At 64.8% G+C, this 57,523-nt stretch carries 50 protein-coding genes, 1 tRNA gene, 2 pseudogenes and 1 riboswitch (1 of these 54 cut by a window edge); of the genes and pseudogenes, 26 read left to right on the top strand and 27 right to left on the bottom strand.

Annotated elements, in window-relative coordinates:
* The 11 genes from F7R02_RS09735 to murJ form a co-directional block, all read right to left on the bottom strand.
* Window positions 1–1,456 carry the 5' portion of a M61 family metallopeptidase gene (locus F7R02_RS09735; RefSeq protein WP_167521004.1) on the bottom strand. The gene continues 425 nt to the left of window position 1, outside the view, so the window shows 1,456 of its 1,881 coding nt (coding positions 1–1,456); it begins with the start codon at window positions 1,454–1,456; its stop codon lies beyond the left edge, outside the window.
* 158 nt (window positions 1,457–1,614) lie between these two features.
* Window positions 1,615–1,950 carry a cytochrome o ubiquinol oxidase subunit IV gene (gene cyoD / locus F7R02_RS09730; protein ID WP_003484294.1) on the bottom strand — a complete coding sequence of 112 codons (336 nt, stop codon included), beginning with the start codon at window positions 1,948–1,950 and terminating at the stop codon, window positions 1,615–1,617.
* Window positions 1,950–2,582, bottom strand: coding sequence for a cytochrome o ubiquinol oxidase subunit III (gene cyoC / locus F7R02_RS09725; RefSeq protein WP_172397268.1), 633 nt, complete (start codon window positions 2,580–2,582; stop codon window positions 1,950–1,952). The genes cyoD and cyoC overlap by 1 nt, the downstream gene beginning before the upstream one ends.
* Window positions 2,579–4,579, bottom strand: coding sequence for a cytochrome o ubiquinol oxidase subunit I (gene cyoB / locus F7R02_RS09720; RefSeq protein WP_078590507.1), 2,001 nt, complete (start codon window positions 4,577–4,579; stop codon window positions 2,579–2,581). The genes cyoC and cyoB overlap by 4 nt, the downstream gene beginning before the upstream one ends.
* Window positions 4,579–5,514: a ubiquinol oxidase subunit II gene (gene cyoA, locus F7R02_RS09715; RefSeq protein WP_003484300.1), complete on the bottom strand. Its 936-nt coding sequence runs from the start codon at window positions 5,512–5,514 to the stop codon at window positions 4,579–4,581. Before cyoA ends, cyoB begins: the two co-directional genes overlap by 1 nt.
* Window positions 5,515–5,875: 361 nt before the next feature.
* Window positions 5,876–5,951: transfer RNA gene (locus F7R02_RS09710), tRNA-Thr, on the bottom strand.
* 76 nt (window positions 5,952–6,027) lie between these two features.
* Complete coding sequence (gene ispH / locus F7R02_RS09705) at window positions 6,028–6,978, bottom strand: 4-hydroxy-3-methylbut-2-enyl diphosphate reductase (RefSeq protein WP_003484303.1); 951 nt, start codon at window positions 6,976–6,978, stop codon at window positions 6,028–6,030.
* Window positions 6,979–7,044: 66 nt separating this feature from the next.
* On the bottom strand, window positions 7,045–7,563 hold the full coding sequence (gene lspA / locus F7R02_RS09700) for a signal peptidase II (protein ID WP_005928801.1): 519 nt from the start codon (window positions 7,561–7,563) through the stop codon (window positions 7,045–7,047).
* A 314-nt stretch (window positions 7,564–7,877) separates the two neighbouring features.
* Window positions 7,878–10,709, bottom strand: coding sequence for an isoleucine--tRNA ligase (gene ileS / locus F7R02_RS09695; protein ID WP_078590505.1), 2,832 nt, complete (start codon window positions 10,707–10,709; stop codon window positions 7,878–7,880).
* 6 nt (window positions 10,710–10,715) lie between these two features.
* Complete coding sequence (locus tag F7R02_RS09690) at window positions 10,716–11,738, bottom strand: bifunctional riboflavin kinase/FAD synthetase (RefSeq protein ID WP_078590503.1); 1,023 nt, start codon at window positions 11,736–11,738, stop codon at window positions 10,716–10,718.
* Between the two features lie 186 nt (window positions 11,739–11,924).
* The gene (murJ, locus tag F7R02_RS09685; RefSeq protein ID WP_078590501.1) at window positions 11,925–13,517 is read right to left on the bottom strand and encodes a murein biosynthesis integral membrane protein MurJ; all 1,593 of its coding nucleotides are present in this window, start codon (window positions 13,515–13,517) and stop codon (window positions 11,925–11,927) included.
* 116 nt (window positions 13,518–13,633) lie between these two features.
* Between murJ and rpsT the strand changes: the two genes are divergently transcribed.
* On the top strand, window positions 13,634–13,903 hold the full coding sequence (gene rpsT, locus F7R02_RS09680) for a 30S ribosomal protein S20 (RefSeq protein ID WP_003484323.1): 270 nt from the start codon (window positions 13,634–13,636) through the stop codon (window positions 13,901–13,903).
* Between the two features lie 91 nt (window positions 13,904–13,994).
* Here rpsT and obgE read toward each other — a convergent pair whose 3' ends face one another.
* From obgE to rplU, 3 genes are all read right to left on the bottom strand, one after another.
* Window positions 13,995–15,062: a GTPase ObgE gene (gene obgE, locus F7R02_RS09675; RefSeq protein ID WP_059028527.1), complete on the bottom strand. Its 1,068-nt coding sequence runs from the start codon at window positions 15,060–15,062 to the stop codon at window positions 13,995–13,997.
* 246 nt (window positions 15,063–15,308) lie between these two features.
* Window positions 15,309–15,569, bottom strand: coding sequence for a 50S ribosomal protein L27 (gene rpmA, locus F7R02_RS09670; RefSeq protein ID WP_003484326.1), 261 nt, complete (start codon window positions 15,567–15,569; stop codon window positions 15,309–15,311).
* Between the two features lie 12 nt (window positions 15,570–15,581).
* A complete protein-coding gene (gene rplU, locus F7R02_RS09665) occupies window positions 15,582–15,902 on the bottom strand; it encodes a 50S ribosomal protein L21 (protein WP_003484328.1) in 321 nt (106 codons plus the stop codon).
* A gap of 292 nt (window positions 15,903–16,194) precedes the next feature.
* On the opposite strand from rplU, the gene uvrA reads away from it, so the two are divergent.
* The gene (gene uvrA / locus F7R02_RS09660; protein ID WP_016849413.1) at window positions 16,195–19,161 is read left to right on the top strand and encodes an excinuclease ABC subunit UvrA; all 2,967 of its coding nucleotides are present in this window, start codon (window positions 16,195–16,197) and stop codon (window positions 19,159–19,161) included.
* Window positions 19,161–19,565 (top strand): acyl-CoA thioesterase, encoded by a 405-nt coding sequence (locus F7R02_RS09655; protein ID WP_003484331.1) that lies wholly within the window; start codon window positions 19,161–19,163, stop codon window positions 19,563–19,565. Before uvrA ends, F7R02_RS09655 begins: the two co-directional genes overlap by 1 nt.
* A 116-nt stretch (window positions 19,566–19,681) precedes the next feature.
* On the opposite strand, the gene F7R02_RS09650 is transcribed toward F7R02_RS09655, so the two are convergent.
* Complete coding sequence (locus F7R02_RS09650) at window positions 19,682–20,110, bottom strand: copper chaperone PCu(A)C (protein WP_078564216.1); 429 nt, start codon at window positions 20,108–20,110, stop codon at window positions 19,682–19,684.
* A gap of 65 nt (window positions 20,111–20,175) precedes the next feature.
* Between F7R02_RS09650 and F7R02_RS09645 the strand changes: the two genes are divergently transcribed.
* The 4 genes from F7R02_RS09645 to F7R02_RS09630 all read left to right on the top strand — a co-directional run bounded on the left by F7R02_RS09645 (window position 20,176) and on the right by F7R02_RS09630 (window position 23,341).
* The gene (locus F7R02_RS09645) at window positions 20,176–20,946 is read left to right on the top strand and encodes an enoyl-CoA hydratase/isomerase family protein (RefSeq protein WP_011050798.1); all 771 of its coding nucleotides are present in this window, start codon (window positions 20,176–20,178) and stop codon (window positions 20,944–20,946) included.
* Between the two features lie 70 nt (window positions 20,947–21,016).
* Window positions 21,017–21,922 carry an acyl-CoA thioesterase II gene (tesB, locus tag F7R02_RS09640; protein ID WP_078590500.1) on the top strand — a complete coding sequence of 302 codons (906 nt, stop codon included), beginning with the start codon at window positions 21,017–21,019 and terminating at the stop codon, window positions 21,920–21,922.
* 199 nt (window positions 21,923–22,121) lie between these two features.
* Window positions 22,122–22,634 carry a putative signal transducing protein gene (locus F7R02_RS09635; RefSeq protein ID WP_003484340.1) on the top strand — a complete coding sequence of 171 codons (513 nt, stop codon included), beginning with the start codon at window positions 22,122–22,124 and terminating at the stop codon, window positions 22,632–22,634.
* 221 nt (window positions 22,635–22,855) lie between these two features.
* Window positions 22,856–23,341: a hypothetical protein gene (locus F7R02_RS09630; protein WP_005930326.1), complete on the top strand. Its 486-nt coding sequence runs from the start codon at window positions 22,856–22,858 to the stop codon at window positions 23,339–23,341.
* Window positions 23,342–23,508: 167 nt separating this feature from the next.
* On the opposite strand, the gene F7R02_RS09625 is transcribed toward F7R02_RS09630, so the two are convergent.
* On the bottom strand, window positions 23,509–24,108 hold the full coding sequence (locus tag F7R02_RS09625) for an EF-hand domain-containing protein (RefSeq protein WP_078590498.1): 600 nt from the start codon (window positions 24,106–24,108) through the stop codon (window positions 23,509–23,511).
* Between the two features lie 39 nt (window positions 24,109–24,147).
* Here F7R02_RS09625 and F7R02_RS09620 point away from each other — a divergent pair, with 39 nt between their 5' ends.
* Window positions 24,148–25,062 (top strand): arginyltransferase, encoded by a 915-nt coding sequence (locus tag F7R02_RS09620; protein ID WP_033482387.1) that lies wholly within the window; start codon window positions 24,148–24,150, stop codon window positions 25,060–25,062.
* Window positions 25,016–26,344, top strand: a complete 1,329-nt coding sequence (locus F7R02_RS09615) for an endonuclease/exonuclease/phosphatase family protein (RefSeq protein WP_078590496.1) — start codon at window positions 25,016–25,018, stop codon at window positions 26,342–26,344. The genes F7R02_RS09620 and F7R02_RS09615 overlap by 47 nt, the downstream gene beginning before the upstream one ends.
* 265 nt (window positions 26,345–26,609) lie before the next feature.
* On the opposite strand, the gene purT is transcribed toward F7R02_RS09615, so the two are convergent.
* Window positions 26,610–27,812 (bottom strand): formate-dependent phosphoribosylglycinamide formyltransferase, encoded by a 1,203-nt coding sequence (purT, locus tag F7R02_RS09610; protein ID WP_039580399.1) that lies wholly within the window; start codon window positions 27,810–27,812, stop codon window positions 26,610–26,612.
* A gap of 124 nt (window positions 27,813–27,936) precedes the next feature.
* Here purT and F7R02_RS09605 point away from each other — a divergent pair, with 124 nt between their 5' ends.
* From F7R02_RS09605 to F7R02_RS09585, 4 genes are all read left to right on the top strand, one after another.
* Entirely contained in the window at window positions 27,937–28,806 is an 870-nt protein-coding gene (locus F7R02_RS09605; RefSeq protein ID WP_078590494.1) for an SPFH domain-containing protein, read from the top strand.
* A gap of 157 nt (window positions 28,807–28,963) precedes the next feature.
* Window positions 28,964–29,248, top strand: coding sequence for a hypothetical protein (locus tag F7R02_RS09595; protein ID WP_005920636.1), 285 nt, complete (start codon window positions 28,964–28,966; stop codon window positions 29,246–29,248).
* Window positions 29,245–29,427 carry a type II toxin-antitoxin system antitoxin gene (locus F7R02_RS09590; protein WP_003484354.1) on the top strand — a complete coding sequence of 61 codons (183 nt, stop codon included), beginning with the start codon at window positions 29,245–29,247 and terminating at the stop codon, window positions 29,425–29,427. Before F7R02_RS09595 ends, F7R02_RS09590 begins: the two co-directional genes overlap by 4 nt.
* A 127-nt stretch (window positions 29,428–29,554) precedes the next feature.
* Window positions 29,555–30,352, top strand: a complete 798-nt coding sequence (locus tag F7R02_RS09585) for a M15 family metallopeptidase (RefSeq protein ID WP_015472404.1) — start codon at window positions 29,555–29,557, stop codon at window positions 30,350–30,352.
* Between the two features lie 74 nt (window positions 30,353–30,426).
* Here the strand turns inward: F7R02_RS09585 and F7R02_RS09580 are convergent, their stop codons facing one another.
* The 5 genes from F7R02_RS09580 to F7R02_RS09560 all read right to left on the bottom strand — a co-directional run bounded on the left by F7R02_RS09580 (window position 30,427) and on the right by F7R02_RS09560 (window position 34,906).
* Window positions 30,427–31,101, bottom strand: a complete 675-nt coding sequence (locus F7R02_RS09580) for a DNA-3-methyladenine glycosylase family protein (RefSeq protein WP_078590492.1) — start codon at window positions 31,099–31,101, stop codon at window positions 30,427–30,429.
* Window positions 31,102–31,103: 2 nt separating this feature from the next.
* Window positions 31,104–31,475, bottom strand: coding sequence for a DUF423 domain-containing protein (locus F7R02_RS09575; protein WP_078590491.1), 372 nt, complete (start codon window positions 31,473–31,475; stop codon window positions 31,104–31,106).
* 95 nt (window positions 31,476–31,570) lie between these two features.
* Window positions 31,571–32,737: a polyketide cyclase gene (locus F7R02_RS09570; RefSeq protein ID WP_078590490.1), complete on the bottom strand. Its 1,167-nt coding sequence runs from the start codon at window positions 32,735–32,737 to the stop codon at window positions 31,571–31,573.
* Between the two features lie 331 nt (window positions 32,738–33,068).
* Window positions 33,069–33,710 (bottom strand): response regulator, encoded by a 642-nt coding sequence (locus F7R02_RS09565; protein ID WP_078590489.1) that lies wholly within the window; start codon window positions 33,708–33,710, stop codon window positions 33,069–33,071.
* Entirely contained in the window at window positions 33,710–34,906 is a 1,197-nt protein-coding gene (locus F7R02_RS09560) for a sensor histidine kinase (protein ID WP_005915636.1), read from the bottom strand. Before F7R02_RS09560 ends, F7R02_RS09565 begins: the two co-directional genes overlap by 1 nt.
* Window positions 34,907–35,144: 238 nt before the next feature.
* Here F7R02_RS09560 and F7R02_RS09550 point away from each other — a divergent pair, with 238 nt between their 5' ends.
* The 5 genes from F7R02_RS09550 (at window position 35,145) to F7R02_RS09530 (ending at window position 38,155) form a co-directional block, all read left to right on the top strand.
* Complete coding sequence (locus F7R02_RS09550) at window positions 35,145–35,744, top strand: GNAT family N-acetyltransferase (protein ID WP_005915634.1); 600 nt, start codon at window positions 35,145–35,147, stop codon at window positions 35,742–35,744.
* Window positions 35,745–35,747: 3 nt separating this feature from the next.
* On the top strand, window positions 35,748–36,491 hold the full coding sequence (minC, locus tag F7R02_RS09545; RefSeq protein ID WP_015472406.1) for a septum site-determining protein MinC: 744 nt from the start codon (window positions 35,748–35,750) through the stop codon (window positions 36,489–36,491).
* A gap of 35 nt (window positions 36,492–36,526) precedes the next feature.
* Window positions 36,527–37,336, top strand: a complete 810-nt coding sequence (gene minD, locus F7R02_RS09540; RefSeq protein ID WP_005930297.1) for a septum site-determining protein MinD — start codon at window positions 36,527–36,529, stop codon at window positions 37,334–37,336.
* Window positions 37,337–37,338: 2 nt separating this feature from the next.
* On the top strand, window positions 37,339–37,596 hold the full coding sequence (minE, locus tag F7R02_RS09535) for a cell division topological specificity factor MinE (protein ID WP_003484370.1): 258 nt from the start codon (window positions 37,339–37,341) through the stop codon (window positions 37,594–37,596).
* A gap of 67 nt (window positions 37,597–37,663) precedes the next feature.
* The gene (locus tag F7R02_RS09530) at window positions 37,664–38,155 is read left to right on the top strand and encodes a hypothetical protein (protein WP_059030964.1); all 492 of its coding nucleotides are present in this window, start codon (window positions 37,664–37,666) and stop codon (window positions 38,153–38,155) included.
* 171 nt (window positions 38,156–38,326) lie between these two features.
* Here the strand turns inward: F7R02_RS09530 and F7R02_RS09525 are convergent, their stop codons facing one another.
* Both F7R02_RS09525 and F7R02_RS09520 read right to left on the bottom strand, forming a co-directional pair.
* Window positions 38,327–39,643 (bottom strand): sensor histidine kinase, encoded by a 1,317-nt coding sequence (locus tag F7R02_RS09525; RefSeq protein WP_015472407.1) that lies wholly within the window; start codon window positions 39,641–39,643, stop codon window positions 38,327–38,329.
* Window positions 39,609–40,325, bottom strand: coding sequence for a response regulator transcription factor (locus F7R02_RS09520; RefSeq protein ID WP_003484375.1), 717 nt, complete (start codon window positions 40,323–40,325; stop codon window positions 39,609–39,611). The genes F7R02_RS09525 and F7R02_RS09520 overlap by 35 nt, the downstream gene beginning before the upstream one ends.
* A 221-nt stretch (window positions 40,326–40,546) precedes the next feature.
* Here F7R02_RS09520 and F7R02_RS09515 point away from each other — a divergent pair, with 221 nt between their 5' ends.
* The 4 genes and pseudogenes from F7R02_RS09515 to F7R02_RS09500 all read left to right on the top strand — a co-directional run bounded on the left by F7R02_RS09515 (window position 40,547) and on the right by F7R02_RS09500 (window position 46,936).
* Window positions 40,547–42,280, top strand: coding sequence for an ArnT family glycosyltransferase (locus F7R02_RS09515; RefSeq protein WP_078590487.1), 1,734 nt, complete (start codon window positions 40,547–40,549; stop codon window positions 42,278–42,280).
* 99 nt (window positions 42,281–42,379) lie between these two features.
* Window positions 42,380–43,144 (top strand): phosphatase PAP2 family protein, encoded by a 765-nt coding sequence (locus F7R02_RS09510; RefSeq protein WP_078587139.1) that lies wholly within the window; start codon window positions 42,380–42,382, stop codon window positions 43,142–43,144.
* A pseudogene (locus F7R02_RS09505) lies at window positions 43,141–44,807 on the top strand (phosphoethanolamine transferase). Before F7R02_RS09510 ends, F7R02_RS09505 begins: the two are co-directional and overlap by 4 nt.
* Before the next feature lie 110 nt (window positions 44,808–44,917).
* On the top strand, window positions 44,918–46,936 hold the full coding sequence (locus tag F7R02_RS09500; RefSeq protein ID WP_078590486.1) for a M2 family metallopeptidase: 2,019 nt from the start codon (window positions 44,918–44,920) through the stop codon (window positions 46,934–46,936).
* A 76-nt stretch (window positions 46,937–47,012) separates the two neighbouring features.
* On the opposite strand, the gene F7R02_RS09495 is transcribed toward F7R02_RS09500, so the two are convergent.
* Together F7R02_RS09495 and F7R02_RS09490 are read right to left on the bottom strand one after the other, a co-directional pair.
* Entirely contained in the window at window positions 47,013–47,417 is a 405-nt protein-coding gene (locus F7R02_RS09495) for a hypothetical protein (protein ID WP_003484384.1), read from the bottom strand.
* 16 nt (window positions 47,418–47,433) lie between these two features.
* Complete coding sequence (locus tag F7R02_RS09490; protein ID WP_078590485.1) at window positions 47,434–48,687, bottom strand: multidrug effflux MFS transporter; 1,254 nt, start codon at window positions 48,685–48,687, stop codon at window positions 47,434–47,436.
* Window positions 48,688–48,952: 265 nt separating this feature from the next.
* Window positions 48,953–49,067, top strand: a riboswitch (glycine riboswitch).
* Between the two features lie 90 nt (window positions 49,068–49,157).
* Between F7R02_RS09490 and gcvP the strand changes: the two genes are divergently transcribed.
* The 4 genes from gcvP to F7R02_RS09470 all read left to right on the top strand — a co-directional run bounded on the left by gcvP (window position 49,158) and on the right by F7R02_RS09470 (window position 57,138).
* Window positions 49,158–52,100: an aminomethyl-transferring glycine dehydrogenase gene (gene gcvP, locus F7R02_RS09485; RefSeq protein ID WP_172397267.1), complete on the top strand. Its 2,943-nt coding sequence runs from the start codon at window positions 49,158–49,160 to the stop codon at window positions 52,098–52,100.
* A gap of 179 nt (window positions 52,101–52,279) precedes the next feature.
* Window positions 52,280–53,914 carry a carboxylesterase/lipase family protein gene (locus F7R02_RS09480; RefSeq protein WP_078590483.1) on the top strand — a complete coding sequence of 545 codons (1,635 nt, stop codon included), beginning with the start codon at window positions 52,280–52,282 and terminating at the stop codon, window positions 53,912–53,914.
* 55 nt (window positions 53,915–53,969) lie between these two features.
* Entirely contained in the window at window positions 53,970–54,824 is an 855-nt protein-coding gene (locus F7R02_RS09475; RefSeq protein WP_078590482.1) for an aldo/keto reductase, read from the top strand.
* 202 nt (window positions 54,825–55,026) lie between these two features.
* On the top strand, window positions 55,027–57,138 hold the full coding sequence (locus tag F7R02_RS09470) for a catalase (protein WP_078590481.1): 2,112 nt from the start codon (window positions 55,027–55,029) through the stop codon (window positions 57,136–57,138).
* A 279-nt stretch (window positions 57,139–57,417) separates the two neighbouring features.
* Here the strand turns inward: F7R02_RS09470 and F7R02_RS09460 are convergent.
* A pseudogene (locus F7R02_RS09460) lies at window positions 57,418–57,523 on the bottom strand (IS5/IS1182 family transposase); the annotation flags it as partial.

Raw genomic sequence — 57,523 nt, 5'->3', positions numbered from 1 at the left:
GCCCGTCCATGCGCTCGCGCAACAGGCTGGCCCAATCGTATGCGGCCACGCCGTTGAGCGTGCTCACGATGTCGTCGAAGGTGTACGGATTGACGTCCCAATCGCCGTTCTTCATGCCGAAGAACGCCTTGGCGAAATCGTCGATGGAGCGCTTGTTGTTGGTGAGCGCGCGCAGCTTGCTATCCACTTCCAGCCACATCATCTGGCCGCCGGAGTAATAGTCCTCGCTCATCTGATAGCTGCGGTACGCCTTCGGACGCCGCATCGACATGGTTGGGTCGTTGGTGGTGTCCTGCACCGTGCGCCAGGCCATGCCGGGGCGGCCGCGCTCGTAGGTTGCCGCGACGCCGGCCAGCATGTCGCGCGCCTGGTCCTGCGTCCACAGGCCCGAACGGGCCGCCACCACTTCGCCCCAGAACTGGGTCTGACCTTCGTACAGCCACAACAGGCTGTCGCCCATCGGCACGTTGAAGTTCGGCGTTGCCAGGTCGGCGCCACGGCGGTACTTGCCGTTCCAGGAGTGGTTGAACTCGTGCGCCAGCAGGTCGCGCATGGTCCAGCTCTTGTCCCACTCGGTGAAGTAATTCGGCGGGCCGCTGTTTTCGCTGGAACGGTGATGCTCCAGGCCGATGCCGCCCAGCTTCTTGGTCAGCGCCAGCAGGAATTCGTAATGGTCGAAATGACGCGCGCCGTACAGCTTGTCCATCTGCTGCACCAACGCAGCATGCGCCTTGATCTGCTCGGGCTTGGCCTCCAACGATTTGGCTTCATCGGCGAACACGTTGAGATAGACCGGCTGCTTGCCGGTGCTCAGTTCCACGCGCTTGTAGTACTTGCCGGCGAACATCGGCGAATCGACCAGGTCGTCGAAATCGATCGGCTTGAAGCTCACCGTGTCGCCGACGCGGCGATCGGTTTCCAGTGCCGTGGCATAGCTCCAGCCGGCCGGCAGCGTGACGCTGGCCTGCGCCTTGATGTTGCGCGCGAAATAACCGGCCGGGTACAGCGCCGTGGTGTTCCACTGCAGGTTGAGCATTTCCGGGGTCATCATCACCCGGCCCTGGTTGCCGGCCTGCGGCGAGAGGAACTTGAACTCGGCCGTCAGCTCGGTGGCGCCTTGTGGCACATCCACCTTGAACGCATAGACGTCGAACTGGTCGCGCTTCCATGGCACCACCTTGCCATCGACCTTGATCACCAGACCGGCAAGCTTATCGATCGGTCCGGTCGGCGAATGATTGCCGGGAATCCACTGCGGGTATAGCAGCGTCATCGGGCCCGGCTTGGCCGGCATGGTGGTCTTGACCTTGAAGATGCGGTGCGCCAGATCGGTGGCATCCACGTCGATCTTCAAGGTGCCGTCGAACGGCACGTCCTGCGGCGGTGCGGTTTGCGCAGCCGCGGGCAGCGACAACGCCGCCAGCAACGACACGGACAACAGGGCGGGCATTTTCATCGCAACTCCGCAGGTGACCTGAAACAGGCAAGTCCACGATGCTAAGCGCCTGCCTGTGCTTCCCCGTATGCCATTGGTCATGCTGCGGGCGAAAAAAAAGCCGCCAATTGCTTGGCGGCTTCTTCTTCAACGGGACATCGACCCGGCTAGCGGCCGTCTCAATGCATCATGTTGACGTTCATGTTGTGCAGCACCCACAGCGAACCCACGATCACGATGCCGATGATCAGCAGCGAGAACAGGCCCACCTGCACGTTGGAGCGCTGCTCGGGCGTGCGGTCCATATGCAGGAAGTACACCATGTGCACCAGCATCTGCACCGCGGCCATGACCGAGATCACCACGATGGTGACGCCTTTGGAGAATGCGCCGCTCATCACCATCGCAAACGGGATGACGGTGAGGATCACGGCCATCACAAAGCCGATCAGGTAGGACTTCAGGCCGCCGGCATGCGCGTCGGCAGCGGTATCGGTGTGGTGGTGATTGGCCATTACAGCGCTCCCAGCAGATAGACGACGGTGAACACACCGATCCAGATGATGTCCAGGAAGTGCCAGAACAGGCTCAGACAGGCCAGACGCGTGCTGTTGCGCGCTGTCAGGCCGTTCTTGGAAATCTGGATCACCAGCACGGCCATCCACAGCAGGCCGGAGGCCACGTGCAGGCCGTGCGTGCCCACCAGGGTGAAGAACGCCGACAGGAACGCGCTGCGCCCCGGGCCGGCACCTTCATGAATCAGATGGTTGAACTCCCACACTTCCATGCACAGGAAGCCGATACCCAGCAGCGCGGTCACCGCCAGCCAGCCGTACAGGCCACCCATTTTGCGCTTGTGCGCGGCAATCATCGCAAAGCCGAAGCTCAGGCTGCTGAACAACAGCAGGAAGGTTTCCACCAGCAAGAACTTCAGATCGAACAGCTCCTTGGCAGTCGGCCCGTCCACCGTGGCGCCGGAGAGCACCGCATAGGTGGCGAACAGACCGGCAAACAGCAGGCAGTCGCTCATCAGGTAGACCCAGAACCCGAAGACGGTGTTGCCACCGCCGTCGTGATGCTCGTGGTCGTGATCGTGGCCGCCCGCGTGGGCGGCGTGGTCAAGCGTGGTCGAGGAAGCCATGGTCATACCACCTTCGCGGCCTGCGCCGCTTGTTGCTGTTCGAGCAGGGCGAAACGTGCGTTTTCGATGCGCTCCACTTCGTCGGCCGGCACCCAGTAATCGATGTCGTCATCGAAGGTGCGTGCGATGAAGCTGCCGATCATGCCCACCAGGCCAATGATGGCCAGCCACCAGATGTGCCAGATCAGACCGAAGCCCAGCAGCACGCTGAAGGCACCGATGTAGACGCCGGCGCCGGTGTTACGCGGCATGTGGATCGCTTCGTACTTGGACGGACGCACCCAGCCCTTGCCGTTCTGCTTGTCGGCCCAGAACTGATCGCGGTCGTCGATGTGCGGCAGCACGGCGAAGTTGTAGAACGGCGGCGGCGAGGAAGTTGCCCATTCCAGCGTACGGCCATCCCACGGGTCGCCCGTGTAGTCCATGTGCTCCTTGCGCTTCCACACGCTGTAACCGATCTGCACCAGGTTCAAGAAGATGCCCATGCCGATGATCGCAGCACCCACGGCGGCAACGTACAGCCACGGCGCCCATTCGGGGTGGTTGTAGGTGTTCATGCGACGGGTCATGCCCATGAAGCCGAGCACGTACAGCGGCATGAAGGCTACGAAGAAGCCGATGATCCAGCACCAGAACGAGGCCTTGCCGATCTTTTCGTTGAGCTTGAAGCCGAACGCCTTCGGGAACCAGTAGGTCAGGCCCGCCAGGTAACCGAACACCACGCCGCCGATGATCACGTTATGGAAGTGCGCGATCAGAAACAGGCTGTTGTGCAGCACGAAGTCCACCGCCGGAATCGCCAGCATCACGCCGGTCATGCCGCCGATGGTGAAGGTGATGATGAAGCCGATCGTCCACAGCACCGGCGAGGTCATGTGCACGCGACCGCGGAACATGGTGAATAGCCAGTTGAAGATCTTCACGCCAGTCGGGATCGAGATGATCATCGTCGTGATGCCGAAGAAGGCATTGACGTTGGCGCCCGAGCCCATGGTGAAGAAGTGGTGCAACCACACCACGAACGACAGCACGCCGATGCAGGAGGTGGCGTACACCATCGAGGTGTAGCCGAACAGGCGCTTGCGGCTGTAGGTCGCGATCAACTCGGAGAAGATGCCGAATGCCGGCAGGATCAGGATGTAGACCTCTGGGTGACCCCAGATCCAGATCAGGTTGACGTACATCATGGCGTTGCCGCCACCGTCATTGGTGAAGAAGTGCGTGCCCAGGTAACGGTCGGCACCGAGCAGCGCCAACGCCACGGTCAGGATCGGGAACGCGGCGATGATCAGGATGTTGGTGATCAGCGCAGTCCAGGTGAAGATCGGCATGCGCATCAGGGTCATGCCCGGCGCGCGCATGCGCATGATCGTCACGAAGAAGTTGATGCCGGTCAGCAATGTGCCTAAGCCGGACACCTGCAATGCCCAGATGTAGTAATCGACACCGACCCCCGGACTGTATTCCAGCCCCGACAACGGCGGATACGCCAGCCAACCGGTCTGCGCGAATTCACCCACGCCCAGCGAGATGTTGATCAGCGCCGCACCGGCCACGAACAGCCAGAAGCTCAGCGAGTTCAGGAACGGGAACGCCACGTCGCGCGCACCGATCTGCAGCGGCACGATCAGGTTCAACAGGCCGGTCATGAACGGCATGGCCATGAAGAAGATCATGATCACGCCGTGCGCGGTAAAGATCTGGTCGTAGTGATGCGGGGGCAGCACGCCCTCGCCACCGCCGCCGGCCAGCGCCTGCTGGGTGCGCATCATCGCCGCGTCGGCAAAGCCGCGCAGCAGCATGACCAGCGCCACGATGATGTACATCACGCCGATGCGCTTGTGATCCACCGAGGCGAACCACTCTTTCCAGAGATAGCCCCACAGCTTGTACTTGGTGATGGCGCCCGCGATGAGCAGGCCGAGCAGGCCGGCACCACCAAGCGCGACCATGATGATCGGCTCGTGGTACGGAACTGCCTCGATGGTGAGTTTGCCTAGCATCACTTGTCTCCAGAAGTGCACATGGCGACCGGCTCCGTAGCCGATGCCTGATGGTCGCCGTGGCCTTTACTGTGGCCCGGACCATTCATGTATTTGTCGACCAGCGAGCGGAACATGCCGTCCTGCACCGACGAGTAGTAGGTGACCGGATACTGTTCCTTGTCGTTGCGATTGGCTGCCAGCACCTGGTACTCGGCAGCGTTCAACGCGGTCGGCGATGCCTTGACCTTGGCCACCCAGGCCTCGAAGCCGGCCTGATCGACGGCGTGCGCCTTGAAGCTCATCTTCGAAAAGCCATGACCGCTGTAGTTGGTCGACAGGCCGAAGTATTCGCCCGGCTCGTTGGCCACCAGGTGCAGCTTGGTTTCCATGCCCGCCATGGCGTAGATCATGGTGCCCAGGTGCGGGATGAAGAACGAGTTCATCACCGTGTCGGAGGTGATCTTGAAGTTCAGCGGCGTGTGCACCGGGAACGCGATCTCGTTGACGGTGGCGATGTTCTGGTCGGGATAGATGAACATCCACTTCCAGTCCAGCGATACCGCTTCGATAGTGATCGGCTTGACGTCCGAATCCAGCGGCCGGTACGGGTCCAGCGCGTGCGACGAGCGCCAGGTCAGCACCGCAAGCACCAGGATGATCACGCACGGGATCGACCACACCACCACTTCGATGGCGGTGGAGTGCGACCAGTCCGGCTCGTAGCGCGCCTTGGTGTTGGAGGCGCGATATTTCCACGCGAACGCAATCGTCATCACGATCACCGGAATGACCACGATTAGCATCAGCACCACCGAGGTGATCAGCAGTTGCTTTTCGTCGTGGCCGATCTGGCCTTTCGGATTGAGGATGGCCGAGTTGCAGCCTGCCAGCAGCAGGAAGGGCAACATCAGACCTGGACGAAGTAAACGCCCGAGCTGTTTCAGCGGAATCATCGGTCGATCCAAGTGCGAAGGAACGCCAGCCTCGTTCGTCGTATCGGTCCTGGGATGTTCCCGACGCAGCCGTCTTCCTGGAGGAGATGAACTGCGCAGACCGAAGACACGGGTTAGCGCGCTAATTTTAGTCTTTGCTGCACCTGCACGAAACCCATTGGCAATGATCTGACGCAATAAAAGCGCGCCAATTTGTGCGACATGTTGTCGCAGCGCGGCGCGAGGCAAGAATTGCGCCGTTGCGTTTGCAAATGGGGCAGGTTTGCGCGCGTGCAATGCATGCGAGAGCTACGTGAAACGCCGGGTTCTCGACGCCTCAAAACGCAACTGGGCCGGCATGAGCCGACCCAGTCTTGGAGCGTGGTGCCGGAAATAGGAATCGAACCTACGACCTACGCATTACGAATGCGCCGCTCTACCAACTGAGCTATTCCGGCGAGCCGTGAATTGTAGGAGCGCAGCGCCCCCTGGGTCAATCGCCGAACGTGCTTCGCCTTGCCGGAGGGCGTCGTCTTAGCTGACCAGACGCAAGCGCAGCTCCTTGGGCAGCGCGAAGACCATCGATTCCGGCTCGCCTTCCAGCTCGGAAACGCCGGCCGCGCCCAGTTCGCGCAAGCGCTCCAGCACGCCATCGACCAGCACCTGCGGCGCGGAGGCGCCGGCGGTCAGGCCGATATGCTGCTTGCCGACGATCCAGGCCGGGTCGATCTCGCTGGCATTGTCGATCAGGTAGGACTCCACCCCGTCGCGCCGGGCCAGCTCGCTCAACCGGTTGGAATTGGAGCTGTTGGGCGAACCGACCACCAGCACCAGATCGCACTGGCGCGCCAGATCGCGCACCGCGTCCTGGCGGTTCTGGGTGGCGTAGCAAATATCGTCGTGGCGCGGGCCCTGCATCGCCGGGTAGCGCGCACGCAAGGCCTCGATGATCCCCATGGTGTCGTCCACCGACAGGGTGGTCTGGGTGGTATAGGCAAGGTTATCGGGTTGGCGGACATCCAGCGTGGCGACCTGCTCGATGTCTTCGACCAGATAGATCGTGCCCGCCCCGCGCTCGCGGCTCCATTGCCCCATCGTGCCTTCCACTTCCGGGTGCCCGGCATGGCCGATCAGCACCACGTCGCGTCCTGCCCGGCAGTGCCGCGCCACCTCGAAATGCACCTTGGTCACCAGGGGGCAGGTGGCGTCGAACACCTTCAGTCCACGCCGCTCGGCTTCCTGACGCACCGCCTGCGAGACGCCGTGCGCGCTGAAGATCACCGTGGCATCGTCGGGCACCTCGTCGAGTTCTTCGACGAAGATCGCGCCGCGCTGCTTGAGGTCGTCGACCACGAAGCGGTTGTGCACGACCTCGTGCCGCACATAGATCGGCGCGCCCAGCGTTTCGATCGCACGCTTGACGATCTCGATCGCACGGTCGACACCGGCACAAAAACCACGGGGATTGGCGAGCAGGACATCCATGGCGGGCATTCTACGGGAATGAGGGATGCGGGGTCGGACCGGGCGGCACGCGCCTGCAGGCAGGCTTCAGCGCAGATTCCCGGTTCCCGGCTGCTGCTTGTCGGATTTGTCGAACAAGCCGAACACGGCAATTCCGATCGCGCCGCCCACGATCGCCGAGTCGGCGATATTGAAGGACGGCCAAGTGTGGCTGCCGATATACCACTGGATGAAATCAACCACGTGGCCGTGCATCAGCCGGTCGATCACGTTACCGATCGCCCCGCCGATCACCAGCGCATATGGCAGCGCGCTGCGCCACTGCCCCCGCGCGGTGCGCGAGAGCCAGAACGCCAGCAGGCCGCTGATACCCACCGCCAACGCAGTGAAGAACCACAGCTGCCAGCCGCCGGCATCGCTCAGAAAGCTGAAAGCTGCGCCGGTGTTGTAGGTGCGGTACCAATTCCAGAAGCCGTCGATCACCGGCACCGGGGTGTACTCGGGCAGGCTGGACAGCACCCAGGCCTTGCTCCACTGATCCAGGCCGACCACCAGCGCAGAGAGCAGCAGCCAGATCAGGGCCGAGGGGTTGGGGCGTTGACTCATGTCGAAAGATCGCAGTTGGTGGCCGCTGCTCCGATGCCGGAGAAGACGCCTGGGTGGGAGGTCGAGTGACGGCAGCGGCAGAAAACGACAGATGCTGGCTTGCAGCCGGACAAGGATGGCACGGGCAGCTCGACCAGCCGCGCCGCCCTGCCCCAATGCGTGCCCCAAGCTTCAGCAAGCCAGGCGCTCGTCGCGACCGGCCGCGTCGCTGCAGAGCAACCAGGGCTACCCCGGCGTCTGACGCGGACTGCGCCAGCGCCAGACGCCGGCAGTGCGTGGCTAGGTCCCTGCCACGCGCCGCCGGCGAGGCGGCCTCAGAACCAGCGACGCCGCTCGCCCGGACCTTCGATATTGCTGACGCAACGGCTGCACAGTTCCGGGTGACGCGGGTCGCTGCCCACGCTGGCCTGGTGGTGCCAGCAGCGCACGCACTTGGCCTTGGTCGTGGGCTGCGCACTGACGAAAATGTCGTCGGTACTGGCCGCGGTCACGGTGACGTCGCCACTGATGAACAAGAAGCGCAGTTCCTCGGCCAGCGGCTGCCAGCGCGCAGCGGTCTGCGCATCGGCGGCCACGGTGATTTCCGCTTCCAGCGCCGCACCGATCGCGCCATTGGCACGCATCGGCTCCAGCACCTTGGCCACCTGCTCGCGCAGGACCAGCAACTTGTCGAAATCCGCACCGCTCAACGCAGCGTCGGCCGGCAACGGCGCAAGGCCGTCGTACCAGGTGGCGAAGAGCACGTTGTCGACATGCTTGCCCGGCAGGTAGCCCCACAGTTCCTCGGCAGTGAAGCTCAATACCGGCGCGATCCAGCGCACGAACGCCCCGGCCACGTGGTACATCGCGCTCTGCGCCGAACGGCGGCCGCGCGCGTCTTCGGCCATCGTGTACAGGCGGTCCTTGGTGACATCCAGGTACAGCGAGCCCAGGTCCACGCTGCAGAAGTTCAGCAGTGCCTGCACGATCTCGGCGAAGTCGTAGCGCGCGTAGGCGGCCACGATCTTTTCCTGCAGCTCGTGCGCGCGATGCACGATCCAGCGGTCCAGCAGCACCATCTCGTCCAGCGCCACCAGGTGCTGCAGCGGATCGAAGCCATGCAGGTTACCGAGCAGGAAGCGCGCGGTATTGCGCAGGCGGCGGTAGGCATCGGCGTTGCGCTTGAGGATCTCCTGCGACAGCGACATCTCGTTGCTGTAGTCGGCCGAGGCGATCCACAGGCGCAGGATGTCCGCGCCCAGCGTCTTCATGATGTCCTGCGGCTCGATGCCGTTGCCCAGCGACTTGGACATCTTGCGGCCGTGCTCGTCCACGGTAAAACCGTGGGTCAGGCACTGCTTGTAGGGCGCCGCCTTGTCCATCGCCACGCCACTCAGCAGCGACGACTGGAACCAGCCGCGATGCTGATCGGAACCCTCTAGATACAGGTCGGCCGGCTTGGGCAGCCCACGATCCGGAAGCACCGCTTCGTGCGTCACGCCGGAGTCGAACCACACATCCAGGATGTCGGTGATCTTCTCGTAATCTGCCGCCTCGCTACCCAGCAGCTCGGACGCGTCCAGCGTGTACCAGACATCCACGCCGCCCTGCTCCACGCGGTCGGCGACCTGGCGCAGCAACTCGGTGCTGCGCGGATGCGGCTCGCCGGTTTCGCGATGCACGAACAAGGCGATCGGCACGCCCCAGGTGCGCTGCCGCGAGATGGTCCAGTCCGGGCGCCCGTCGACCATGCCGGCGATACGCGCCTGGCCCCAGGACGGATACCAATGCACGTTTTCGATGGCCTTGAGCGCATCGGCACGCAGGTTGGCCTGCTCCATCGAGATGAACCACTGCGGCGTGGCACGGAACGCAATCGGCGTCTTGTGGCGCCAGCAATGCGGGTAGCTGTGCTCCATCTTGCTGGCCGCCAGCAGCACGCCGGTCTCGCGCAGCGCTTCGATGATGACGTCGTTCGCCTTCCAGATATGCAGCCCGGCCAGCACGGTGTCGCGCAGCGGCGGGGTCGACGGCAGATACACGCCGCGCCCGTCCACCGGATTGATCTGCGCGGCGCCGTAGCGCTCCAGCAGCCCATATTGCTTGGAGACCTGATAGTCCTCCTGGCCGTGGCCGGGTGCCGTATGCACCGCGCCGGTACCATCCTCGGCCGACACGTGGTCGCCCAGCAGCAGCGGGATCTCGCGTTCGGCATAGAACGGGTGATTCAGCAGCATGTGCTCCAGCGCCGCGCCCTTGGCGTGCCCATGCACCACGACCTCGCCCACGCCGTACCGCGCCAGCGCCTTGGCAGCCAACGCTTCGGCGATCACCAGCCAGCGCGGCTGGCCGCGATCGGCCGGACCTTCGACCAGCACATAGTCCAGCTCCGCGCCCAGGCTCACCGCCAGCGACGCCGGCAGCGTCCACGGCGTGGTGGTCCAGATCGGCACCGCCACGCCCACGCCCACCGGCAGGCTCGCGCCGAACGCAGCAGCGACCGCAGCCGGGTCGCGCGCCGGATAGGCGATATCCACGGTCGGCGACACCTTGTCGGCGTATTCGATCTCGGCCTCGGCCAGCGCCGAACCGCAATCGAAGCACCAGTGCACCGGCTTGACGCCGCGGGTCAGGTGGCCGTTATCGACCACGTTGGCCAGCGCGCGGATTTCGTTGGCTTCGAATCGGAAATCCAGCGTCTTGTACGGGTTGTCCCAATCGCCGATCACGCCCAGGCGCTTGAAATCGCGCCGCTGCAGATCGATCTGCTCGGTGGCGTATTCGCGGCACTTCTGCCGAAATTCGGCCGCATCGAGCTTGACGCCGACCTTACCGTATTTTTTTTCGATCGCGATCTCGATCGGCAGGCCATGGCAATCCCAGCCCGGGATATACGGTGCATCGAAGCCGGCCAGATATTTCGACTTGACGATGATGTCCTTGAGGATCTTGTTGACCGCATGGCCGAGGTGGATCTGGCCGTTCGCATACGGCGGGCCGTCATGCAGCACGAACAGCGGCCGCCCCGCGGCATTGGCACGCAGTTGCGCGTAGAAGCCCTCGCGCTCCCAGCGCTCCAGCATCGCCGGCTCGCGCTTGGGCAGGTCGCCGCGCATCGGAAATTCCGTCGCAGGCAGATGAAGAGTGGCTTTGTAATCTTGGGTCACAGGAACCTACCGTTGCGCTGGATTGCTTGAGAAGTCCGCACATGGACGTGCGGGCTCTTGCGAGGGACTCGCCGTAGTCGAGGGTTGTTGCTCAGAACGCATATGCGCCGCCAGTACCTCACGTGCCTGCTCGGCATCGCGGTGCATCTGCACGGTCAGCGCCTCCAGGCCATCGAACTTTTCTTCGTCGCGCAACTTGGCAACGAATTCGACGGCAATGTGCCGGCCATACAGATCGCACTGGAAGTCGAACAAGTGCGCTTCCAGCAGCGGCTCCACGCCCGCCACGGTGGGACGCGTGCCGAAGCTGGAGACCGACGGCCACGGCCGCTCGGCCACGCCATGCACCCAGGTCGCATAGATCCCCGACAACGCCGGCGTGCGCGGAAAGCGCAGGTTGGCGGTGGGATAGCCCAAGGTACGACCAAGCTGCTTGCCGCGCACGACCCGGCCACCGATGGCGTACGGGCGACCGAGCAAGTCGCCAGCGTGGGCGAATTCGCCGGCGCCGAGCAGTTCGCGAATCCGCGTCGCCGAAATCCGCTCCCCATGCAGATGCACCGGCGCAATCTCGCCCGCCACAAACCCATGCTGCTCGCCAAGCGTACGCAACAGGCCGATGTCGCCGCTGCGTCGATGGCCGAAACGGAATTCCGGGCCAATCCAGACTTCGCGCGCGCGCAGCCGGCCAACCAGCGCCAGCCGCACAAAATCTTCCGCACGCATCTTGGACAGGCGACCGTCGAAACGGATCATGCCCACGCTGTCGGCGCCGAACCCGTACAAGCCTTCGATCTTGGCGCGCGCCAGGGTCAGACGCGGCGGCGGCGCGGCGGGTGCGAAGAATTCACGCGGTAGCGGCTCGAAGCTCACCGCCACTGCCGGCACACCGAGTGCGCGGGCACGCGCCACGGCGTGTTGCACCAGCGTCCGATGCCCCAGATGCAGGCCATCGAAGGCACCGATGCAGACCACGCTTCCGCGCGGGAACAGCGTCCCGCCTTCGACGTCTCTAAACAGCCTGCTCATTCCTCGATCCAAACAGATGCCGGCCCGCCGGCCGACCCTCGTTGATACATAACCTGCAAGTATAGCCGTGCCTGTCAAGCCGTATGGGCACCTTGGCGTGGCAGCGCGCCACCGCCTGCGGTGCGCGGGGATGCGCAACCTCAGCCAGCGCAGGCGACCGTGCCGCGCATTCGTTCGGCTGTCGCCTCAGCCTTCGCGCAGATGCCGCGGCCGCAGCCCCAGCGCCAACTGCGCGACCAGATACGTCGCCCCGCCACTGCCCACCAGCACCGCCAGCCAGCCGATGCGGCTCCATTTATCCATCTGCGTAAACGACGGCAGCCACCACAGCAGGCTCAACAGCACTGCCGCCATCGCCGCGCACGCCAGCAGCAGACGCAGCGTATAGCCCCCCCAGCCTGGGCGGCGTTGGTACACGCCGGACTTGCCCAGCCAATACCACAGCAATCCCAGATTGAGATAACTCGACAATGCACTGGCGATACCCAACGCCAGATGCAGGCCCGGCTGCTTGCCCAGCGCTTGCATCACACCCTGCGCCTTGAGTTCGGGCGGCACCATGATCTGGTACACCACCGCCAGCAATGCGAAGTTGAACACCATGTTGGCGATCAGCGCCGCCACGCCCGCACGCACGGGCGTGCGGGTGTCCTGGCGCGCGTAGAAGGCCGGCAGCAGCACCTTCAGCATGGCGTAGGCCGGCAAACCGAAGCTCAGACCATAGACCGACATCGCAGTCATGCGGGTGTCGAACGCGGTGAACTGGCGGTACTGGAACAACGTCGCCACCAACGGTTCGGCCAGCAGCAGCAGGCCGAGCATGGCCGGCATCGCGATCAGCAAGGTGGTGCGAAATCCCCAGTCCAGCGCGCCGGAGAAAGCGCTGCGGTCGGTCTTGACGTGATGGCGGGCCAGCGCCGGCAGGATCACCGTGCCCAGCGCCACACCGAACACACCCAGCGGCAGTTCCAGGAACCGGTCAGCCAGCGACAGCCACGATTGGGACCCATCGGCCAGGCGCGCAGCGATCACCGTATCCAGCATCAGGTTGATCTGCGCAATCGACGAGCCGAACAAGGTCGGGATCATCAAGGTCAGCACCTTGCGCACATCCGGGTGATTCCAGCCCCAGCGCGGCAGCGTCAGCAGGTCGATGCCCTTCAGCGCCGGCAGCTGGAACAGCAGCTGCAGCGCACCGGCCACCAGGACCGCCCAGCCCAGCGCCAGGATCGGGACGTCCAACCGCGGCGCCAACCACAGCGCGCCGGCAATCATGCACAGATTGAGGATGACCGGCGTCAGCGCCGGAATGGCAAAACGCTGGAAGCTGTTGAGCGCGCCACCGGCCAGCGCCGTCAACGAGACGAACAGCAGGAATGGAAAGGTCAGCCGCAACAGATCGACCAACAAACCGTATTTTTCAGGATCGGTGGCCGCGCCATCCGAAAATACCGCGGCCAGTTGCGGGGTGAAGATCAACCCCAGTGCGGTGATCAGCAGCAACATCCCGCCCAAGGTGCCGGACACGCGCGCCATCAGCTCGCGCAGATCGGCATGCGGGCGGGTCTCCTTGACCTCGGTGAACACTGGCACGAAGGCGGTGGCGAACGAGCCCTCGGCGAACAGCCGGCGCAGGAAATTGGGAATGCGAAAGGCCACCCAGAACGCGTCGGTCACCGCATTGGCGCCGAAGGTGGTGGAAATCGCCTGGTCGCGGATCAGGCCCAGCACCCGCGAGATCATGGTCATGCTGCTGAATGAGAGCAGGCCTCTCAACATGCCGGGCTTGCTCACGCTGCATCCCTCTTGACAACTGACTTGACGTGCATATCCGGGTCCATCATACTTTCGCGCTTGCTTTTTCCACCATACCGATTTTTCAGGAACCCACCACCGTGGCCAATATCAAGTCCGCCAAGAAGCGCGCCAAGCAGACCATTGTGCGCAATGAGCGCAACACCGGTCAGCGCTCGATGCTGCGCACCGCCGTCAAGAAGGTGATCAAGGCCCTTGACGCCAACGATGCTGCAGGCGCCGAAGCTGCTTTCGCCGTTGCTCAGCCCATCCTCGACCGTTTCAGCGCCCGCGGCCTGATCCACAAGAACAAGGCTGCACGCCACAAGAGCCGCCTGACCGCGCGCATCAAGGCCATCAAGGCCGCGTAAGCGACCAGTTGGCGCATTGCCGGCAGCCTGGCTTCCGGCAATACAGAAAAACCCGGCCTTGGCCGGGTTTTTTGTGTGCCTGCGCCTGCACTCAGCCCGCATTGCGCGCTTCGAGCTCGTCTTCGCGCTGGCGATCGAAGAATGCCATCACGTCTTTCATGATCGGGAACGTGCCATCGCGCCCGAGAGCGGAAACCAGGTACCACGGCGCCATCCAGCCCAACTCGGCCACGATGGTTTCTGCAGCGGCACGCGCCTCGTCTTCGAACATCAGGTCGGCCTTGTTGAGCACCAGCCAGCGCGGCTTCTTCAGCAACTCGGGATCGTGCCGTTCCAGCTCGCGCTCGATGGTGCGCACCTGATCGGCCGGCGATACGCCGTCCACACCGCCCTCGCCATACACGCCCAGAGCAGGCGAAATATCCACCAGATGCAGCAGCAGGCGGGTGCGTTGCAAATGGCGCAGGAACTGCGTGCCCAGCCCAGCGCCGTCGGCCGCGCCTTCGATCAGGCCCGGCACGTCGGCGATGACGAAACTGCGGTACGCCTCGACACTGACCACGCCCAGATTCGGATACAGGGTCGTGAACGGGTAGTCGGCCACCTTCGGGGTTGCCGCGGACACCGCACGGATCAGGGTGCTCTTGCCGGCATTGGGGAAACCCAGCAGGCCGACATCGGCCAGCAGCTTCAGTTCCAGCTTGAGCAGACGCTCTTCGCCCTCCTCACCGGTGGTCGCCTGGCGCGGCGCGCGGTTGACCGAGCTCTTGAAATGCATGTTGCCAAGGCCGCCCTTGCCGCCCTTGGCCACCAGCAAGCGGTCGCCGTGCTGGGTCAGGTCGCCGATCACTTCGTCGGTCTGCACATTGATCACCACGGTACCGACCGGCACCACGATGATGCGGTCTTCGCCGCCCTTGCCGTAGGCCTGGCGGCCCATGCCGTTCTCGCCGCGCTGCGCCTTGAAGGTGCGCTCATGGCGGAAATCGACCAGCGTGTTGACGTTCTCGTCGGCCACGATCCAGACGCTACCGCCCGCACCGCCATCGCCGCCATCGGGCCCACCCAGCGGAATGAACTTCTCGCGGCGAAAGCCGACACAGCCGTTGCCGCCATTACCGGCGGTGACCAGGATTTCTGCTTCGTCGACTAACTTCATGGGATGACAACCGGGAATGGAGAATGGGGAATCGGGAATCGGCACAGCGAGTGGCCGCCTCCTGCCAGCAAGAATGCTTGCCAGCACAGCCGTGGAATCCGGCCGGGGGGCAGAATCGCTTTTCCGATTCCCTGCTCCCCATTCCCAATTCCCAGCCGTCAAACGAAAAACCCCGCAAAAGCGGGGCTTTCCGTCTTGCCCGTAAGGCATTACCGCCTCATGGACTGGCCTGCATGGAGCGGGCGATTACGCCTCGGCAACCACGCTGACGGTACGACGCTTCTTCGGACCCTTGGTGGAAAACTCCACCTTGCCGTCGACCAGCGCAAACAGCGTGTGGTCACGACCCAGGCCGACGCCGGCGCCCGGATGGAACTGGGTGCCGCGCTGACGCACGATGATGTTGCCGGCGTCGATGGCCTGGCCACCGAAGATCTTCACGCCGAGGTATTTCGGGTTGGAATCGCGACCGTTGCGCGAGGAACCTACGCCCTTTTTATGTGCCATGACTGGTTCTCCTTACTTCTTGTCGCCACCGGCAATGCCGGTGATCTCGATTTCGGTGTAGTGCTGACGGTGTCCCTGACGCTTCATGTGGTGCTTGCGGCGGCGGAACTTGATGATGCGCACCTTGTCGGCGCGGCCGTGGGCCACGACCTTGGCGGTGACCGAGGCGCCCTTCAGCGCATCGCCCAGCTTGATGCCATCGCTATCGCCCAGCATCAGGATGGTGTCGAACTTGATCTCGTTGCCAGCTTCGACTTCGAGCTTTTCCACGCGGAGCGTTTCGCCCTGCGCGACGCGGTATTGCTTACCGCCGGTTACCAGAACTGCGTACATGACCAGGTGTTCCTCTGTAGTTATTATGGTCGCCTGACTTGCCCATGGGGCAGACAGGAGCGGAATTCTACTGGCCTAGCCGGTTTCGGGTCAAGTCGCAAGCAGTCTGGCCGCGACCCGCCCGCCTTGGGCGGGTAGAACGCATCATCCGGCCGCCACAACGGCCCCGGCAGACTGGCGTTTGGGGCAATTGCCCTCACCTAGGTCGGCGGGTAGGCTGATCGACTGCCACTCATTCCTGCTGAGCACGCTCGCACCACTGCCGGTTCGCCGGCCCGACATCGGATCCCCCATGGCGATGGATTTCATCCGCATCCGCGGCGCGCGGACGCACAACCTCAAGAACATCGACCTCGACCTGCCCCGCGACAAACTGATCGTGATCACCGGCTTGTCCGGCTCGGGCAAGTCGTCGCTGGCATTCGACACCATCTATGCAGAAGGCCAGCGCCGCTACGTCGAGTCGCTGTCGGCGTATGCGCGCCAGTTCCTCAGCGTGATGGAAAAGCCGGACCTGGACCACATCGAAGGCTTGTCGCCAGCGATTTCGATCGAACAGAAATCCACCTCGCATAACCCGCGCTCCACCGTCGGCACGATCACCGAGATCTACGACTACCTGCGCCTGCTGTACGCACGCGTGGGCCAGCCGCGCTGCCCCGACCATGGCTTCCCGCTGGAAGCGCAGACCGTCAGCCAGATGGTCGACCACATGCTCGCCCAGGATCAGGAGCAGCGCTACATGTTGCTGGCCCCGGTGATCCGCGACCGCAAGGGCGAGCATGCGCAGGTGTTCGAACAGTTGCGTGCGCAGGGCTTCGTGCGCGTGCGCGTGGACGGCGAACTCTACGAAATCGATGCGGTGCCGCCGCTGGCATTGCGCCAGAAACACACCATCGAAGCGGTGATCGACCGCTTTCGTCCGCGCGAAGACATCAAGCAGCGTCTTGCGGAAAGTTTCGAAACCGCGCTCAAGCTCGGCGAAGGCATGGTGGCGGTGCAGTCGCTGGACGACCCGGCGGCCGCGCCGCACCTGTTCTCGTCCAAATACAGCTGCCCGGTGTGCGACTACTCGCTGCCGGAGCTGGAACCGCGACTGTTTTCGTTCAACGCACCGGTGGGCGCCTGCCCGAGCTGCGATGGTCTGGGCGTGGCCGAATTCTTCGATCCCGATCGCGTGGTCGTGCATCCCGAACTGTCGCTGTCGGCCGGCGCGGTGCGCGGCTGGGACCGACGCAATGCCTATTATTTCCAGCTGATTGCTTCGCTGGCCAAGCACTACAAGTTCGACGTGGATGCGGTGTGGAATACGCTGCCGGCCAAGGTGCGGCAGGCGGTGCTGTTCGGCAGCGGCGATGAGGTGATCAGCTTCACCTACTTCACCGATGCGGGCGGGCGCACCACGCGCAAGCATCGCTTCGAGGGCATCCTGCCGAACCTGGAACGCCGTTACCGCGAAACCGAATCGCCGGCGGTGCGCGAAGAACTGACCAAGTACGTCAGCCAGCAACCCTGCCCCGCCTGCAACGGCACGCGCTTGAATCGCGCTGCGCGCAACGTGTTCGTGGCCGATCGCCCACTACCGGAATTGGTGGTGCTGCCGGTCAACGAGGCGTTGAGCTTTTTCCGTGGCCTGTCACTGCCGGGTTGGCGCGGCGAGATCGCGGCCAAGATCGTCAAGGAAATCGGCGAGCGACTGGGCTTCCTGGTCGATGTGGGTCTGGATTACCTCACCCTGGAGCGCAAGGCCGACACATTGTCCGGCGGTGAGGCGCAGCGCATTCGCCTGGCCAGCCAGATCGGCGCCGGCCTGGTCGGGGTGATGTACGTGCTGGACGAGCCCTCGATCGGCCTGCACCAACGCGACAACGAACGCCTGCTCGGCACGCTGACGCGGTTGCGCGATCTGGGCAACACCGTGATCGTGGTCGAGCATGACGAAGATGCGATCCGCCTGGCCGACCACGTGCTGGACATCGGCCCCGGTGCGGGCGTGCATGGCGGCGAAATCTGCGCGCAAGGCACGCTGGACGACATCCTGAAATCGCCACGCTCGTTGACCGGCCAATACCTGTCGGGCAAGCGCCGCATCGAGATTCCCAAGCAGCGCCACAAGCCCAACCCGAAGATGATGCTGCATCTGCGCGGGGCCACTGGCAACAACCTGAAGAATGTCGACCTGGATATTCCCGCCGGCCTGCTGACCTGCATCACCGGCGTGTCCGGCTCGGGCAAATCGACGTTGATCAACGACACGTTGTTCACCCTGGCGGCCAACGAGATCAATGGCGCCTCGCACACGGTGGCACCGCATCGCGAAGTCGAGAACCTGGACCTGTTCGACAAGGTGGTGGATATCGACCAGTCGCCGATCGGGCGCACGCCCCGTTCCAATCCGGCGACCTATACCGGCATGTTCACGCCCTTGCGCGAGCTGTTCGCGCAGGTGCCCGAGGCGCGTGCACGCGGCTATTCGCCGGGCCGCTTCAGCTTCAACGTGCGTGGCGGCCGCTGCGAGGCCTGCCAGGGCGACGGCATGATCAAGGTGGAGATGCACTTCCTGCCCGATGTCTACGTGCCCTGCGACGTCTGCCACGGCAAGCGCTACAACCGCGAAACGCTGGAGATCCGCTACAAGGGCTTCAACATCAGCGACGTGCTGCAGATGACCGTGGAAGATGCGCTGCGCCTGTTCGAGCCGGTGCCGTCGATCGCGCGCAAGCTGGAAACACTGGTCGATGTGGGATTGAGCTACATCAAGCTGGGCCAGAGCGCGACCACGCTCTCCGGCGGCGAGGCGCAGCGCGTCAAGCTGTCCAAGGAGCTGTCGCGGCGCGATACCGGGCGCACCCTGTACATCCTCGACGAGCCGACCACCGGGCTGCACTTCCACGATATCGAAGCGTTGCTCGGCGTGCTGCACAAGCTGCGCGACGAAGGCAACACGGTGGTGGTGATCGAACACAATCTGGACGTGATCAAGACCGCCGACTGGATCGTGGATCTGGGCCCGGAAGGCGGTCATCGTGGCGGCACCATCCTGGTCTCCGGTACGCCGGAAGAAGTGGCTGCACACAAGGCGTCCTACACCGGGCAGTTCCTGGCCAAGATGCTGCCGTCGGTGAAGGCGCGCGAGACGCGTCCGGCGGCAATGGCCAACAAGCCTGATGCGCGTCCGCCGCGCAAGGTCAAACCGGAGAAGGTGGCCAAGGCTGCCAAATCCGCCACCAAGAAGACTGCGAAGAAGAAGGCAAGCTGATGAGCGAACACAAGATTCTGGCACGCATCCCGATCAGCGTGCGCTGGCGCGATATGGACAGCATGGGCCATGTCAACAACGCCAAGTACGTGTCCTATCTGGAAGAAGCGCGCGTGCGCTGGATGCTGGGCGTGCAAGGCGTGGCCATGACCGACCGCATCGCGCCGGTGGTTGCCGCCACCAATGTCAACTACAAGCAGCCGTTGATCTGGCCCAACGACATCACCGTCGAGTTGTTCGTCGAACGCCTGGGCACCAGCAGCGTGACCATCGGCCACCGCATCTTCGACCAGAAGGACGACAGCAAGCTGTACTCCGATGGCAACGTGGTGGTGGTGTGGATCGATACGCAGACCGGCAAGAGCGCCGCGCTACCGGATGCGGTGCGCGCGGCCAGCAGCTGAATTCCCATCGACCCATTCGCTGAGGTTGCAGCAACGCGAAAGATCGGCTGCGGCTCCGTGTGGAGCCGCCGCTTTCATTTCAATGCTGGCGCAAGTGCGCAACAGCCATCAAACACTCAAGACCCGGGCGCGCGCTTGCGTGCTTCCAAGGTAGCCTTGATTTGGCGACCGTCCTGCAGGGTAAAGCTCACCGGCACCTGCGCGCCTTCCTGCAACGGCGCACTGGCGTCCATCAACATCAGGTGCAGGCCGCCCGGCGCCAACGGCACAGATTTGCCGGCCGGCAATGCCAGTTCGGGCACCGCGCGCATGCGGCTGACGCCATTGACCTGTGTGGTTTCGTGCAAGGAGACATCGGCAAATACGCTGCTGTTGGCAGCAGTGATCGTCAGCGGCTGCGCACAGCCGTTATGAAATTGCCCGAACCCGGCCGCCATGCCCATGCCACCGGGCGGCGGAATGCGGATCCAGCCATTCTTGAATTCGGGCAGGCATTGCGCCGACACGCCCGCACTTGCCGCCAGCCCAAACGCCGCGAGCAACACGCCGGCATACCTAACCCGCCTGCTTCGACTGCCGTCTATCATGACCCGACCTCCAGGAGCCCCGAATGAGCATCCAGATCTTAGACCATGGCCGTCTTCGCGAAATCCGTCTGGCGCGTCCGCCGGTCAATGCGCTGGACAGCGCGGTGTGCCAGGCGTTGAGCGTTGCGGTGCAGCAGGCCGGCGAGGAGGTCGACGGCATCGTACTGTCGGGCAGCGAGCGGATTTTTTCCGGCGGCATGGATGTGCCGCATCTGCTGGCCCATGGCGCCGACCGCGCTGCGCTGCTGGCCAGTTGGACCGCGTTCTTCGATGCGGCGCAGGCGCTGGCCAACAGCCGCGTGCCGGTGGTCGCGGCCATCGGCGGGCATGCGCCGGCCGGCGGCTGCGTGCTGGCGCTGTGCTGCGACTACCGGGTGATGGCGCGCAGTGCCGATACCGCAAGACCCTATACGATTGGCCTCAACGAAGTGCAGGTTGGCCTTGCTGCGCCGGAGGGTATCCAACGTCTGTTGCGCCGCGTGGTGGGTGCGCACCGCGCCGAACGCCTGCTGATCTCCGGGCAACTGCTGCCGGCCGAACAGGCGGTCGCGATCGGGCTGGTGGACGAACTGGTCGATGGCGAGCTGGTCACCGCGCGCGCGGTGGCGTGGCTGCAGGAGCTGCAGCAGCTTCCCCGCCAACCGATGTTGACCACGCGCGCGATTGCGCGTGCCGACCTGCGCGCGGCATTGGCGCCGGAGTTGATCCAGCTGGAGCGCTTCATCGATGGCTGGTACGCGCCGGATGCGCAGACCGCGCTGCATGGCCTGGTGGCGCGCCTGCAAAAGGCCTGAGCCCTGCCGTCGCGGCGCCCCTCGGGCGGGCCGGTATACTCGCTGTCCGTCGCATGCCCAGGCCAGCCTCTTGTCCGCCACCGCCGAACCCGTCGTCTCCGAACTGATCAGCCTGCTGTCGCTGGAGCGCCTGGAAGACAACCTGTTCCGTGGCCATAGCCGCGACATCGGCACCAAATACGTGTTCGGTGGGCAGGTGCTGGGCCAGGCGTTGGCGGCAGCGCAGGCGACGGTGGAAAACGGCCGCCAGGCGCATTCGCTGCATGCGTATTTCCTGCGTGCCGGCAATATCGACCACCCCATCGTCTACGACGTCGACCGCACCCGCGATGGCGGCAGTTTCTCGGTGCGCCGGGTCACCGCGATCCAGCACGGCAAGGTGATCTTTTTTTGCGCGGCCTCGTTTCAGGAGCACGAAGAAGGCGCCGAGCATCAGTCGGCGATGCCGGTGGTGCCGCCACCGGAAGACATCGAACCGGCCGCACCGCTGGCACCGGACGTGTTGGCCAAGCTGCCGGCCAAGGTGCAGCGTTGGCTGTCGCGCGGTGGCCCGTTCGAGTTTCGCCATGTCTTTCCGCGCGACGAACTCAGGCCGCCCAAGCGCCCGCCGTTCCAGCAGATGTGGCTGCGCTTGAACGATCCCATCGGAGACGATGTGGGCCTGCATCAAGCGCTCCTTGCGTACGCGTCGGATTTTCAGTTGCTGGGCACCTCGACATTTCCGCACGGCATCAGCTATTACACGCCGAACGTGCAGATGGCCTCGCTCGATCATGCCCTGTGGTTCCATCGTCCATTCCGTACCGACGACTGGCTGCTGTACTCGCTCGACAGCCCCACCGCGCAGGGCGCGCGCGGTCTGGCTCGCGGGCAGTTTTTCACCCGCGACGGCGTGCTGGTGGCCAGCACCACGCAGGAAGGCCTGATCCGGGTGGTGCCTGACGGCAGCGCGATTGCCGTGCCGGCCAAGGAATAGATCTCACATCGCGACAGCACGGCACCCTGCTTGATGGCCAGTGCGCACTCTGGCTGGGTGAAGGCAGCCGAGCACCGCTTCCCGCGCACTGCAGACACCGCATGCGATCCCCTGACCGCATCACCCCCACCTTGATGTTTCATCTTGAACTGGCGCCTCAACGGCGCCATCTGTTCCGGACCCAACGGCGTTTTCCACCATGCGCAAGATCTTCAGCAGTCAACGTATCGAAACCGCCGAAGGCGTGGCCAATCTCTTGCGCGATGCGGGAATCGAGATCCGCATCAGCAACGGTCGCTCTTATCAAAGCAAGCGCGGCGGCCAGTTCAGCTACCTGGAACAGAGCAACGCCCAGGCGCAGCCCACCGTCTGGATCGTGCATGCCAACGACCAGCCGCGCGCACGCGAGCTGCTGCGCGACGCCCGCCTGCTGGACACCACCCGCCGCGACCTGCCGAACGTGGAATACACCTTCCGCGAAGGCGAAAACGGCTCCAGCTCCAGTGCGCGCAGCTGGGCCTGGCGTATCCGCCTGGTGTTGCTGCTGGTGATCGGCGCCGTGGCGATGGTGGTGGTGATGCGCCATCGCAACGCGCCGACGCAACTGGCACCAGCGGCCCAGCCGGCATCGCAACAGGCGCCGGCGCCAGATGCCGTACAACCGGCAGCAGAAGACGACGAAGTGCGCGTGCGGATCCAGCCGACCCGCTGACCGCAGCTGCCCGGCGCGGCCCCGCGCTGGTACGACAGGCATGCTCGTCGGCGCGGTCACATCCGTTGCCGGCCTGCGTCGCATGGCATGCGAAGGCAGGCGCCTGGCGAGCAACCTCGCACGATCCGAAGTGATGGGTTCGTATCCGACTGTCGCAGTCATCGGGCAGCGCCCGCGCTGCTATAAGCGCTCAGGATTCAACCAGACCCCGGAGTCATGACGTGAAGGCAAGTCTGTTCACCAGTCTGCTGATGATGGTCAGCATGAGCGCGCAAGCGGACGGACTCACCAAGTCCGCCGATGGCAAGACGCTATCGGTGAGTTTCGGAGCACCGACCTTCAAGCAGGTGCTTCACTACCGCAAGCTCTACGACAAGAAGCCGTTCCCCGATGCGGAAATCTATTATTTCAGCAACGGCATGTACAAAATCATTTCCCAGGGCGAAAACCATTACGGCGTCTATGTGCTGCAGGGAACATTCGACGACCAGAGCTACACCATCCGGTTCATCTCCCTGCCCTCGGAAGACTGGGGCAACAAGACTGCGTTCCACCAGCTGACCTTCGTGCGTGGCGACAAGCAGAATGTCTTTATCCAGAACGCCATCGTCGACACCGGCGAAGCGATCGCGCAGCAGAACGGCACGTACACACTGGAGAAGAACACCGTCTCCAATCCGGTTCCTACGTCCTGGAAGCACGACTGAGCGCTGTACCCGCACTCAGCGTCTGTCCCAAACGCAAGCGCCCTCCCGCCAGGCGGAAGGGCGCGGTCGATCGGCGCCTTGTTACGTACTGCAAACAGCTAGGTGAACTCACCGCTCACCCGAGCGGCACTCGCCAATGCGCAACGAGCGCCGCGGTCGGCGATGCCTCAGCGGTTGGTCGCAGGTGCGGTTGCCGGTGACGGCTTGCCATCGTCGCCGTGCCTGCCCATCCCGCCCGGCCCGTGCCCGCCACGCCACTTGGATGCGGCATCGAACTCGGCCTTGCTCAACTTGCCGTCCTTGTCGGTGTCGGCCTTGGCGAACCACGCATCGCGATGCTGCTGCATGCGCAATTCACGGTCGGCACGGTCGACGAAGCCGTCCTTGTTGAGATCCATCTGGTCGAAGCGCGCAGCGAATTTGGGGTCGGCCTTGGCTTCTTCGCGGCTGATACGGCCATCCTTGTTGGTATCGAGCTTGGCCATCCATTCGGCGCGTGCGCCGCGCCCATCGCGACCCGGGCCACGATGATGCGGGCGCTCGTCGCGCGACAGCTTGCCGTCCTTGTTGGTGTCCAGCGTATCGAACTGCGCGGCCAGCGTCGGATCGGCGGCCGCTTCGCTGCGGTCGATCACGCCATCGCCGTTCTTGTCGAGTTTGGCAGGCCGCGGCGCATCGCCGGGAGCCGGCACGGTGGCGGCGAACGCGGTGCCGGTGGACAGCGCGGCCAGCACGGCCAGGGCGAGAAAGGGTTTGCGTGACGTCATGAGACACTCCTGGAAGATAGGAACCACACGCGGCCCTGCATGGGCCGCATCGCGTGGGTGGTGCGTTCGGATCGCCCGTGCGCTGCCACCAACACCCCCATCAACGAGCCATCGATGCGCGCGTTGACGTCCAGGCCGGACGTATTCATCCGGCGGACAGTCGCCGCTGATGCGACGCGCAGGCGCTATCCTTCGGCCATGGCCATCCATGCCGACACCCACGACGACCTGCGCCTGTTCCAGACCGGCGAGCATGCCTGTGGCTATTGGTCCGACCGGCAGGCGCGCGATCTGGTGCTGGATCCGCACGATCCGCGCCTGGGGGCGATCTATCCGCAAGCGCTGGCATGGGGCTTCCGTCGCTCCGGCGATCTGGTCTACCGGCCGCACTGCGAACGGTGCCGTGCCTGTGTGCCGGTACGCATCGCGGTGGATGCGTTTCACCCGGACCGCAGCCAACGCCGTTGCCTGGCGCGTAACCGGGATCTGGTGGTGCGCGTGGTAGCCGCCGAGCGCACCGACGAACAACTGGCGCTCTATCGCCAGTACCTCAAGCACCGGCATCCCGGCGGCGGCATGGACCAACATGGCGCCACCGAATTCGACCAGTTCCTGATCGGCGGCTGGTCGCACGGACGCTTTCTGGAGATTCGCGAACCGGCCATCGCGCACCTGCCCGGCCGGCTGCTGGCGGTCGCAGTGACCGATGTCACCGAGCATGCGTTGTCGGCGGTGTACACGTTCTACGCGCCGGAGGCGGCAGCGCGCAGCCTGGGCACGTTCGCGATCCTGCAGCAGATCCAGTGGGCGCAACGCGAGCGACGCGCGCACCTATATCTGGGGTACTGGATCGATGGCCACGCGAAGATGAACTACAAGCGCCGCTTCAGCGCACTGGAAGCCTACGATGGTCGCCACTGGCGCGGCTTGCCCGCCCACGCATCGGTCGACTGAACCGCCGGATTGCGACATCGGCGTGTCGCATCCCGCATGCGAGAATCTGGCAATGATCAAACCTCTCCTGCTGCTCGCGCTGACCGCCTTGTGCGCGGCCTGCGCCCACCCCGCGCCCTCGCCCAAGATGCAGACCGACACCCTCGCCGCCCGGCCGGCCGCGGCACAGCTGCGCATCGCCACCTACAACACCTCGCTGTATTCGGACGAGGCCGGCGGCCTGATTCGCGAGCTGCAGGGCGATAGCGCGCATGCGCGCAAGATCGCTGCGGTACTGCAGCGCGTGCGCCCGGATCTGGTGCTGCTGAACGAATTCGACTTCGACCCGGAACACCGCGCTGCCGACCTGTTCCAGCAACGTTATCTGCAGGTGGCCCAGCCGGGCGGCGGCGAGGCGTTGCGGTATCCGTACCGCTATCTGGCATCGGTCAATACCGGCGTGCCGAGCGGCCTGGATCTGGACAACAACGGCAGCGCCGGAGGCGAAGGACGCGCGCGTGGCAACGACGCGTGGGGCTATGGGCTGCATCCCGGCCAGTACGGCATGCTGGTGTTGTCGCGTTACCCGATCGATGCGCAGGCAGTGCGGAGCTTCCAGCTGCTGAAGTGGAGCGCGCTACCTGGCGCACTGCGGCCGATCGATCCGGCCAGCAAGACGTCGTACTACAGCGATGCCATCTGGGCGCAGCTGCGGCTGTCGTCCAAATCGCATTGGGATGTGCCGGTGCGCACGCCGTTGGGTGTGGTGCATGCGCTGGTGTCGCACCCTACCCCGCCCGTATTCGACGGTGCCGAGAAACGCAAAGCCGCGCGCAACCACGACGAACTGCAGCTGTGGCGCGCGTACCTGGACAACGCACCCGACAGCCAACGCTGGCTCTGCGACGACAAGGGCGGTTGCGGCGGCCTGGCTGCCGATGCGCGCTTCGTCATCCTGGGCGATCTGAACAACGACCCGGTCGATGGTGCCGGCCGCCATGAGGCGATCCGCGCCTTGATCCATCACCCGCGCGTGCTGCAGTACCCCACACCGCACAGCGATGGCGGCCCGGAAAAAACCGCCGAATACGCCGCGCTGGGCATCGCCCACAGCGGCGACCCGCATCAGGTCACCGGCGACTTCGGCCCGCAGGCAGGCACCATGCGCCTGGACTACGTGCTGCCGTCGCGCCAGTTCACCCTGATCGGCAGCGGCATTTTCTGGCCGGCCAGCAACGCGCCGGAAGCGGTGATCGCCGATGGCAGCGACCATCATGCGGTGTGGATCGACCTGGCTGAATAGCGGGGGATTGAGGAGTTGGGTTGGGGCTTCGGAACAGCGAGTTCCTTGCCCGTTTGCGGTATCGACACCTGGCTTGGAAAAAGATCCGCGCACGAGCAGCTAGCCAGGCGCAGTGCTGCTTGCGGTGACGGATGGCGTGGCGTCACCAGGTGTGATCAATCACCCGCGTCGGGCAGCGTCGAGAAGACGTGCGCATAAATCCCGAGCGCCCCTGGCGCGTCGACGCAATGCAGCGATGCGCTGCATTGCGTCTGCCGTACGCCGCTCAGGCCTGCAGTTGGATCGTCAACGCCGCGGCGGCGACGCGCGCCTTCTCACGCGCAGCATCGACGCTGTCCGCGCGCGCCAGGGTGACGCCGACGCGGCGATGGCCGTCCACGCGGGGCTTGCCGAACAGGCGCAGTGCGGTGTCTGGGTCCCGCAGTGCTTCGGCCACGTTGTCGAACACCGGCACGCCATTGCCGTGCGCCAGCAACGCGCACGATGCCGAAGGGCCGGCCTGACGGATCACGCCGCCGTCCTGCGCGCCCACCGGCAGGCCGAGAATGGCGCGGGCATGCAGCGCGAATTCGCTCAGTTCCTGCGAGACCAGCGTGACCAGGCCGGTGTCGTGCGGGCGCGGCGAGACTTCGCTGAACCACACCTCGTCGCCCTTGACGAACAACTCCACACCGAACAGGCCCCGGCCGCCGAGATCGTCGGTGATGGCCTTGGCGATCTGCTGCGAGCGGCGCAACGCAGCGGCCGACATCGGCTGCGGCTGCCAGCTTTCGCGGTAGTCGCCGTCCTGCTGCCAATGCCCGATGGGATCGCAGTACGAGGTGCCGCCGGCATGGCGCACGGTGAGCAAGGTAATTTCGTAATCGAAATCGATGAAGCCTTCGACGATGCAGCGACCGGCACCGGCACGTCCACCGGTCTGCGCATATTCCCATGCCGCATCGATATCGGCCTCGCTGCGCAGGGTGCTCTGGCCCTTGCCCGAGGACGACATCACCGGCTTGACCACGCATGGCAAGCCCACCGCGGCAATTGCATCGCGATACTCCTCGACGGTATCGACAAAGCGATACGGCGAGGTCGGCAGGCCCAGCGTTTCGGCTGCCAGGCGGCGAATGCCTTCGCGGTCCATGGTCAGGCGCGCGGCACGCGCCGTCGGGATGACCTTCTGGCCTTGCTCGCGTTCCAGCGCCACCAGGGTTTCGGTATGGATCGCTTCGATCTCCGGCACGATCAGATGCGGCCGCTCATTGGCGATCAGCGTGCGCAACGCAATGGGGTCGAGCATGTCCAGCACGTGCGAGCGGTGCGCCACCTGCATCGCCGGTGCATTGGCATAGCGGTCGGCCGCGATCACTTCCACACCGAAACGCTGCAGCTCGATCGCCACTTCCTTGCCCAGTTCGCCCGAGCCCAACAACAGCACGCGGGTGGCGGAAGGCGATAACGGCGTGCCGAGAGTGGTCATGAGCGCGGTCCAGAGCGAGAGGGGCCGCCATTCTAACGGTTGCCCGCTCCCACTCCGACGAACGGCCATTGTTTAACTGATATCACATTGATATCTTTGTACCACTCCACAAGGACTCGCGCTCATGAAAGAGAAGCCGATCGGTTCGTTGCCCGGCATTCCTGTCGTCCTCGTCGCAGGCGCCGGCCTCCTCGGTGCCGCCTGGTACGTACTGACGATGATGGCCGGCACCAGCGTCACGCCAGGGGCGTTCATCGCCGCGGTGCTGGTTGTGGCGGCATGTATTTTCATGTTGGCCGGCCTGTATACGTTGGAGCCCAACCAGGCAGCGGTGCTGAGCCTGTTCGGCAAGTACGTCGGTACCGTCAAGGACGCTGGCCTGCGCTGGAATGTGCCGTTCTACGCCAAGCGTCGCGTCAGCCAGCGCGTACGCAATTTCGAAAGCGGACGACTCAAGGTCAACGAGCTGGATGGCAGCCCGATCGAAATCGCTGCGGTGATCGTATGGCAGGTACTGGATGCCTCCGAAGCGGTCTACAACGTCGACGACTACGAGAGCTTCGTGCATATCCAGTCCGAAGCGGCGCTGCGCGCGATGGCGACCAGCTATCCGTACGACCAGCACGAAGACGGCCAGATCTCGCTGCGCAGCCATCCGGCCGAAATCAGCGAGCAGCTCAAGCGGCATCTGGACGAGCGCCTGACCCAGGCCGGCGTGGACGTGATCGAGGCGCGCATCAGCCACCTCGCCTACGCGCCGGAAATCGCCCAGGCGATGCTGCAGCGCCAGCAGGCCAATGCCGTGATTGCCGCACGCTCGCGCATCGTTGCCGGCGCAGTGGGGATGGTCGAAATGGCGCTGTCGGAGTTGCAGAAGAATGGCGTGGTGGAGCTGGACGAAGAGCGCAAGGCGCATATGGTCAGCAACCTGCTTACCGTGTTGTGCTCGGATCGCGGCACCCAACCGGTAGTCAACGCCGGCTCGTTGTACTGAGGGCAGCCAACAGGACGCCTGCTCTCACCGCCAGACGGGCGCAGCCACTGCTCGGCATCGGCATGCGCCACTCGTACACTGCGCTTGTGGGCGCGCCCTCCACGTCCACCTGGCGACCACCCGCTTGCGTTGCGTCAGCCACTCCGAGATCGATCCGATGAATATCATGGTGCCCCTGGTGGTTGCGCTTTCCGGCTTGCCCGCGCTGGCCATCGCCGCGTCCATCGGCGCCGACGATGACGACCGCGCACGCGGGCTGGGCCTGCGCTGGGCGTTGATCAGCCTGGTGATTCTGGTCGGCGCCGCATGCCTGTACTGGGCTGGCGACAACCGCGCCGGCATCTATGCGGTGGTGATCGGCATGCTCGTCGGCGTCAACGCGTTGATCGTGTCGATGGTGATGCACCTGCGCCGTCATGGCGGCCGCAGAGACGGCAAATGAGCGAAAAAAAAGCCTACCCGCTGCGTATCAACGCCGATGTGTTGGCCGCCGTGCAGCGCTGGGCCGACGACGAATTGCGCAGCCTCAATGCGCAGATCGAATACGTGCTGCGTGATGCGTTACGCAAGGCTGGCCGGCTACCGAAGCCGCAGGGCGAAAAAGAAAAATCCGAAAATTGACCATGCGCCGCCGATCATCCAGACGCGACTGCGCACCGCTGTAGCGGTTCGCCGGTCCGGGTCGGCGCGGGGTCGCAGCGCCTGGCTGGACTGGCAGCGCTCACCCGTCAACGGCTAAGCTGCGTAGATGCGTCATCTTCAACGTGTACTCCTCAATACCAGCGAGATCGAGCTGTGGCCGGCCGATCTGCTGCGCGCGCGCGGTAATGCGGATGCGCGTGTGCTGGCACAGGCCGACTGGCTATTGCGGCGCAAACGCGATGGGCGCTATCTGGCTGCACATCTTCCGCAGGGTCTGATGCCGCTGATCCCGCGGCTGGCATGCGAGCCTGGCCTGGACGAAGCATTGGACCGTCTGCAGACCGCAACCGGCCGCATCGGCCAGGTACACGACGCCACGCTGCCGATCGACGGATTGCAGCGCCGCCTGAGCCAGCTCGGGCTCGCCGCCGACGACTACGTGCAACGGACCGGCCTGCAGTTGATGGCCGAACCAGCCGCACTGCAGTTTGCCGGACGCGATCGCTTCGGCCGCCCGCTGTGGCTCAGTGCCCGCGCTGCACGCGCATGGCGACAGATGCGCGCGGCTGCGCTGCGCGCAGACATTGTGCTCGATGCGATTTCCGGCTACCGCAGCCACGACTACCAACTGGGCATCTTCGAGCGCAAGTTCGCGCGCGGGCTCACCCTGGAGCAGATCCTGACGGTCAACGCAGCGCCGGGTTTCAGCGAACATCACAGCGGCGACGCACTGGATCTGGGCACACCGGGCGAGCCGCCGGCCGAAGAGTCCTTCGAAGCCACGCCTGCATTCGCCTGGTTGTGCAGCAACGCGCACGCATTCGGCTACCGCCTGAGTTACCCACGCAACAACCCGCACGGCATCGTCTACGAACCGTGGCATTGGTGTTGGTCGGCGGGATGAGCCGGCCGAACTTCATGCGCCACGCAACCCGGCTGGACCCGACCGCCCGCCGCATCTGCCCCGCGTGCGAGCTCCTACTCCTGCGAACGCGGTGTCGGCACCTTGGTCGCCACGCTGAAGTCGGCAATCTTCCACAGATAGAACGCGGCATAGGTGCGGTACGGGCCCCAGCGTTCGCCGCGTACGGCCAGTTCCTTGGGGGTGGGCATCTGCTCCTGCTTGTCCACGCGCTGCGCCCCTTTGCGCACGCCCAGGTCGTCGATGGGCAGCAGATCCGGGCGGCCCAGGCGGAACATCAGCATCATTTCCACGGTCCAGCGGCCGATGCCGCGCACCGGCACCAGTGCCTGCACGATGGCTTCCTCGTCCATGAAGGCAAGCCTGCGCAGCGAGGGAATCTCGCCTTCGCTTTCGCGGCGTGCCAGATCGCGCAGGGCCAGCGCCTTGTTACCCGAAACGCCGCAGGCACGCAGCGCCGCATCGTCGATACGACCGAGGGTGTCCGCATGCAGCCGCTGCGCGCCGATCGCCACTTCCACACGCGCCACGATGGTCGAAGCCGCCTTGCCGCTGAGTTGCTGAAACAGGATGGCGCGTGCCAGCGCATCCACCGGGTCGAAGGGTTTGTGCCACCCCGGTTGCGGGGCGATCGGGCTGATGCGCTTCATCCACGCACCCAGCGCGCGATCGCGCCGGGACACGTGCGCGAACGCAGCCTCCACATCGAATCCGCGGGCATGGCGCGGCATGCTCAGCGCCTCAACGCACCAATGGCCAGCACCACCCAGCCCAGCATCAGCCCAACTCCGCCGACCGGCGCCAGGGTGGTCGGCCACTGCAGCAACGCCCCCCCGGCCAGGCTGCCGGCAAACAGCAAGGTGCCGAGCAACAGCAGGTACAAGCCCGCCCGGCCCAGCGCACGCGTTTCGGTGGCGCCCAGCACGGTGAGGACCGCGCCATGCCCGAACGCATACAACGACGCCACCTGCAGCCGCGACTGCATCACCGCATCGGCAACGCCGTGCGAGGCATAGGCCGATAGACCAACGGCAATGGCCGCCAGCAGGCCGCCGCAGAAGGCCAGCAGCGAGGGATGTTTCTTACGACGATCAAGCAAAGACATGCAGGCAACTTCCGTGACAGCGCCGGAGCGCAAAAAAAACGCGCCGCAAGACTGCGGCGCGTTTTCGTCTGGACCAGCTCATCGTGGTGGGACGATTACTTGATGGCCCAGTAGACGTCGTACGTGCCGTCCTGGGTGAACGACTTGTCCACGCCACCCTTCCAGGATTCGTACGGACGATCGGTCACGTCCATGCCGCTGGTGGCAGCCCAGGCACGCAGCGAGTTACGCACTGCATCCAGGCCGGCCATATGGCCTGCGTAGGTCGCAAATGCCGAGCGGTGCGCCGGAACCCGCTGGTACTTCACCGGTGCTTCGGACGGGATGTTGAGCTTCAGCTCTTCGCCCGTTGCAGCCACCGGGGTTGCATCGGCGGGTGCCGCGGCAGCCGCGTCGTCCTTCTTGGCGTCGGCCTTGGCGTCGGTCTTCGGAGCACCACCAGCGCGCTTGCGCACCGGCTGCACCACGTCGAAGGCGTACTTGTCGGAAGCGAAGTCGGTGGTCACGATGCGCACTGGACCAACCGCCTCAAGGCCGTTGGAATCCATCACGCGCTTGATCCACTCCTGGTTGTCCTTGATCGACTTCTTGATCGTCTCGTTGTCACGATCGATGTTGCCCGCGGTGACGACCAACAGGTCCTCGGCCGGCACATCGACGATCTTGAGGTCGCTCAACACCGGCTTGCCGTCAAGCTCGGCGCGGTAGTCGAAGTTCGGCACGGTGGCCAGTGCGGTCGTCAGACGCGACAGACCCAACTTCAGGTCGTCGCCCACGTGGCGGCTGACGTACAGACCGGCATAGCGACCAAACAGGTTCCAGCCGTACTTGACGCTGTAATCCTGGGTGATCTTGACGTTCTTGTTGTTCTTGCCGGTCGGCACCAGGGTGAAATTGGTGACCTTGTCGTAGCCCTTGGTGGGATCTTCGATTGCGATCTCAACACGCTCGTTCTTGACGCTGTTGGTGATCTCCCAGCTGCCGTTGCCGATATAGCCCTCGTTGGAGCTGTATTCAACGCGTGCACCCTTGCCCTCTTCCGGGCCGGCCAGCTTCAGCTGGATCTTCGGGTCACGCAGCACAAGCGGGTTCCAATCCTTGAAACGACGGAAGCTGTTCACGGTGTCGTAAACAATCGTCATCCTGCGGTTGGTCTCAACACTCTCGGACATCTGCCGCTCCGAGGGCAACACCAAGCCCACCACGACAAACAAGCCAGCCACGATCCCCAAGGCGATCAGGAACTCGATAATACGGGTCATTCAGGAGGTCTCCGGGGCCGATCCCACGGCCGGGTTGAGTGAAGCGAAGCCACCATCCTAGCAGGCTTCGAGAAAGATGTTCAGTTGTGCGACGGGTAGCGCGGTCTTGCGGTGTCATTCACCGCGCAACGCGGCGCCTGGGGGATGCGCAATCCCAACCTGCACAAGGGTTTGGGCGATTGCGCGCCGCTATCATGCACATCACGCGCTGCGTGCGTGTGATGTTGCGGCTGCCAGGCGGCATTGGGCCGCCCGTCTCGCGGTCCGACCGACGCTGCAGCGGCCTGAATGCGAGTCCCGCCCCTGCTGCAGGCGGGCGCGGGCGCCGGGCTCACACCAGCTGCAGCTCGAACGCTTTCAGCACCGCGCGGGTGCGGTCGCGTACGCCGAGCTTGGAGAGGATGTTGGAGACGTGATTCTTGATGGTGCCTTCGGCCACGCCCAGCGAGTTGGCGATTTCCTTGTTGGAAAACCCGCTCGCCATCAGCCGCAGGATCTCGGTCTCGCGGTCGGTGAGCGGATCGGGTCGGTCCAGGCTGACGAACTCGTTACGCATGTGCTCCAGGCCCAACAGCAGGCGCTGGGTCACCGCCGGCTGCACCAGCGAGCCGCCGTCGGCGACGGTGCGGATGGCGCCGACCAGTTGTTCCAGCGAGACGTCCTTGAGCAGATAGCCCTTGGCACCGGCCTTGAGCCCGGCCAGCACCAGTTGGTCGTCGTCGAAGGTGGTCAGGATGATCGTCGGCGGCAGGGCGCCGTTGCGCGAGAGCATCTGCAGCGCTTCCAGCCCGGACATCACCGGCATGCGCATGTCCATCAGCACCACGTCCGGCTGGATTTGCGGAATCTGCTCCACCGCCTGCTTGCCGTCGGAGGCCTCGGCCACCACCTCGATGCCGTCGTCCAGCGCCAACAGCGAGCGGATCCCCTGGCGCACCAGGGTTTGATCGTCGACCAGGCACACACGGATCATCACAACACTCCTTGGGTCACGGCCGCAGGCATCAGTGCCGGCGCGCCTGGAACAGCGATGCGCAGGCCGAAGCCGTCACCCCGCCGGGTTTGAATCTCAAGCTGCCCACCATACTGGTTCAGCCGCTCACGCATGCCGCGCAGCCCGTTGCCGGGCGCGACCGCATCGGCGCCGTGGCCGTCGTCGCGGGCGTCGATCAGCACCGTATCGGCATCGCGGCGCACCTGGATCCACAGGTTGCGCGCGCCGGCATGGCGCACCGCATTGGTGATGATTTCCTGGGTACAGCGCAGCAGCACGTGGGCGCGCTCGGGGTCGTCCAGGGTCAGCGGCTGGGCGATATCCAGGTGGATATCCAGCGACGGCACCTGGGTCACCAGCGGGCGCAGCGCCGCTTCCAGGTCGATCGCGCCGCTGTCGCGCAGATGGCTGACCGCCTCGCGCACATCGGTGAGCAACAGTTTGGCCAGCGTGTGCGCCTGGCGCACGTGCTCCTGGGCCTGGCCCTCGGTGATGTGGCCTGCCACTTCCAGGTTGAGACTGAGCGCAGTGAGGTGGTGGCCGAGCAGGTCGTGCAGCTCGCGCGAGATGCGGGTGCGCTCGTTGATGCGCGCGCTCTCGGCCAGCAGTGCGCGGGTGGCGCGCAGTTCGGCGTTGAGCCGGCGCTGCTCTTCGCGCGCATCGGTCTGCTGGCGGGCCACCAGGCTGGTGACGAAGATGAACATCGAAAAGCCGCCGTACAACAGCGACTGCATCAGCGCCGCGAACAGGGTGAAGTCCGGGCGCAGGTAGTAGAACACCGGCAGCACCGCCAGCTGGCTCAGCACCAGCCACAGCACGCCCACGCGCAGCGGCAGCAGCCACGGGATCACCCCCGCCGCCACCATCATCAAAATGCTGCCGAGCCCGGTTCCGCTCAGATAGCTCACCGCCAGCGCGCAGATGGTGAGCAGCAACAGGATCAGCCGGTCGTACCAGTGCGCGTGGCCGCCGCTGTTCAAGCCGCGGGTCAACCAGAAGTAGCTGGCGCCGAAGCCGATGAAGAATGCCGACATCATCACCGCCTCGGCCACGCTGCGGTGGTCGCCCTCTTCGGCCGGCGGCCAGTAGGTGTACACCAAGGGCATGACGATCATCGCCCAGGTGAACAGGCCGGCGAAGCGCAGGACGCGCGTATGACTGAGGTATCCCAACATGTCCGCATCTTAGGCGGAAGCGAGCGCGCTGCCCTCTTGCCGGAAGTCATGCATGCCGGCGCGCACGCATGGGTTGCGGATGTCGGGCCCGCACAGCGCCTATGCTGGCGCGCCATTGCACGCCGGCACCTGCCGCGCGCCGGCCGATCGCATGCGCTGGGTCGCCGCTTCAGGCCACGCATGTAATAATCCGACGCAGATCCGATTTCGGGTCGACGCGTTACCTCACGGAGTCCCAATGTCGATCGTCATCCGCGACGTGCGCGAGCACGAGCTCGATTCCGTCCTGGCCCTGAACAACAATGCCGGACTGGCGATCCTGCCGCTGGATTCAACCAAGCTGCAACGTTTCTACGAGCAGGCCGAGTATTTCCGCGTCGCCGAGCGCGACGGCAACCTGGCCGGGTTTCTGGTCGGTTTCGGAAGCGGCAGTGCGCACGACAGCAGCAATTTCGCCTGGTTCCGGGACCGTTACCCGGAATTCTTCTATATCGACCGCATCGTGGTCGCCAGCCGCCGCCGCGGCGGTGGCGTCGGGCGGGCGTTCTATGCCGATGTGCAGAGCTATACCGAGCTGCGCTACCCGCAGCTGGCGTGCGAGGTGTTCCTGGACCATGGCGCCGACGCGGCCTTGCTGTTCCATGGCAGTTTCGGCTTCCGCGAGGTTGGCCAGAACACCATGCCCGATGTGGACGTGCGCGCCAGCATGCTGATGAAAGACATGTGCAGCTATCGGTGGGTCAAAGAGACCTATGGCGGCAAGTTGCCCGAAGACTTGCCGTGGGTGGGCCGGCCGCGTCATGCCGCCACCACCGCTAGCCCATCGACGGGGAGCTGAGTTGTGGCAAGTGTGAATGTGGATTTTGAACAGGCCGGCGAGCTGAAGATCGGCCAAGTAGGGATTGCCAACCTGCGCGTGCGCACCCTGGATGTGTCGCGGCTGGTGCAGGAAATGCGCGAGCGCGTGACCCGCGCGCCCAAGTTGTTCGGCCGTGCGGCGGTGATCCTGGATTTCGGCGGGCTGTCGCAGGTGCCGGACCTGGCCACGGCCAAGGCCCTGCTGGAAGGTCTGCGCGATGCCGGCGTGCTGCCGGTGGCGCTGGCCTACGGCACCAGCGAGATCGACCTGCTGTCCCAGCAGTTGGGCGTGCCGCTGCTGGCCAAATTTCGCGCGCAGTACGAGCCGACCGCGGTCAGCCCGCCACCGCCACCGCCGCCCGCACGTGCCGAACCGGCACCGCCGGCCGCGCGACCGGCTCCGGGCCGGATGCAGCGCACCGCGGTGCGTTCCGGTCAGCAGCTGTACGCGGAGAACTGCGACCTGACCGTACTCAGTACGGTCGGTGCCGGGGCCGAGGTCATCGCCGACGGCAGCATCCATATCTACGGTACCCTGCGTGGCCGCGCTCTGGCCGGCGCGCAGGGCAACCCCGACGCGCGCATCTTCTGCCGCGACTTCCACGCCGAACTGGTTGCCATCGCTGGCCACTACAAGGTGCTGGACGATGTTCCCATGGACCTGCGTGGCAAGGCCGTCCAGGTCTGGCTGGAGCAGGATCAGATCAAGATCGCTGCGCTTGATTGACGCGGCCCAACCACAGAAATATTCGGAGAAATCCTTTGGCTGAAATCATCGTAGTCACCTCCGGCAAGGGCGGCGTCGGCAAGACCACCACCAGCGCAAGCCTGGCTTGCGGGCTGGCCAAGCGCGGCAAGAAGGTGGCGGTCATCGACTTCGACGTCGGCTTGCGCAACCTGGACCTGATCATGGGCTGCGAGCGGCGCGTGGTGTACGACTTCGTCAATGTCGTGCACGGCGAAGCCACGCTCAAGCAGTCGCTGATCAAGGACAAGCGGTTCGAGAACCTGTACGTGCTGGCCGCCTCGCAGACCCGCGACAAGGACGCGCTGACTCAGGAAGGCGTGGAAAAGGTGCTCAAGGACCTGGCCGCCGACGGCTTCGACTACATCGTCTGCGATTCGCCGGCCGGTATCGAAAAAGGCGCGTTCCTGGCGATGTACTTCGCCGACCGCGCGGTGGTGGTGGTCAATCCGGAAGTGTCTTCGGTGCGCGACTCGGACCGCATCATCGGCCTGCTCGATTCCAAGACCCGCAAGGCCGAAGAAGGCAAGGCCGTGCCGGCGTTCCTGCTGCTGACCCGCTACAGCCCGGGCCGCGTGGAAGGCGGCGAGATGCTCAGCATCACCGATGTGGAAGAAGTGCTGGGCCTGAAGGCGATCGGCGTGATTCCCGAATCCGGCGACGTGCTCAACGCTTCCAACAAGGGCGAGCCGGTGATCCTGGATGCCGAATCCCCGGCCGGCCAGGCATACGACGACGCAGTCGCCCGCATCATGGGCGAGGAGCGCCCGATGCGATTCACATCCGTGGAGAAGAAAGGCTTCTTCAGCAAGCTGTTCGGAGGGTAAGCATGGGCCTGCTCGATTTTCTCAAGAGCAAGAAGAACACCGCCGAGACGGCCAAGAACCGCCTGCAGATCATCATTGCGCAGGAGCGCAACCACCGCGGCGGGCCGGATTACCTGCCGCTGATGCAGCGCGAGTTGCTGGAGGTGATCAAGAAATACGTCAACATCGATGCCGATGCGGTCCGTGTGGATCTGGTCAAGGATGGCGAACACGACGTGCTGGATATTTCGGTCGCCCTACCGGAAGACGGCGACAAGTAGCGCCAACAACGGCACCGCGTTCGCACGGTGCCGTTGTTGCATGTGACCCGACCGCGAGCCATTGCGCGTGACCACTCCCACTACTGCCATACCCACCGCTGCCGATGTTCTGCGCGTGGCCGATATCGGCCTGGACGCACCTGCCGCCCTGCTCGCGCGTTATGGCTTGCGCCTGCACCGCGTGGAATCGGACGCGGCGATTCCAGGCAGTTTCTGGGGCGAACCGGAAGCCGGCATCATCGGCTGCGATGTGTACGTGCGCGACGACACACCGGTGCATTCGCTTCTGCACGAAGCCGGGCATCTGATCGTGCTGCCTGCGGAAAAACGCGCTGCGGTGCATACCGACGCGACCGATTCGGTGGAAGAAGAAGACGCCACCTGTTACCTGCAGATCCTGCTGGCCGAGCAATTGCCTGGTGTGGGCAGCGCGCGCCTGATGGCGGACATGGACAGCTGGGGCTATACGTATCGGCTGGGCTCCACGCGCGCCTGGTTCGAGCAGGACGCGGAGAACGCGCGCAGCTGGCTGGACGCACGCGGCTTGTTGCCTGCCTGAGCTTGCGCGGCGCGTTCAAGCAGCGGCCCAACCGCAGCGAGCAGCGTCAGCAGCGAATAGGCATCAGGCCGGTGTGGCGCCTTCGCAGGACCCGCAGCGGGCGTGTGGCACCTGCAGTATCGAATAGCGGACGCACCGCCTGGCGTGAGTGCAGTCGGTTACGTGATCCCCTCAGGATTCCGTTGCCGTGGCGCCGGAGAGATCCAGCGTGGCCACCGTGCCCTGCCCGGCATTGGAATCCAGCTGCAGATGCCAGCCTAGGTGTTCGCACAAGCGTCCGATCAGTTCCAGCCCGATACCGCTCCCCTGGCGGACGTTGCCGCGCGCCAGGCGCGTGTAGATGGCGCTGATCTCTTCGGGAGTCATGCCATGGCCGGGGTCGGCAATGCAGACCACGCCGGGCGCCGACAGCGAGATGCGAATGATGCCGCGGTCGCTGTTTTCGATGGCGTTGCGCAGCAGGTTGCCGATGGCCGTCTGCACGATGGCGACCGGGGCGACCACGCTGCATGGCGGCAGCGGGGCCACGACCAGTTGCAGATCCTTGTCGGCGCACAGGTGCGTGTGGTCGGCCACGATGTCCGGCAGCAACTGATCCAGCCGCAACGCATCGCTGCTGCGCACCAGCCGGCCAGGATCTTTGGCCAGCACCAGCAGCAAGGTGATCAGCTGCTCGACCGAGGTGCTGGTCTGCGCGATGCGCTGCAGCTGGTGGCGCACCGCCGGCGGCGTGCCGGGCTGGTCCAGCGCCAGCTCCACCGCATTGCCGATCACCGCGATGGGCGTGCGTAATTCATGGCTGGCGCTGTCGATGAAAGCCCGCTCACGGTCGACGAACTGGCTATTGCGCTCCAGATAATCGTTGAGCGCATCGGCAATCACGTACAGCTCGGCGCTGCCCTGTGGCCCTACCGCAATCTGCTGCGCGCGCTGCTCTGGACGCAACGCGCCGATGTCGCGCGCAAGTTCCACCAGCGGGCGCACCAGCCGCGCCATCGCATATGTGCCCATCAGCAAGGTGATGCCGATCAGCGCGATGCCAGCGGCCAGCATCCAGCGGGTCAGAAATTTTTCCAACGCTTCGAAATCGGTGATGTCCAGCACCAGGGCCAGGCGGCCGGCATGCGCGGTGTCGCGCACCATCACGGCACTCTGGCGGCCGGCGATCTCCAGACCGTCGTGCAAGCCGGGATGCAGGGTGCGCAAGACCGGCGGTGTGCGCGCGACGTCGTCGACCCGGTACAGCCGCAAGGTGTCCGAGTCCTGCCAGCGGTAATCCGGATCCTGCAGGCTGCGCTCGAGGATGCTGTCCAGTTCGGAATTCAGCAGCGAGCGCCACACGCCGTGTTCGGCACGTTCGTGCAGGTACTGCGCGGTGCCGAACACCGCCAGCGTCATCAACAGCGTGTAGCCGAACAACCACACCAGCACGCGGCGACCCAACGGGCGCTGTTTAGACATCGCTGCAGTCGCCAGCGCCAGGCGCATCGGCCGCATCCAGCTGCGCCAGCCGGTAGCCGAGCCGCGGCAAGGTATGGATCAGTTTTTGCGCGAACGGGCCGTCCACACTGCGGCGCAACTCGTAGATATGCGAGCGCAGCATGTCGCCGTCGGGCGGGTCGTCGCCCCACAACGATTGCTCCAGGCGTTGCCGCGTCACCGCGGCCGGGCTGGCCTGCATGAGCACTTCCAGCAACTTGCGGCAGGCCGGATACAGATGCAGCACCTGTCCGGCGCGCGTCGCTTCCAGGGTGGCCAGATCCAGGCGCAGGTCGGCCACTTGCAGCAGTTTGCCGCGGCGACGGCCGTGCGCACGCGCCAGCAGGGCTTCGATGCGCACCTCCAGCTCGGGCAACGCGAAGGGTTTGGTCAGGTAGTCGTCGGCGCCGGCGCGGAAACCGGCGATCTTGTCCGGAAGTTCGTCGCGTGCGGTAAGCATGATCACCGGCAGTTCGGACTGGTGCTGCTCACGCAGCCGGCGCAGCACTTCCGGTCCATCCATGCGCGGCATCATCCAGTCCAGGATCAGCGCGTCGTAATGCTGGGTGGTCGCCAGATGCAGGCCGGTGACGCCATCGGGCGCAGCGTCCAGGGTATGCCCGCGCGCTTCGAAATAGTCGAACAGGTTGGCAACCATATTGCGGTTGTCTTCAATGACCAGCAGCCGCATGAGCGGGTTTCCAGGACGGCCCGGCAGGCACGGTGTGCGCATCCTAACCGAGGCCGGCCAAACGCGACCGGTATCGCCGGTACGGCCTTCCAACCGGTTGCGCTCCAGCACCCGCGCACGGCGATGCCTGCGCTGCGATGCGATGCGCGATCATGCGGGCTCGGCTCCGACAAATTTCCGACCCACTTGCCAGATAGTGTCTCCCCGCATTTACTCAGGGCGTGCGCGTGTCGCCTGCCATCGCTGCCTCCTCATCCCGCCAGCGCGCGCTGCTGGTGGCGTTGCTGTTGATCGTTGTCAGCCTGCTGGCCGGGCTGGGCATGCGCCAGCCCAATCCGCCGGACGAGCCGCGCTTCGTGCTGGCCGCGCGCACCATGGTCGAGACCGGTCAGTGGCTGCTGCCGCACCGTGGCAGCGAGTTGTACGCAGAAAAACCACCGGTCTTCATGTGGCTGCAGGCGGCAACCTACGAACTGATACCGCACTGGCCGGTGGCCTTCCTGCTGCCGTCGCTGCTGGCTGCGCTGGCCACGTTGTGGCTGACCTGGGATATCGCGCGCCGGCTATGGACTCGGCGCGTGGCGGGATATGCGGTGCTGGCCTTGTTCACGGTGCTGCAGTTCGGCCTGATGGCCAAGCGTGCGCAGATCGATATGGTGCTGGTGGCGCTGACCACACTGTCGTTGTGGGGAATGCTGCGGCACCTGCTGCGCGGGCCGGACTGGCGCGCCTGGATGCTGGGCCTGTTCGCTGCCGGGGTCGGGACGGTGACCAAGGGCGTCGGTTTTCTGCCGCTGCTGCTGTTGTTGCCATGGATGGCGCTGCGGCCTACGCATTGGAGCGTGTTGCCGGCGCGCGCGCTGGCAGGACGCAGCTGGGGACTGGTGCTGCCGGCTTTCGTGGCCGGTACGGCGGTGTGGCTGGGGCCGCTGGGCATCGCGCTATGGCACAGCGACGACCCGCAGCTGCATGCCTACGCGCACGAGCTGTTGTTCAAGCAGACCGGCACGCGTTATGCGCACGCCTGGCATCACGTCAAACCGTTCTGGTACTACCTGCAGGTGATCGCCACCTTGTGGCTGCCCGGCTGCCTGTTGTTGCCGTGGCTACTGCCGGCCTGGTGGCGGCGACTGCGCCGCGGCGACCCGCGCTATGTGCTGCTGCTGGCCTGGAGCGTGCTGGTGCTGCTGTTTTTCAGCGCCAGTCCGGGCAAGCGCGAGGTCTATATCTTCCCGATGCTGCCGGCGCTGTGCGTTGCCGCGGCGCCGTTGCTGGCCGGGTTGTTGCGCCGGCGCGGCGTGCGAATGCTGCTGACCGGATATGTGCTGCTGCTTGCCGTTGCCGGGCTGGTGCTGGGTGGCGGCATTGCGCTGCATCTGCACTGGGCCGAAAACACTGCAGTGAAGCGCGGCATGGAGCTTGCCTCGCTGCAGTCGGTGGGTTTCTGGTTGATCGGCCTGGGCGTGGTCGGCCTGGCCGCGATTGCATGGTCGCGCGGTAAACGCGCGGGCGCCGCGCTGGTGGTAATGACCGCAACGCTATGGACGGTGTTCGGACTGGGGTTGATGCCGGCGCTGGATCCCTACAGTTCGTCCGCACGTTTGATGCAACGCGTGGGCCAGCGCATCGGCGCGGACGCAGAGCTGGGCATGCTGGCCTGGCGCGAGCAGAACCTGCTGCAGGCCGATCGCCCGGTGACAGATTTCGGCTTCAAGGCGAGCTGGCAGGACCAGTGGGCCAAGGCCGGCCCATGGCTTGCGCAAGCGCCGCACACCCGCTGGCTGTTCGTGCTCAAGCAGGCGGTGCCGGCGTGTATCGATCCGGCCCAACGCATCGATATCGGCGAGTCCAATCGCAATCAATGGCAGTTGCTGCCGGGCACGGCATGGCATGCCGGTTGCATCGCCACCGCGTCCGATGCCGAACAAACCGGTAGCGAAGGCGATGCAGACTGAACGCTTGGTGTCGGGTTAACGGCCGAGCAACCCCGGTCCGACCGCTTTCCGACATCCGAGTTTCGAAGATGTCGGGCATTGACACAGGCCGCCATCTCGATGACAACGCTTCCCATCCGTGCGCCGACCGTGGCGCATACCGCCAGCGGCATGCAGACGCACTTCCTTGTGCGCCATCTGTGGCTGCCCCTGGCATGCGTTCTGTTGGCGAGCGCGCTGCTGATGGGCGCCGGTGGCGACCAATGGGTTGCCGATACGCTGTATCGGCTGGAAGGCGGGCACTGGCTACTCAAGGACCACTGGTTCACCAGTGGCGTGATCCACCGCGTGGGTAAATGGTTGAGCACGGCAGCCGGAGTCGGCGTGCTGGTGCTGGCCATTGTTGCGTGGTGCAGGCCACGCCTGAAGGTGTTGCGCTGGCCGCTGACCTACCTGGCCGCCTCTATCGCACTGTCGACCTCGCTGGTGTCGCTGCTCAAGTCGTGGACGGCGATGGATTGCCCGTGGGATCTGAGCCGCTATGGCGGTACGCAAGCGATGATCGGGCTATTCGAATCGCGCCACGGTATTGCCGCGTCAGGTTGCTTTCCCGCCGGCCATGCCAGTGCCGGCTATGCGTGGGTGGCGCTGTATTTTTGTGCGCTGGCGCTCCGTCCTGCATGGCGGTCTGCAGGTTTGTTCATAGGCTTGGCAGCAGGTCTCATTTTCGGTGTTGCGCAACAACTGCGCGGCGCGCATTTTCTCTCGCACGACCTGTGGTCGCTGGCGGTGTGCTGGGTGAGCGCACTGGCGCTGTACTGCGTGATGCTGCAAAAGCCGCGTCGCGCGCTTGGATTGATGTTGCCCTCGGGGGATGCAGCATGAGTACCTGGTTGCCGGAACCGCGCAAGCGTAGTGGCCTGCGCGCGCTGACATGGAGTACGCGGCCGACGGTGTCGACCGAAGCGCTGGTGCTGCTGTCGAGCCTGTTTTTTGCGTTGGTCTGCAATCAGTTGTTCTGGCGTACGGCCATGGCCACGCATCCGGGCAGCATCGGGTTTGCGATCTCGTTGATGGCGCTGCTGGTGGCCGTGCATGCGCTGCTCCTGGGCGTTTTGGTCTGGCGCTGGAATGCAAAGCCGCTGCTGACGCTGTTGCTGTTCACCACCGCCCTGGCCGCGCACTACATGGACAGCTACAACGTCTATCTGGATGCGGACATGCTGCGCAACGTGCTGCATACCGATCACAAGGAATCGCGCGAGTTGCTCACGTCGGGCCTGATCCTGCCGCTGGTGTGCTACTTCCTGATTCCGACCGCATTGCTGTGGCGCACGCGTTTGCGCGCACGCAGCGTGGGCAAGACGGTACTGGTGCGATCGGGTTTCCTGCTGGTGGTGGCGGTGGCGGGCGCTGCTGGCGCCATGCTCTCCTCGCAGGATATTTCGGCATTGATGCGCAATCATCGCGAAGTGCGTTATTTGGCCACGCCGATCAATTACATCGTGGCGTTGCGGCAAAACCTCAAATCCGAATCGCCGATCAAGCGCGCGCCCAAACAGCCGATCGAACACGACGCCACGGCAACACCGCGCGCGCCGGGTAGCCGCCCGCGCCTGTTGCTGGTGGTGCTGGGCGAAACCGCACGCGCGCAGAACTGGGGCCTCGACGGCTATGGCCGCCAGACCACGCCGGAGCTGGCGCAGGCAGGGGTGATCAATTTCCCCGACTGCATTCGTGCGGGACCAGCACCGAGGTCTCGGTGCCCTGCATGTTCTCCCCCTACGGCCGTCGCGATTACAACGAAGACATGATCCGTGGCCATCAGTCGTTCCTGCATGTACTGGAGCACGCTGGCATTTCGACGTTGTGGCGCGACAACCAGTCCGGCTGCAAGGGCGTGTGCGACGGGTTGGAGATCCAGAAGCTGGACGATGCCACCACACCCGGCCTATGCGCCGATGGCCGCTGCATGGACGAGGTCCTGCTGAGCGATCTGGCTGCACAGGTGCGCGCAAAACCTGGCGACCGCGTGGTGGTGCTGCATCAACTGGGCAGCCATGGCCCGAGCTACTTCGAGCGGTACCCGGCGCAATTCGAACGCTTCAAACCGGTGTGCAAGACCGCGGATCTGGGCAGCTGCGGCCGCCAGGACATCGTCAACGCCTACGACAATTCGATCCTGTACACCGACCATTTCCTCAATCAGGCCATCCATGCGCTGCGCGGCCTGCCGGACTACGACACAGCGATGATCTATCTCTCCGATCATGGCGAATCGCTCGGTGAAAAAGGCATGTACCTGCACGGCGTCCCGTACGCCATCGCGCCCAAGGAGCAGACCCATGTGCCGATGGTGATGTGGTTCTCGCCCGAGTTCGCGCGCGATCGCGGCCTGGATGAAGCCTGCCTGCGCCACCGTGCAGGGCAATACACCGATCAGGATGCGCTGTTCCCGTCCGTGCTTGGGTTGATGCAGGTCAAGACCAGCGTCTATGCGCCCGAGCGCGACCTGTTCGCCAAATGCACCGGCACCACGCTGCGCTGATCGCCAACGCCTGCCCCTGCCCACCCCATCGCATGCGTGGCGGGCGCTGCCCCTTGCCCTGAAACCCGGCGCGCTCTAGCCTTCGCCGGACTTCACTGCAAGGACCACCCGTGAATCCTCGTTTGCTGTTGCTGGCATTGGCTGTGGCTGCCGGCACCCTGAGCTTGTCGGCCTGCCGCCGGGATGCGGCACCACCGGACAAACCTGTCGCGACCAAGACCGCGCCGGCCGAAAGCGCCGACCAGTTCGTTGCGCGCATCAGCGCCGAATACAAGGCGTCCTATCCGGAAACCACGGCTGCGCAGTGGCTGTCGTCCACCTATATCAACGGCGATTCGCAGTTGCTGGCGGCCAAGGCCAACGAACGCTCGCTGGCGCAGCTGGATCGGTGGATCGAACAATCCAAGCAGTACGCCGGCACACCGATGTCGGCCGACAGTGCGCGTGCGCTGCAGTTGCTCAAATTGATGAGCGCCCTGCCCGCACCGCGCGACCCGGCCAAGCTGGCCGAACTCACCCGCATCGCCGCCAAGATGGAAGGCGATTACGGCGCCGGCAGCTATTGCGTCGGCGAAGGCGAGCAGCGCCGCTGCCGCCAGCTGGGCGAGTTGGAGCAAGTGCTGGCCAGCAGCCGCGACTACAACGAGCAACTCGACGCATGGCAGGGCTGGCACAGCACTGCGCAACCCATGCGCAAGGACTACCAACGCTTCGTCGAGCTGGCCAATGAGGGCGCACGCGGGCTGGGTTTCGCCGACGTCGGGGTGCTATGGCGCAGCGGCTACGACATGCCGCCGGCGCAACTGGCCAGCGAAACCGACCGCCTATGGGAACAGGTCAAACCGTTGTATGCGCAGTTGCAGTGCTATGCGCGCGGCAAACTCGACACGCAATACGGCAAAGACAAGGGCGAGGTCGCCGGCGGCCTGTTGCCGGCACATCTGATGGGCAATATGTGGCAGCAGGACTGGAGCAATCTGTGGGATCTGCTGCAGCCCTACCCGGCGGCCGGCGATCTGGACATCACCTCCGCGCTGGAAAAGCAGTACCAGGGCAACCTCACCGCAGTGCTGGCACGCAACACCGGTGGCGATGGTGGCGCGGCCGCACGCTTCAACGCCGAACGCGAAGCGCAGCTGCGCACCGCCAAGCAGATGACCGAACGCGCGCAGGATTTCTACACATCGCTGGGCATGCCCAAGCTGCCGGACACCTATTGGCAGCGCTCGCAGTTCATCAAGCCGCTGGACCGCGACGTGGTGTGCCACGCCAGCGCCTGGGACATGAACATGGGCGGCGAGGCGAGCCAGAACATCGGCGCGGATGTGCGCACCAAGATGTGCATCAAACCGACCGAAGAAGACTTCACCACCATCTACCACGAGCTGGGCCACATCTATTACAACCTGGCCTACAACCCGTTACCGCCGCTGTTCCAGAACGGCGCCAACGATGGCTTCCACGAAGCGATCGGCGACACCATCGTGCTGGCGATGACGCCCAAATACCTGCAATCGATCGGCATGGTGGGCGAGCAACAGACCGGCCGCGAGTCGTTGATCAATTCGCAGATGCGCATGGCGCTGAGCAAGGTGGCGTTCCTACCGTTCGGTTTGATGATCGACCGCTGGCGCTGGGGCGTGTTCGACGGCTCCATCACGCCCGAACATTACAACCAGGCCTGGTGGGAACTCAAAGCCAAGTACCAGGGCGTGGCGCCGGTCAGCGCGCGCGGCGAAGAATTCTTCGACCCTGGCGCCAAGTACCACGTGCCGGGCAACACGCCGTACACGCGTTATTTTCTGGCGCATATCCTGCAATTCCAGTTCTACAAAGGCCTGTGCCAGGCCGCCGGCCATCAGGGGCCGCTGTACGAATGCAGCTTCTACGGCAACAAGGACGCCGGGCAGAAGTTCTGGTCGATGCTGCAACGTGGTTCCAGCCAACCCTGGCAAACCACACTCAAGGAACTGGCCGGCACCGACAAACTCGATGCCGGCCCGATGCTGGAATACTTCGCGCCGATGAGCGACTGGCTGAAGCAGCAGAATCAAGGGCAGATGTGCGGGTGGCAGGCAACGGCTGCCGCTCCGGTTACAACGAAAACTGCGCCTGCTGCAGCTCGTTGACACACATTGCCTTGTCATTGCCGGATCGCGGCAATGACATGACGCCTTGTCGCTGAACGCGCTTCTGCGACCAGGCTCAATTGAGCTTGGTGCCGCCCTGCAACCGCTCGCTCAACCTGGTCTTGAACTGCTCGAACTCCATGCCGTCGGCACGGGCCTCCGCATGCGCGGCATCCTTGAGCGCATCCGAATAGGTCAGCCGCACCGGTGTGCCCTGGCGTTCGTGCAACTCGGCCGCACGCATGATCAGCGCCAGCACCTGGGCGGCGCTGGTGCTTTCGCCGGCGATGCGGCCGTCCATGCCCAGCACCCATTCGCCGTCGCGGCGGACGATGCCGGCCAAGAGGGTGCGTTGCTGGTCGCGGAGTTCGGCATGCGGTTCGATCGGGGACACCGGCGCTGGATTGGCGGCGGCCTGGTTGCGCTGGCGCTCGGCGGCGCGCTTGCGGGCATCACGGCGCAACTTGGAATCGGTGGACATGCAGGCTCCTGTGAGGTCAGAGGTGGTCGGCCGGCTCCAGAGGCACTGCCTCGGTGGCCTGGCGGTGCCGTAGACGGCGGCCGCTGCGGCGCTCCCAGCGCCAGAATAGCCAGCCCAGCAAGAAAAAACCGGTCATGCCGATCGCCAGATGCCGCGGATGTTCACTCAGCAGCGGCGACAGCACCCCGGCCACCACCGTATTGGTCATCAACTGGGTGAAGGCCTGCAGCGAAGACGCCAGGCCGCGCTGCTGCGGGTACATGTCCAGCACCGCCAGCGCCAGGATCGGGAAGATCAGCGCCATGCCCACGCCGGCCAGGAAGATCGGCAGCACCGCCCACGGCAGCGCGATCTGCGTTACCGCAAAGGTATAGGCCAGATTGACCAGCGCCGCCACCCCGCAGCAAACGAAGCCGATGCGGATCTGCCGCACCGGCTGCATGCGCCCGGCCATGCGCCCGGACAGGAACGAGCCCAGCGTCATGCCACCGATGGTGGGAATGAACAGCCAGGCGAAATCGCCTTCGCCCAGCTTCAGGTGCTGCATGATCAGCACCGGCGCCGAGGCGATGTACAGGAAGATGCCGGCGAAGTTGAACGACCCGGCCGCGGCCAGGCGCTGGAAGCGCGGGTTGAAGCCGATGCGCACGTAATCCTGCAACAGGCGCCTGAACTGCAGCGGCGTACGCGCCTCCACCGGATGGGTCTCCGGCAGCCAGGTCAGGGTTGCGATGAGCAGCACCAGGCCGAACACCACCAGAAACCAGAAGATCAACGGCCAGCCGCCGCCACTGAGCAGGATCCAGCCGCCGATGATCGGCGCGATGGCCGGCGCAATCCCGAAGATCATCGATACCTGGCTCATCAGCCGCTGCGCGTCCGGACCATGGAACAGGTCGCGGATCACCGCCCGCCCGACGATCATGCCCACGCCGGCCGACAGGCCCTGCAGCGCGCGGAATGCCAGCAGCGTGGGCAAGTCTTGCGACAGTGCACATCCGATCGAGCCGGCGATAAACAAGGCCAGCCCGCCCAGGATCACCCGCTTGCGGCCCCAGGCGTCGGACAATGGCCCGTGCGCGATGCTCATCAGGCCATACGCCAGCAGATAGACGCTGATGGTCTGCTGGATCGCCACCTGGTCCACCGCCAGGCTGCGGCTAAGCTGCGAGAACGCCGGGAAGATGGTGTCGATCGAAAACGGGCCGAACATCGCCAGCCCGGCCAGCAGCAGCGCCATGCGACAGGTGGAAGGCGTGGTGGGGGGCATTCAGGGGTCCGCGGCGGTAGTGCATGGAGTGCGCGCCGGCGTCCGCTTGTTGCGGCACCGGCATGCGCACACGGCCGCCGATGATAGGCGCTTGCGCCGGCAAGGTTAAGCAAACCCAAGTGCAGCCGGCAGGCAGACGGGTGCGCGCGGGCGCGCCGGGCAACCTGCAGCCACGCTATAATCGGCCCGCAACACGGTGGGAGAAGCGGCACTGCCGCTGCCGAAGGCGCAACAGCCCGTAATCGCTCAGGCCCGATACCATCCGCAGTACAACTCTGGAGAGACCGGCCGATGCCGGCGCCGAAGGGGCACGAAACGCAGGCAGGCCACGCGCCAGGCCGCGTTTTTAAACTCTCAGGCAAAAGGACAGAGGGGCGCGAGGAAGACCGCTGCTGCGGCAGGTCGTGGTGCGCGCATGCGCGTCATACCGGCCGTGGTGCGGGTCGACCATTCGTCTGCCCCTACCCCGGATGCCCGCCATGTCCCAGACCCCGTCTTCCCTGCGCGACCTCGAACACCACAGCGCGTTCGTCGAGCGCCATATCGGCCCCAACGACGCGGAAATCGCCCAGATGCTGGACGTGGTCGGCCATGCTTCGCTGGATGCGCTGACCGATGCCATCGTGCCGGGCAACATCAAGTCGCCGGCGCCGCTGGCGCTGCCCGAGGCGATCACCGAAGAAGAAGCGCTGGCCAAGATCCGCGCCATCGCCAGCAAGAATCAGGTGCAGCGTAATTTTATCGGCCAGGGCTATTACGGCACCCACACGCCGAAGGTCATCCTGCGCAACATCCTGGAAAACCCCGCCTGGTACACCGCCTACACGCCATACCAGGCTGAGATTTCGCAAGGCCGCATGGAAGCGCTGATCAACTTCCAGACCCTGTGCGCCGACCTCACCGGCATGCAGATCGCCAACGCCTCGCTGCTGGACGAAGCCACCGCTGCGGCCGAGGCGATGACCCTGGCCAAGCGTTCGGCCAAGTCCAAGTCCAACACGTTCTTCGTGCACGACGCAGTGCATCCCCAGACGCTGGAACTGCTGCGCACGCGCGCCGAGCCGCTGGACATCGTGCTGCGTGTCGGCACGCCGGAAGAAGCGCTGCAGGCCGAGTGCTTCGGGGTGCTGCTGCAGTACCCGGACAGCTTCGGTCATATCGGCGATCACGCTGCACTGGCCGATGCCGTGCACGCGCAAGGCGGCCTGGTCGCGGTGGCCACCGATCTGCTGGCGCTGACCCTGATCGCCGCTCCGGGCGAATGGGGCGCGGACATCGTGGTCGGCAACTCGCAGCGCTTCGGCGTGCCGTTCGGCTTTGGCGGCCCGCATGCAGCGTTCATGGCGTGCCGCGATGCCTACAAGCGCTCGATGCCCGGCCGGTTGATCGGCGTGTCGATCGATGCCGCCGGCAACCCGGCGTATCGCCTGACCCTGCAGACCCGCGAGCAACATATCCGCCGCGAAAAGGCCACCTCCAACATATGCACCGCGCAGGTGCTGCTGGCGGTCATGGCCTCGATGTATGCGGTCTACCACGGCCCCGATGGCCTGACCCGGATCGCACGCCGCACCCATCGCCTGGCGACGATCCTGGCGGCCGCACTGCGCAGCGCCGGCGTCACCGTTGGCGATCGCTTCTTCGACACCTTGCACGTCAAGGCGATCGATGCCGATGCCATCCACGCCCGTGCGCGTGCGGCTGGCATCAACCTGCGCGCCATCGACAGCGAGGCGGTGGGCATCAGCCTGGACGAAACCACCACGCGCGCCGATGTGGTTGCGCTGGCGCAGCTGTTCGGTGCCACGGCCGATGTGGACGCGCTGGATGCGGCCACGGCCGATGCGCTGCCGCAAGGCCTGCTGCGCACCACCCCGTTCCTGACCCACCCGGTCTTCAACACCCACCACAGCGAGCACGAACTGCTGCGCTATATGCGCTCGCTGGCCGACAAGGACCTGGCGATGGATCGCACCATGATCCCGCTGGGCAGCTGCACCATGAAGCTCAACGCCACCGCCGAGATGATCCCGGTGACCTGGCCGGAATTCGGCGCCATCCATCCGCTCGCTCCGGCCGAGCAGTCCGCTGGCTACGCGCAGTTGATCGACGAACTCGAAGCGATGCTGGTCGAATGCACCGGCTACGATGCGGTGAGCCTGCAACCCAATTCTGGCGCGCAAGGCGAATACGCCGGCCTGCTGGCGATCCGCGCCTATCACCGTTCGCGCGGGCAAGCGCATCGCGATATCTGCCTGATTCCCGAATCGGCGCACGGCACCAACCCGGCTTCGGCGCAGATGTGCGGCATGACCGTGGTGGTGACCAAGTGCGATGCCAACGGCAATGTGGACGTGGATGACATCCGCGCCAAGGCGGAAAAATATTCCGACCGCCTGGCGGCGCTGATGATCACCTACCCGTCCACCCACGGCGTGTTCGAAGAAGACGTGGTGGCGATCTGCGAAGCGGTGCATGCGCATGGCGGCCAGGTCTACACCGACGGCGCCAACATGAATGCCCTGGTCGGCGTCGCCAAGCCCGGCAAGTGGGGCTCGGACGTGTCGCACCTCAACCTGCACAAGACCTTCTGCATTCCGCACGGCGGTGGCGGCCCGGGCGTGGGCCCGTGCGCGGTGAAGTCGCACCTGGCGCCGTACCTGCCTCGTGCCGGCATCCATGCCGGCGAAGGTCAAACTGCCGCCATCCATGGCGGCGGATTCAACTCCGAAAGCGGGAATGGACACTCCTCGCGCATCGGCGGCATGGTCAGCGCCGCGGCCTACGGTTCTGCCTCGATCCTGCCGATCAGCTGGATGTACGTGACCATGATGGGCAGCGCCGGCCTGCGCAAGGCAACGCAAGTGGCCTTGCTCAACGCCAACTACATCGCCAAGCGACTGGCGCCGCACTACAAGACGCTGTACACCGGGCGCAACGGCCTGGTCGCGCACGAGTGCATCCTCGACGTGCGCCCGCTGGAGAAGACCAGCGGCATCGGCGCCGAAGACATCGCCAAGCGGCTGATCGACTTCGGCTTCCATGCACCGACGTTGAGCTTCCCGGTCGCCGGCACGCTGATGGTGGAACCGACCGAAAGCGAATCGCAGCACGAACTGGACCGCTTCATCGACGCGATGATCCAGATCCGCGAGGAGATCCGCGCCATCGAAGACGGCCGCCTGGACCGCGAAGACAACCCGCTCAAGCACGCGCCGCACACCGCAACGCAGGTGTCGGCCAGCGAGTGGACGCATGCCTACCCGCGCGAGCTGGCCGCGTTCCCGCTGCCCAGCCTCAAGCAGCAGAAGTACTGGCCGCCGGTGGCACGCGTGGACAACGTCTACGGCGACAAGAACGTGATGTGCGCCTGCATCCCGGTGGATGCGTACAAGGAAGACGCCGAGGCCTGATCACCGCCCCCGCGACGGTTAACGAAACCCAGCCGGTAACACGGCTGGGTTTTTTGTTGCGCCAGGTGTGGATGCCAATGCGCGATACACATCCCAGCGCACTGGCCGGCCGTTTTCCTGGCCTACACGTGCCATCGGGATGATGACGGACGCTTTCATCCCACAGCAGACCCTGGCGCATGCGTGAACTGAACTCCCTTGGTGCCGTTCTGGTGGCAGCCTGCCTGCTGGTTGGCTGCGCACCGCGCCGTCCCGGCGAGGTGCCGGCGCTGGTGCACGCGCCTGATGCGCGTGCCGAGGTGGTGCAGACAACGGCCGGCCCGGTGCGCGGTGTGGCCAGTGCACAGGGTCGGGCATTCCTGGGGGTGCCGTTCGCAGCGCCGCCCGTGGGTGAACTGCGCTTTCGCGCACCGCAACCGCCAGCCGCGTGGACGCAGGTCCGCGATGCCACCCAGGCCGGCCCGGCCTGCCTGCCGCGCTATCGCGTCGGGCAGAAGCATGTGTCCGAAGATTGCCTCACGCTCAATGTCTACGCACCGCCCGGCCCCGCACCGGCGCATCCACGCGCGGTGATGGTGTGGATCTATGGCGGCGCGCTGGAACTGGGCAGCAATGTCGACTACGACCTGAGCGCGTTGGCTGCGCGCCAGGATGTCATTGTGGTGGCACCCAACTATCGGCTGGGCGTATTCGGTTTCTACGCGCATCCAGGCCTGCGCGGCGAAAGCGAAGGCGCCTATGCATTGCTCGACCAGCAGGCGGCCTTGCGCTGGGTGCAACGCAATATCGCCGCGTTCGGCGGCGATGCGCACAACGTCACCGTGTTCGGCGAATCGGCCGGTGCGTGGAGCATCTGTTATCAGCTCGCTTCGCCCGGCGCGGCGGGGTTGTTTCAACGCGCCATCCTGCAAAGCGGCAGCTGCCTGGCGGGCGATTCCAGCGTGCCGCAGCGCGAGGCAGAAAGTGGCGGCGTGCGTATGGCACAAAGCCTGGGCTGCGCGCACGCGCCCGATGCGGCCGCATGCCTGCGCGCACTGCCGGCCGACACGCTGGCCGATGCAGCACCACAACGCCGCGGACTGACCGGCAGCGATGCGTGGGCGCCGATGTCCGGTGGCCAGGCGTTGCCGCTGCCACTGGCCGCTGCAATCGCCAGCGGCCGGCAGGTGCAGGTGCCGGTACTGATGGGCACCAATCGCGACGAAGGGCGTCTGTTTGCGCAATTGCTGTCCTATATCGGCAAGCTCAACTTGCGCAGCGGTTATGAAGCGCGCGTGCAACGCATGCATGCCTCGCCTGCCCCGGTCCTGAGGCAATACGCAGCCGTTGCCGCACAATCGCGCTGGGAGGCGTTCGCCGACATCGTGACCGATGGTGGCTTCGCCTGCCCCACACGCCGGCTGGGACGGGCCTTGCGCACGCATGCGCCGGTGTATGCCTACGAGTTCGACGACCCGGACGCGCCGTACGGTCTGTTACGCCTGCCGTTTTCGCCTGCATTGGGCGCTTTCCATGCCTCTGAACTGGTGTATCTGTTTCAGCGCCCTTGGGTGCTCAGTGGCAAGCCGCAGTTCAGTCCGGCGCAGCAGGCGTTCGCCAATACGATGCAGGATTACTGGGGTGCGTTCGCACGCACTGGCGACCCCAACGGCAGCGGGCGGCCGCCATGGTCGCTTTTTGACGGCGACACGCCGCTGACGCTGTCGCCGCAGAGGATCGGCGCAACGCCCGACTTCGTGCAGCGTCATCGTTGTGCGTTCTGGGATGCGCATGCAGACACTGCGCCAACATCGGTGCAGCCATCGTCGCAGTGACAAGGCCACCGATGTAACGGTCATCACCCTCATTCCAACGCGGCAGGAACCCGTCATGTCCGAATCGTCTTCCCCTTCCTGCGCGCAGGTACGCCTGCGCAACGGGCGTCGCGTGCCCGCGTTGGGCCTGGGCTCCTGGAACCTGGGCCAGGGCCGACATGCGTCCGAGCAGGAAATCCAAGCGCTGCAACTCGGGCAGCAATTGGGCATGCAGCTGATCGACACCGCCGAGATGTATGGCAATGGCCGCTCGGAGCAATTGATCAGCCAGGCCATCGGCCGCACGCAACCGCCCTACGTGGTGTCCAAGGTGTTGCCCAGCAATGCCAGCGCGCGCGGGATTGCGCATGCCTGCGAAGCCAGCCTGCAACGGCTGGGAGTGCGCACATTGGATCTGTACCTGTTGCACTGGCGTGGCGGCAGCGATCTGGCCGAAGTGGTGGACGCGTTCGAAGCACTACGCGATGCCGGCAAGATCCGAGATTGGGGCGTGTCTAACTTCGACGTCGATGACATGGAGGAGCTCTGGGCAATCGATGGCGGCTCGCATTGCCTGGTCAACCAGGTGCTGTACCACGCTGGCAGCCGCGGCATCGAATTCGACCTGCTGCCCTGGTGCGCCGCGCACGAGGTAGCCGTAATGGCGTATTCGCCGCTTGGCAGCCGCGCGTTGCTGGATCATCCGGTCTTGCACGCCATCGGCGAGCGTCGTGGCGTTGCGGCCACTGCGGTGGCGCTTGCGTGGGCCATCCGCAGCGGCAATGTCATCGCCATTCCCGAATCCGGAACGCCGGCGCATGTGCGTGCCAATGCCGCTGCCTGCACGCTGCAATTGCACGCAGACGATCTTGCCGAAATCGATCGCGCCTTCGCGCCGCCTACGCGCAAACAGCCCTTGGATCTGCTGTAAACGGCGCAATGGTCGCGTTCGCTGCCTCGCGAGTGCATGGCTATGTGCAACGCGTGACCGATGCAACATCCAACTGCGACATGGTGCAATGTTCGCTGTGCATGTGAGTATTCGTTCGCATACAGACACATGCAATTAACAGCACCACTCCCAGGCTTTGTTGCTCAGCCCGCATCCCAAGCCCGCCTACAGTGGAGTCCCCATGGCCAAGTCCCCCAGTAAATCCGCGCAGGTTCCCGCCGTCGCACCTGCTGCAAGCGCCACGCCCGATGTGTCGCGCGGTACTGGCGATGAGTTGCACCAGAAGGCCGGCGGTACGCATCGGCAACTGACTACCAACCAGGGCATTCCGGTTGGCGACAACCAGAATTCGCTGCGCGCCACGCCGCGTGGCCCGACGTTGCTGGAAGATTTCATCCTGCGGGAAAAGATCACCCACTTCGATCATGAGCGCATCCCCGAGCGCATCGTGCATGCGCGCGGCAGTGCCGCGCACGGCTATTTCGAGCTGACCAAGTCGCTGAGCCAGTACACCACCGCCAAGATCTTTACCGAGGTTGGCGAAAAAACCCCGTTATTCACCCGTTTTTCCACTGTCGCAGGCGGCGCCGGCTCGGTGGATACGCCGCGCGATGTGCGCGGGTTCGCGGTGAAGTTCTACACCAAGGAAGGCAACTGGGATCTGGTCGGCAACAACATCCCGGTGTTCTTCATCCAGGATGCGATGAAGTTCCCGGACCTGATTCATGCGGTGAAGATGGAGCCGGATCGCGGTTTCCCGCAGGCCGCTAGTGCGCATGACACGTTCTGGGATTTCATCTCGCTGACGCCCGAATCGATGCACATGATCATGTGGGCGATGAGCGACCGCACCATTCCGCGTTCGCTGCGCACGATCGAAGGGTTCGGTATCCATAGCTTCCGTTTCCTCAATGAGAAAGGCGAGAGCACCTTCGTCAAATTCCATTGGCGTCCCAAGCTGGGCCTGCAATCGACCATCTGGGACGAGGCGGTCAAGATCGCCGGTGCCGATCAAGACTTTCACCGTCGCGATCTGTTCGAAGCGATCCAGAGCGGCGACTTTCCGGAGTGGGAACTGGGCGTGCAGTTGTTCACCGAAGCGCAGGCGGACGCCTTCCCCTTCGATCATCTCGACTCGACCAAGGTCATTCCGGAAGAGTTGATACCGTTGCAGATCGTCGGCCGCATGGTGCTCGATCGCTGGCCGGACAATTTCTTCGCCGAAACCGAACAGGTTGCCTACTGCCCGGCTAATATCGTGCCCGGCATCGACTTCAGCAACGACCCGCTGCTGCAAGGTCGGTTGTTCTCGTATCTGGACACGCAACTGAGCCGCCTGGGCGGGCCCAATTTCCACCAGATTCCGATCAATGCACCCAAGTGCCCGTTCGCCAACAACCAGCGCGACGGCCGCATGCAGATGGGTGTGCCGAAGGGCCGCGTCGCTTATGAGCCCAGCTCGCTGCAGGCCGATGCGCCGCGCGAAGCGCTGCGTGGCTTCCCCAGCCACGCAACCCCGGCCGAAGAAGGCGCCAAGGGCCGTGTGCGTGCAGAGAGCTTTGCCGATCATTACAGCCAGGCGCGCCTGTTCTTCCGTAGCCAGACCGCACCGGAACAGGCGCACATCGCCTCGGCATTGGTGTTCGAACTGTCGAAGGTGGAAACCGCCCATGTGCGCGAGGCCATCGTGGGTCATTTACGCCATATCGACCAGGAGCTGGCGCAACGTGTGGCCGATGGCATGGGCATGACCGCCCTGCCGCCAGCACCGCCGGCTGCCGTGGCGCCGATCGACATGCCGCTCTCGCCTGCCTTGCAGGTCATCGGCAAGATGAAGGACACCTTGAAAGGGCGCACGGTGGGCATCCTGATTCACGACGGCTCGGACGCAGCGGCGATCAAGGCCGTACGCAAGGCGGCCGAAGCTGCGGGCGCGACGGTCAAGATCGTTGCGCCCAAGCTCGGCGGCGCCAAGCTCAACGACGGCAAGCAGTTGGCCGCCGACGGGCAGCTGGCGGGGACGCCCTCGGTGGTGTTCGACGCGGTGGCGGTGCTGCTGTCCTCGGAAGCGGCCAAGCTGCTGACACGCGAATCGGCGGCGCTGGATTTCGTGAGTTTTGCCTGGGCGCATCTGAAGGCCATCGCGTTCGACGAAGGTGCGCAGTTGTTGTTGAAGGCCGGCAACGTCGGCAAGGATGCGGGCGTGGTTCCCGCCGCCGATACCAAGGCATTCATTGCCGCAGCAAAAACCCGCCAGTGGGCACGCGAGCCGAAGGTGCGCATGCTGGCGTAACCGCGCCCAGGGAAGGCCCGATCACCCGGTTGAAAACCGAGTGGCGCCACATCCGCCGCGCTGGCGGTCCCACGCCACCCGGTTCTCGCCACTACCGCGCGTTTGCGCGGTAGCGGTGGGTTACGCCCCCCATTTCCACGGCAGGGGTCAGTTGTTTCGCTTTAGGGAAGGTCTGAATAACGAGGCCTGAGAGTGCGGGATGTCGCGTCGTTCCGAAGAGTGGCGTTTGAATCTTTGGAATTTCGCCATTTCTGGCGCTTTCCGTGGGAATTTCCTGGTTTACAGGCGCACGCTCCCCATAGCCGGCAGCAACTGCTTTCGCTTCATCCACAGATTGGAGAGCGCAAACAAGGTCAGCACGTGTGCGGTGTTTTTGGCCAGGCCG

This window comes from Xanthomonas cissicola, from assembly GCF_008801575.1.
GTDB classification, from domain to species: Bacteria; Pseudomonadota; Gammaproteobacteria; order Xanthomonadales; family Xanthomonadaceae; genus Xanthomonas; species Xanthomonas cissicola.
Note: the sequence above shows the minus strand (reverse complement) of the source record. Positions and strands in the feature narration are given on the sequence as shown.

Excerpts from the sequence above, each read along its gene's own strand:
- F7R02_RS09565 (WP_078590489.1), bottom strand. The coding sequence starts at position 33,710 with ATGATCCGTGTGTGCCTGGTCGACGATCAAACCCTGGTGCGCCAGGGG.
- F7R02_RS09510 (WP_078587139.1), top strand. The coding sequence starts at position 42,380 with ATGACAACGCTTCCCATCCGTGCGCCGACCGTGGCGCATACCGCCAGC.
- F7R02_RS09620 (WP_033482387.1), top strand. The coding sequence starts at position 24,148 with ATGGGCCGCATCGCGTGGGTGGTGCGTTCGGATCGCCCGTGCGCTGCC.
- purT (WP_039580399.1), bottom strand. The coding sequence starts at position 27,812 with ATGACCACTCTCGGCACGCCGTTATCGCCTTCCGCCACCCGCGTGCTG.
- F7R02_RS09560 (WP_005915636.1), bottom strand. The coding sequence starts at position 34,906 with ATGTTGGGATACCTCAGTCATACGCGCGTCCTGCGCTTCGCCGGCCTG.
- F7R02_RS09580 (WP_078590492.1), bottom strand. The coding sequence starts at position 31,101 with ATGCCGCGCCATGCCCGCGGATTCGATGTGGAGGCTGCGTTCGCGCAC.
- F7R02_RS09595 (WP_005920636.1), top strand. The coding sequence starts at position 28,964 with ATGAATATCATGGTGCCCCTGGTGGTTGCGCTTTCCGGCTTGCCCGCG.
- cyoD (WP_003484294.1), bottom strand. The coding sequence starts at position 1,950 with ATGGCCAATCACCACCACACCGATACCGCTGCCGACGCGCATGCCGGC.
- F7R02_RS09525 (WP_015472407.1), bottom strand. The coding sequence starts at position 39,643 with ATGCGCCTGGCGCTGGCGACTGCAGCGATGTCTAAACAGCGCCCGTTG.
- F7R02_RS09615 (WP_078590496.1), top strand. The coding sequence starts at position 25,016 with ATGGTCGCCACTGGCGCGGCTTGCCCGCCCACGCATCGGTCGACTGAA.
- F7R02_RS09495 (WP_003484384.1), bottom strand. The coding sequence starts at position 47,417 with ATGTCCACCGATTCCAAGTTGCGCCGTGATGCCCGCAAGCGCGCCGCC.
- F7R02_RS09645 (WP_011050798.1), top strand. The coding sequence starts at position 20,176 with ATGAGCATCCAGATCTTAGACCATGGCCGTCTTCGCGAAATCCGTCTG.
- F7R02_RS09655 (WP_003484331.1), top strand. The coding sequence starts at position 19,161 with ATGAGCGAACACAAGATTCTGGCACGCATCCCGATCAGCGTGCGCTGG.
- minE (WP_003484370.1), top strand. The coding sequence starts at position 37,339 with ATGGGCCTGCTCGATTTTCTCAAGAGCAAGAAGAACACCGCCGAGACG.
- gcvP (WP_172397267.1), top strand. The coding sequence starts at position 49,158 with ATGCCCGCCATGTCCCAGACCCCGTCTTCCCTGCGCGACCTCGAACAC.
- rplU (WP_003484328.1), bottom strand. The coding sequence starts at position 15,902 with ATGTACGCAGTTCTGGTAACCGGCGGTAAGCAATACCGCGTCGCGCAG.
- F7R02_RS09490 (WP_078590485.1), bottom strand. The coding sequence starts at position 48,687 with ATGCCCCCCACCACGCCTTCCACCTGTCGCATGGCGCTGCTGCTGGCC.
- F7R02_RS09480 (WP_078590483.1), top strand. The coding sequence starts at position 52,280 with ATGCGTGAACTGAACTCCCTTGGTGCCGTTCTGGTGGCAGCCTGCCTG.
- F7R02_RS09690 (WP_078590503.1), bottom strand. The coding sequence starts at position 11,738 with ATGAGCAGGCTGTTTAGAGACGTCGAAGGCGGGACGCTGTTCCCGCGC.
- F7R02_RS09475 (WP_078590482.1), top strand. The coding sequence starts at position 53,970 with ATGTCCGAATCGTCTTCCCCTTCCTGCGCGCAGGTACGCCTGCGCAAC.
- F7R02_RS09605 (WP_078590494.1), top strand. The coding sequence starts at position 27,937 with ATGAAAGAGAAGCCGATCGGTTCGTTGCCCGGCATTCCTGTCGTCCTC.
- F7R02_RS09575 (WP_078590491.1), bottom strand. The coding sequence starts at position 31,475 with ATGTCTTTGCTTGATCGTCGTAAGAAACATCCCTCGCTGCTGGCCTTC.
- cyoC (WP_172397268.1), bottom strand. The coding sequence starts at position 2,582 with ATGACCATGGCTTCCTCGACCACGCTTGACCACGCCGCCCACGCGGGC.
- lspA (WP_005928801.1), bottom strand. The coding sequence starts at position 7,563 with ATGAGTCAACGCCCCAACCCCTCGGCCCTGATCTGGCTGCTGCTCTCT.
- cyoB (WP_078590507.1), bottom strand. The coding sequence starts at position 4,579 with ATGCTAGGCAAACTCACCATCGAGGCAGTTCCGTACCACGAGCCGATC.
- F7R02_RS09590 (WP_003484354.1), top strand. The coding sequence starts at position 29,245 with ATGAGCGAAAAAAAAGCCTACCCGCTGCGTATCAACGCCGATGTGTTG.
- cyoA (WP_003484300.1), bottom strand. The coding sequence starts at position 5,514 with ATGATTCCGCTGAAACAGCTCGGGCGTTTACTTCGTCCAGGTCTGATG.
- uvrA (WP_016849413.1), top strand. The coding sequence starts at position 16,195 with ATGGCGATGGATTTCATCCGCATCCGCGGCGCGCGGACGCACAACCTC.
- F7R02_RS09550 (WP_005915634.1), top strand. The coding sequence starts at position 35,145 with ATGTCGATCGTCATCCGCGACGTGCGCGAGCACGAGCTCGATTCCGTC.
- F7R02_RS09520 (WP_003484375.1), bottom strand. The coding sequence starts at position 40,325 with ATGCGGCTGCTGGTCATTGAAGACAACCGCAATATGGTTGCCAACCTG.
- F7R02_RS09585 (WP_015472404.1), top strand. The coding sequence starts at position 29,555 with ATGCGTCATCTTCAACGTGTACTCCTCAATACCAGCGAGATCGAGCTG.
- rpmA (WP_003484326.1), bottom strand. The coding sequence starts at position 15,569 with ATGGCACATAAAAAGGGCGTAGGTTCCTCGCGCAACGGTCGCGATTCC.
- F7R02_RS09570 (WP_078590490.1), bottom strand. The coding sequence starts at position 32,737 with ATGACCCGTATTATCGAGTTCCTGATCGCCTTGGGGATCGTGGCTGGC.
- F7R02_RS09470 (WP_078590481.1), top strand. The coding sequence starts at position 55,027 with ATGGCCAAGTCCCCCAGTAAATCCGCGCAGGTTCCCGCCGTCGCACCT.
- ispH (WP_003484303.1), bottom strand. The coding sequence starts at position 6,978 with ATGGATGTCCTGCTCGCCAATCCCCGTGGTTTTTGTGCCGGTGTCGAC.
- F7R02_RS09625 (WP_078590498.1), bottom strand. The coding sequence starts at position 24,108 with ATGACGTCACGCAAACCCTTTCTCGCCCTGGCCGTGCTGGCCGCGCTG.
- obgE (WP_059028527.1), bottom strand. The coding sequence starts at position 15,062 with ATGAAGTTAGTCGACGAAGCAGAAATCCTGGTCACCGCCGGTAATGGC.
- murJ (WP_078590501.1), bottom strand. The coding sequence starts at position 13,517 with ATGTTGAGAGGCCTGCTCTCATTCAGCAGCATGACCATGATCTCGCGG.
- F7R02_RS09635 (WP_003484340.1), top strand. The coding sequence starts at position 22,122 with ATGCGCAAGATCTTCAGCAGTCAACGTATCGAAACCGCCGAAGGCGTG.